Raw genomic sequence first — 57,671 nt, 5'->3', positions numbered from 1 at the left:
AGTTCTGGAAGGTAATAGATGCTAGCGTTTGGTTCTCGTTTTGGATCTTCACGCCTTCTTTCGCTTCAACAGCTTGGTGAAGACCTTCAGACCAACGACGACCTGGCATTGTACGACCAGTGTGTTCATCAACGATGATCACTTCGTCATCTTGAACGATGTAATCAACGTCTTTTTCAAACAATACGTGACCACGTAAACCCGCATTGACGTGATGCAATAAGCTGATATTTGCTGGAGAGTACAAGGTATCGTGCTCTTCCATTAAGCCATTTTTAATCAATAGCTCTTCAACAAACTCCTGACCATTTTCAGTAAGGTAAGCTTGCTTCGATTTTTCATCAACGGTGTAGTGACCTTCACCACGGTACTCTTCACTATCTTCTTTATCTTGACGAACAAGCTGAGGAATTAATGCGTTGATTTTGATGTACATTTCAGAGCTGTCTTCAGCTGGACCTGAAATGATCAATGGAGTACGTGCTTCATCAATTAAGATGGAGTCAACTTCATCGACTACTGCGAAGAAACGTTCGCGTTGAACACGATCTTCTGGGCGGAATGCCATGTTATCGCGTAAGTAGTCAAAGCCAAATTCGTTATTCGTTCCGTAAAGAACATCTGCTGCATATGCTTCTTTTTTCGCAGGTGGTGACATATTAGGTACGTTTACACCTACAGTCATGCCGAGAAATTCAAATAACTCACGGTTAGTTTCGGCATCACGTGCAGCTAGGTAATCGTTCACGGTTACGATATGAACGCCTTTACCTGTTAAAGCATTTAAGTATGAAGGAAGAGTTGCAGTAAGAGTTTTACCTTCACCGGTACGCATTTCTGCAATTTTACAATCATTCAATACCATACCGCCAAGCAGCTGGACATCGAAGTGGCGCATACCGTAAATACGCTTGGATGCTTCACGAACGGTCGCGAAGGCTTCTGGTAGTAGTTGATCTAGCGTTTCGCCTTGATCTAAACGCTCACGAAATTCAGCTGTTTTTGCTTGCAGCTCATGATCTTGCAGGCTTTCAAATTGAGGTTCTAGCTTATTGATTTGATCAACAATTTTGCGCATACGACGCAGAGTGCGGTCGTTACGGCTACCGATAACTTTAGTCAGTAGTTTTGATAACATGGCGATGCCGTTTTCTCTTTGTTATATCAGCGTATCTATTGCTGAATCGCTTAATCTGGTTTCATTCTCTGGGGGACCGTAAGCAATCCCTGTCCCACTAGAATCGCCACAATGGTGACTAAGAGGATAATCCTGAAACTGTGTCATACTAATATTGTGTCATGAAAACAACTTTTCAAGGGGTCTTCATTAATAACCATCACCAAATAAAACGAGATAGCAATTTAACGCTTAAATACGACGGTGGCAGTAACAACACTTGCAGGTACATCTTTCAAGATATATTAACCTATATGAGTGATATAATAAGTCATATTAGTGTCATCGCCTATGGGAAAAGCAGGCTCAACACTTTTTATATTCGTAAAATTAGGATCATATCCGCAATTTTTTAACTTTGGGCTATAACATTACTTAGGATCACAGACGATGAGAGATCGCCGTCCCCAAACTACCGGGGATCTTTTAGAGGAAACTGGGCTTAATAATATCCAACAGCGAGCTATCGCTTTAAGCCAGTTAAATACTGCAGTAAAGCAACATGTTAATTGTGCTGAGCATTGCCGTGTGAGTAATTATCGTCATGGAATTTTGATCATTGAGACTGAATCAGCAGCATGGTCGATGCGTCTTAATTACGAACGCCATACTCTGATGATGAAATTGCGAGAAAAGCTGTTACCTAAATTGCAGGATATTGAAATCAAAGTGAACCCTTCTCTTGCGTCAGTAAAGAAACAGAAACAAGATAAAATACCAGATATTGTGCAAAAGCCGATCACTGAGGTTGCGGCTCAACACCTCTTAGCGACGGCAGCGACTGCGCCGGATAAAGTTAAGAAACGCTTAGAGCGTCTTGCTCTATTGGCACAAAAGAAAAAACACTAATGCCAATAAAATCCAGATACAAAAACGCCGAGCAACTGCTCGGCGTTTTTTAATTCTTTTCGCATTTGGTATTAAGCGAGAACCATTCCAGGTTGAGCAAAAGTAACCGGTACCTGCTGCTCATCTTCGAACGTTGACCATTCATAGGCTTCTTGATCAGCTAATACTGCACGTAATAATTGGTTGTTTAACGCATGTCCTGATTTATAAGCACGCATCTCACCAATGATATTATGTCCACACATGTAGAGATCACCAATGGCATCTAATACTTTGTGAGTGACTAACTCATTATCAAAACGCAAACCGTCATCATTCAGAATACGATAATCGTCCAGTACAATAGCATTATCGAAACTACCACCTAAACATAAGTTTTGTGATTGTAAGTATTCGATATCACGCATGAAACCAAAGGTTCGAGCGCGGCTGATATTTTTAACAAAAGACTTACTTGAAAAATCTAACACTAGACGCTGCTGATCTGATTCAATCGCAGGGTGGTTAAACTCGATAGCAAAATCTAGACGGAAACCGTTATAAGGAACGAGCTCCGCCCACTTGTCGCCATCTTCAATGCGAACAGGCTTTTTGATTCGTAGAAAACGCTTAGGTGCATTCAACGTTTCAATACCTGCAGATTGAAGCAGGTAGATAAATGGGCTCGCGCTACCATCCATAATTGGAATTTCTGGTGCGTTCACTTCGATAATCACGTTATCGATACCCATACCTGCTAGTGCTGCATTCAAGTGCTCAACCGTTGATATACGCACGCCCTCTTCATTAACAAGAGCTGTACATAGCATGGTATCGCGCACAGAGTCTGCATTTGCAGGAAAATCCACTGGTGGATTTAAATCTGTACGGCGGTAAATCACGCCTGTATTCGCGGCTGCAGGACGCAGAATAAGCGTCACTTTACGTCCAGAGTGGAGACCCACACCAGTCGTTTGCACAATGCTTTTAAGTGTACGTTGTCTGATCATCTGCTCATATCTCAACTGTTAAACAAACTTTTGTCATAAAGCAACTAAGCTAAATAAAACCCATTATCAACTACAATTACGTGAAATGGGTATAAATAATACCATAAGCTACTAAATATCCAAAATAATTTGAAATAGGCTAAACAAGTGCCTTTAAACTTATCGAAAAAGGCACCACTAAGTTACTGATTATCTAGCTATAAAAACCATAACATTTCAATATGGGTATATTTAATGTCATTGCTTTTTTATATAACCAATCAGCATTACCTATTAACTATAGATATTAATCAGCTTGTTTACGCAAAAATGCAGGAATATCTAAGTAATCATGATCCGCTTGTGGCTTAGCCGCCGTCGCTTGACCATCATTATTCGTTACCGTCTTTTCTTCAGCAACAACTGTTTTTTCTTGTGCTACTGTCGCTTGTACAGGCTTAGATGAAGTCACTAGCGTAATATCCGCTTTTACTTCTTTACCAATACCTGTAGCAACAACTGTTACACGTAGTTCATCAGTCATATCTGGATCTAAAGATGTACCGATAACAACAGTTGCGTTGTCAGATGCGAATGCTTTCACTGTGTTACCCACAGTTTCGAATTCGTCTAGACGCATATCCATACCCGCAGTGATGTTAACAAGAACACCACGCGCACCAGCTAGATCGATATCTTCTAGTAGTGGACTAGAAATTGCCATTTCAGCCGCTTCTTCAGCACGGTCGTCGCCAGAAGCAACACCGCTACCCATCATTGCATGACCCATCTCAGACATTACTGTACGTACGTCAGCAAAGTCGACGTTGATCATACCAGGGCGTGTGATTAGCTCAGCAATACCTTGAACAGCGTTCTTAAGAACGTCGTTTGCTTTAGCAAAAGCGTCAAGCAATGTGATACCACGACCAAGTACTTTTAGTAGCTTCTCGTTTGGAATCGTAATCAATGAATCAACATGCTTTGAAAGCTCATCGATACCTTGCTCAGCAAAAGCCATACGCTTCTTACCTTCAAAGCTAAATGGTTTAGTCACCACCGCCACAGTAAGAATACCTAGCTCTTTTGCCACTTCAGCAATGATTGGAGCAGCACCAGTACCAGTACCACCACCCATACCAGCAGCAATGAAGATCATATCAGAGCCTTCTAGCTCTTTTTTGATTGCTTCACGGTCTTCTAGTGCAGAATCACGACCTACTTGTGGGTTAGCGCCCGCACCCAAACCTTTAGTGATATCACCACCGATTTGAATAACTGTACTTACGCTTGTTTTACGTAGTGCTTGTGCATCAGTGTTAACACTAATGAACTGCACGCCTTCGATAGATTCACGTACCATGTGATCGACAGCATTACCGCCGCCGCCGCCAACGCCAATGACCTTAATTACCGCTTCATCAGACATTTCCATCATCGGTTCAAACATGTGTTCTCTCCGTTATCCTGTTCGCATCAGGTTTAAAATTCTTTTTTTAACCAACCACTAATTCGTGAAAATAAACCAGTAACTGAACGTTTAGGTTCTAGCTCACTTTCATCAAATGATTGACTGTCCTTTCCGTAATGCAGTAATCCTACTGCAGTTGCATAAGTTGGGGCCTGAACATAATCAGTTAAGCCACTTAACTCTAAAGGTTGACCTATACGCACTTGGTGACGGAACACCCGTTCTGCACATTCAGTCAGACCTTCCATTTGTGCAGCGCCCCCGGTTAGGACGATGCCCGCGGCTAAGTGGTGTTTAACACCCGCTTCACGCAACTGTTCTTGTACTGTTAACAGCTTTTGATTAACCAGCCCCAGCAATTCGCTATAACGAGGCTCTATCACTTCTGCTAGTGTTTGGCTTTGTAAACTGCGAGACGGTCGACCTCCGACACTTGGAACATCAACCTTGGCATCTTTACTCACCAATTCACTCAGTGCACAGCCGTATTTCACTTTAATTTCTTCAGCGTCACCCGGCGGTGTACCAAATGCATAAGCAATATCACTGGTTACTACATTACCCGCATACGGAATTACTGCCGCATGACGTAATGCACCACCAGACCAAATAGCAAGATCCATCGTTCCGCCGCCGATATCGACAACACATACGCCTAGCTCTCGCTCATCCGGTGTCAGTACAGCATAGCTTGATGCTAATCCTGAGAAAATCAGATGATCAACTTTCAAGTTACAACGCTCTACTGCTTTAACGATGTTTTTCGCCATGTCATTGTGACACGTGATCAAATGAACACTGGCTTCCATACGAACCCCTGATAAACCAACAGGGTTTTTAATTCCCTCTTGATAATCAATAGCAAATTCCTGAGGAATTACATGTAAAGTTCGTTGTTCATCGCTTAATTTTACTGACTTCGCCGTATGAATAACATTATCGACGTCGTCTTGTGTCACTTCTTTTTCAGAAATTGGCACCATGCCATTTTCTGTTTGGCAACTAATATGTTTACCTGATAACGACAAGTACACGGAACTGATTTGGCATTCTGCCATTAACTCAGCTTTATCAACAGCACGTTGCACTGATTTAACAACAGATTCAAGGTCGTTAACCCCACCTTTATCCATTCCGCGTGACGGACTGCTTCCCATACCGATAACATTTACTGTGTTATCAGGCAGCACTTCCCCAACCAAAGCCGTAACTTCGGATGTGCCTATATCAAGACCAACGATAAGTTTTTGATCTGCAGCCTTAGTCATTAACACACGCTCTTATTTGGTATCCGATACATGAGCATCATGTTCCGGTATTGTTTTCCAACCCACTGCTGCGCCAGTATCATAACGCAAATCCACATATTCTATCGGTTTATTCAGTTTTACTAATTCTGGATAAATTTCGATAAAACGCTTAAGACGCTCCATTCGAGCCTCACGACCCAAGTCAAGCGAAATGCCATTGGTTAATAATATTCGCCACGCTCGACGTTCATTTAATGATAATGACGCGATACTTAAGCCAGCGTTTTTCAATAAGGGACGCATTTCTCGCAGTGCAGCTAATACCTCTTCACTACTGTCCTCTGGACCAGATAGGTTAGTCAGGTTTAAATCTGCAACTTGCTCAGCAGGCGCTTTAAATACTTGGCCATCTTTATTAACCAAATACTTATGATCCCATTGCGCTACTGGTTGGTTTTCTACAATGAAAACTTTTATCGTATCAGGCCATTGTTTTCGTACTGCTGCGTGAGCAACCCACGGCAGTGCTTCTACATGAGCCTGAATAGTATTAACATCTTGGGTCATAAAGGTGCCAAGATGATCAATTGTTAATATAGTCTGGCGTACATTGTCGTTGGTTAGATAATGCAATTGTCCTTGAATCACTAATTGTGATAAGGGCAAACGGTTTGTATCTGTCATCCAGCTTTTTGTTGCGCTGAATAACCAAACCGTAAAACCAATGACAAAGAGGAAAAACGCCAATCCACCCCAGCGTGACCACTTTTTGGGAGATGGATGTGTATGCTCTTGGTCTACGACTTCTTCAGTCATTGTTTACTCTTCGCTTTACCAATTCAGCTTAACCTTACCATACAGGCATAAATTAGCTGCCAGCTATCTCAGATGTAATAAGCAAAGTTGAACAATTATACCGAGCAACTCGACCCACTCCAACACTCATGAGGCGTTTTCTGTGCACAACCTGAGAATAATTTTGTGTATATCCACCAAAATATCGAAAAAAACAAAATAACTGGCTATTGTGTACACAATCTATAGCCAGCTATTATCATTTTCGACGCATACATGCTGCCATGTACTAATTTAGTACGTTTTTTTGCATCATCTCGATATTCAACTTCATTTCTGCTAGCTGACGCGCTATTTTGCCGACATCACCGGCACCTTGTGTCAAAACTAAATCATCATTTTGAAGAATATTCGCAAGAATAGCAGGTAACTCTTCTGCTTCAGGAACAAAAATAGGATCTATTTTGCCACGGGAGCGAATAGTACGGCATAACGCTCGACCATCAGCACCTGCAATGGGTGCTTCACCAGCAGAGTAAACATCAAGCATGACTAGCACATCAACTTGATCGAGCACGTTAGCAAAATCATCATAGAGATCGCGAGTACGACTATAGCGGTGAGGTTGGAAAATCATCACTAAGCGTTTATCAGCCCAACCCGCTCGCGCAGCTTGAATAGTCACATCAACTTCGCTTGGATGATGACCATAATCATCCACCAGCATTACCTTACCGTTACCCGTTTCAAATTCACCTAAATGATCAAAACGTCGACCTGTTCCTTCAAACTCAATTAATGCACGCATGATCGCGTCATCATCAACGCCTTCTTCTGTTGCAACAGCAATCGCTGCTGTCGCATTTAATGCGTTGTGTTTACCAGGAATATTCAGAGTAATCTCTAGCGCCGGCTTATCCTTACGTAATACAGTAAAGTGACCTTGCTGACCTGTTTGGCTGTAGTTAACCAAACGTACATCAGCATCTTCTGAAAAGCCGTAAGTTAACATTGGACGACCCACACGCGGCAGTAATTCACGGACTACTGGATCATCAATACACATTACCGCCAAGCCGTAGAATGGCAGGTTATGTAAAAAATCAATAAAGGTTTGTTTTAATACTTCAAAGTCGCCGCCATAAGTATCCATATGATCAGCTTCAATATTCGTGACTACACACACCATAGGCTGAAGATGCAAGAAAGAGGCGTCACTTTCATCCGCTTCTGCGATTAAGTAACGGCTGCAGCCTAAACGTGCGTTAGTACCGGCACTTTTCACTAGCCCTCCGTTAACAAACGTTGGATCTAATCCCGCTTCAGAATAAATCTGTGTCGTTAATGCTGTCGTGGTCGTCTTACCGTGCGTACCTGCGATGGCAATACCATGACGGTAGCGCATTAACTCGGCAAGCATTTCAGCACGACGTACAACAGGAATACGTAACTCTGTAGCAGCAACAAGTTCTGGGTTTTCTTTACTAATAGCCGTTGATGCGACAACTACGCTTGCACCTTGTACATTCTCAGCAGAGTGACCAAAAAAGATCTCAGCACCTTTTGCAGTTAGACGATTAGTCACAGCGTTAGGCGCAATATCAGAACCACTAATACGGTAGCCTTCATTTACAAGTACCTCAGCAATACCGCTCATGCCAGCACCACCGATGCCAACAAAGTGAATTCGCTCAACACGGCGCATCTCAGGCACCATTGTGCGAATTTTTGCTAATTGCTGGTTATCCAGTTTACTCATCACTTTGTTCCCGTATTAATTTTTTACTAGTGACTTAATCACATTTGCTACTCGTTCATCGGCATCGATAATAGCAGCTTCTCGTGCAGCACACGCCATTGTTTCAAGCGCATGACGATCTAATTGTTGAATTTCATTTGCTAAACCTGACGCCGTCAAATCCATTTGCTCAATCATTTTTGCAGCGCCACATTGCACTAAATGATCGGCATTCAGTGCCTGCTGACGATCTTTGTGCATAAATGGAATAAAGATGGCACCAACACCTGCTGCAGACAATTCAGAAACAGTAAGCGCCCCTGAGCGACAAACGACTAAATCTGCCCAACTATAAGCGGCAGCGACATCATCAATAAATTCAGTGACTTTATGAGGAGTTGTGGTTTGTTCGGTATAAGCTTGCTCAGTCGATTGCTGATTGCCTTTACCTGCTTGGTGCCAAATCGTCACGCTATCACCTAATACCTTTGCCACTTCAGGCATGGTTTGGTTCAAAATGCGTGCGCCTTGACTCCCCCCCATCACCAAAATACGAATCGGCCCAGTACGCTCAGCAAAACGTTCAGTTGGTGCTGGTAAAACTGTCACGTCATGACGCACAGGGTTACCCACAACGTCTTTATTCGGAAATGCACCAGGGAAAGCTTGTAGTACTTTAGCTGCAATTTTTGAAAGCCACTGGTTAGTTAACCCTGCTACAGCATTTTGCTCATGCAATACAACAGGTACGCCAGATAGCCAAGCCGCAACACCGCCAGGACCACTAACATATCCCCCCATGCCAAGTACAACATCAGGTTGCCATGCTTTAATATATTTACGCGCTTGTAAAATCGCACCCACAATTTTAAACGGTGCGGTCAGTAAACGCAGTACACCTTGACCACGCAAACCTTTCACTTTAATGAAGTCAATTTCAATACCATGTTTAGGTACTAAATCTGCTTCCATACGATCTGCGGTACCTAACCAGCGGATCTCCCATCCTTGTTGTTGCAATTTTTGCGCAACGGCAAGACCTGGAAATACATGTCCACCAGTACCACCCGCCATTACTAATAAACGTTTATTCTTTGTCATGAGCATCTTTTTTATCATTATTTAATTGAGTAGGCTCACTAAGTAAAGCCTCTGGATCGGTAGCAACTTGCTGCACCGCTCCGTCCATATTATCGAGCGCTTCATCATCAATTTCAGCCGGCTCTGCTGACTCAAATTTCTCCGCGACACGCTGCTCAAAATCAATACGAATAAGAATGGCAACCGCTGCTGCCATAATAAATAAACTGGAACCACCGTAACTGATCAGTGGTAATGTTAAACCTTTGGTTGGAACAATACCGGCTGCAGCACCAACGTTAACAAGGGTTTGGAATGCAAACCAAAAGCCGAAACCAAATGCTAGAAAGCCACCAAACAGCAAGCCACTTTCAAGACATTTACGACCAATCATTAAGGCTTTGTAAACCAGAGCAAATAGTAGACACAGCACAACAATCACACCCGCTAAGCCTAACTCTTCAGCCAAAACCGCAAATACAAAGTCAGTGTGTGCTTCAGGTAGGTATGCCAACTTTTGAATTGAGTTACCTAAACCTTGCCCAAACCATTCACCACGACCAAATGCCATTAATGACTGAGTCAGCTGATAACCACTACCGTAAGGATCTTGCCACGGATCAAGAAATGACGTTACGCGGCGCATACGATAGGGTTCTAAAACGATCAAAAAGGCAATACCCACAAGCGCTGTGCCTAGCATCATTAAAAATTGCCAGAGTTTTGCACCTGCGATAAAGAGCATACCGATAGTGGTAACAAACATTACTACCGATGAGCCTAAATCGGGCTGCATCAGCAATAACACGCAAAGAATCCCTAGTACGGCAAGTGGTTTTAGGAAGCCAATAAAGCTGCCGCGCACTTGGTTATATTGTCTGACAAGGTAACCGGCGAGAAATATAAATAAAGAGAGCTTGGCAACTTCGGCTGGCTGAAGGTTAAATATGCCTAATGGGATCCAACGTGCAGCACCATTAACTGATCGTCCAATAATTAACACGACTGCGAGTAAAACTATGGATATCAACAACATAGGAAAACTATATTGCTTCCATTTCGCTAGTGGTATTTGCAATACAATGGCAGCAATAAAAATTGCGCCACAAAGAAAGAATGCATGACGATAGGCAAAATAAAAAGGAATGCCTGTTAGGCGTGTAGCTACAGGAACAGAAGCCGATGTCACCATCACAAGGCCTGTGATCATCAATGCAATTGCAATCCAAACCAGTTGGCGATCATACAAACAGGGCTTACTTGGCTTAACAAACCAGCCCCCCACAGCAGCAAATCCATTACGGATCATTGTAAACATCAAATATTTCCTGAAACCGAATCTTGTAACTGAATCGCTTGTTCAACAAAAGCATCGCCACGTGCCATGAAGTTGGCAAATTGATCCCAACTTGCACAAGCGGGCGATAATAAAACCATGTCTCCAGATTGAACGGTGCGGCTAATACAGACCATAGCGTCACTCATGGTTTCAACACTAATGGCATTATCAACAACATCGTTAAATAAATGTCGGTCGCGACCAAAGCTATACAACTGTACGTTTAAGTCAGCTAAAACAGGTTTTAGTTCACTGAACTCGGCACCTTTGCTATCACCGCCCATCAATAGGTGCAATTTACCCTCAAGCTGCAAACCATTCAGCGCTGCTAACGTGCTTGCAAGATTCGTAGCTTTTGAATCATTAACCCATCGAATTCCGTGACGATGAACTGCAAGTTGGCAACGATGTGCAAGACCGGTATAACGTTGCATTGCACGACATGCTGCATCACGCGGGATCCCAGCAGCATCTGCAAGCGCAAGTGCTGCTAAACAGTTGGCAACATTATGGCGTCCGACTAAAGCAATATCAGCTACAGCCATTATCGCTTCACCGTTCACGGCTAACCACTCATTTCCATTAACTAAAACAATGCCATAGTCTTGATTATCAAAACCAAAACTTGTCATTGCACCACTAAACTGAGTCGGTTTTGTCGCTAGATCATCACGATTGAATACAGCCAATTTTGCATGTTCAAATATTCGCATTTTCGCTTGGCTATATTGTGCTAAACCACCAGGGTAACGATCCATATGATCTTCAGAAAGGTTTAGGTAAACAGCTGCGGTTAACTCAAGAGATGTCGTGGTTTCTAACTGGAAGCTCGAAAGCTCTAGCACGTACAACTGATGTTGCTGCGCTAGCATATCAAGCGCAGCAAAGCCGATATTTCCACCAACACCAACATCAATACCGGCTTCTTTTGCCATTTCACCCACTAGACTCGTTACGGTACTTTTACCGTTAGAGCCAGTGATCGCAACGACGGGTTTATCAACTTCACGAGCAAACAGTTCGATATCACCAATGATTTCTACGCCAGCTTCAGCAGCGAGTACAAGCTCTGGCGTTGCTAATGCAATACCAGGGCTTGCAATGATCATGTCAGCAGATAATAGCCATTCACTATTCCATTGCCCGCTACATAGCTCTACGGAGTCTGGCAATTGATCTTGGCCTGGCGGGTTATCACGGGTATCAATCACTTTAATAGTTAATGATTGTGGTAAACGCATTAAATGATTTACGACAGATAGCCCTGTCATCCCTAAACCGATCACAACGATCGTATTCACACCAGCCAAGCCTTTCATTTTTAACGAACCTTAAGCGTTGCTAACGCAATTAATACCAACATCAATGTAATGATCCAAAAGCGCACGATAACACGTGGCTCTGGCCAGCCTTTTAATTCGTAATGGTGGTGAATCGGTGCCATACGGAAGATACGTTGACCACGTAGTTTATATGAACCTACCTGTAGGATTACCGACACTGTTTCCATTACAAAGACACCGCCCATGATCACAAGCAGTAGCTCTTGGCGAACAAGAACAGCAATCGTACCCAGTGCGCCACCTAATGCTAATGAGCCAACATCGCCCATAAAGACTTGTGCAGGGTAGGTGTTAAACCATAGGAAGCCAAGACCTGCACCAACGATAGCAGTACAGACAATTACTAGCTCACCAGCATCTTTGATGTACGGAATATGAAGGTATTCTGCGTAGTTAAAGTTACCCGTTGCCCATGCAATAAAAGCAAGACCTGCCGATACCATCACTGTTGGCATAATCGCTAAACCATCAAGACCATCAGTTAGATTTACCGCATTACTGGTACCAACAATCACAAAGTAAGTCATCACGATGTAGAACAGACCAAGTTGAGGCATGACATCTTTAAAGAAAGGCACAACTAATTGGGTGGCAGCAGTATCTTTACCGTAGGCATATAGCGCAAAAGCAACAACTAATGCGATAGCTGACTGCCAGAAGTATTTCCAACGCGCAATCAAGCCATCGGTATTTTTACGTACGACTTTACGGTAATCATCAACAAAGCCCACAGCACCATAACCCAACATCACGATGAGTACAGCCCAAACATAAGGGTTAGTTAAGTCACACCATAGCAGTACAGTAAAAGTGATCGCAGCAAGGATCATGATACCGCCCATGGTCGGCGTACCACGTTTGCTAAAGTGAGACTCAGGACCTTCGTTACGTACTACCTGACCAATTTGCAGCATTTGCAAACGGGCTATCATCCGAGGTCCCAACCATAACGAAAACAGCAGCGCTGTTAGAATACTCATGATTGCTCTAAATGTAAGGTATTCGAACAATCGGAAAAAAGGGAGTGTTGACTGAAATTGTTCAGCTAACCAGTAAATCATTATTTATCTTCCTGCAAGGCTGCAATTACGTCTTCCATTTTCGAGCTTCTTGCGCCTTTTACTAGCACAGTGACAGTCTCAGCATCAGGTTGACGAGAATATTGTTGTAATTGTTGTTTCAGTGACATGATTAGCGCACCTTTATCACTGAAGTGTTGTCCTTGATTGAGCTCACTAACAACAGCACTTGAATGACCAAACGTCATCACACAATCAAGCTGTTTTGCTTTAGCAAATTCACCCACATCTCGGTGTAAGTTATCACTTTCTTCACCTAGTTCAGCCATATCGCCAAAAATGAAGTAGCGCTTACCTTCAAAGCTTGCTAACACCTCAATAGCTGCTTTTACCGCAGCAACACTGGCATTATAGGTATCATCAATCAGACGTAATCCTGCATAAGGCTCTGTAATATCAAGACGACCTTTTACATTTGCCATTGTCTCAAGCCCAGCTTTAACATCGGCTAATGTTGCACCTAACGAAATCGTTAACGCAGCCGCAGCTAACGCATTGGATACATTATGCATTCCCGCTAGTGCTAAATTAACGTCGATCTTGCCAATTGGGGTGCACATTGTAAAACAAGCTAACCCTTGATTGGTAATCTTTATCTTTTCAGCAAAATAATCCGCTTGATGCGAGTCTGTCGAGAATGTTAATACTTGATGCTGCGCTAATAGTGGCTGCCATAATGCTAAATCATTCGATTCAAGATTAATAATGGCAGTGCCATTTTGTACCAACCCCTCAAAAATTTCGCCTTTTGCTTTTGCTACACCTTGTAACGAGCCAAACCCCTCTAAATGCGCAGCTGCAATATTATTAATTAACGCAACATTAGGCTTAACTAAATTCGTGGTATACGAAATTTCATCTTGATGGTTAGCACCAAGCTCAATCACTGCATATTGATATTCAGGTGTTAAACGCAATAAAGTCAGTGGCGCACCAATATCATTATTAAAATTACCAGCGGTTGCTAATACTTGACCTTTATTAGCTAAAATCGCGGCAGACATTTCTTTTACGGTTGTTTTACCGCAACTTCCGGTTAATGCTAATGTCTTTAAACCATAATTTTCAGTCATTTGAGCTTTAAGCCATGCGCCCATCAACCCTAAAGCAATACGTGTATCACTAACAACTAACTGTGGTAACTCAACAGGTAAGCGTTTACTTACCAATAGTGCTTTAGCACCGTTATCTTTCGCTGTTTGACAAAAATCATGAGCATCAAAACGCTCACCCTTTAACGCGATAAATAGCGTTTCTGATGGGATATTACGTGTATCTGTCGATACCGCAGCAATTGAAGTATCAGCGCCAATTAATTCGGCATTTAATACCGATGCAAGCTGACTTAGTTGAACGTCAATCATGCCAATTCCTTTAATAATGCAGCTACCGTTTCTCGGTCAGAATAATGAATAGTACGATCCGCTAGAATTTGATAATCCTCATGCCCTTTGCCAGCTACTAAGATAATATCTTGGTAAGAAGCATGACTAAGCGCATGACGACAAGCTGTTTCACGATCATGAATAATAGTTGCGGATTCTTGAGAAATAAGGCCTGCTAGCATATCGTCAACTATCGCTTTTGGATCTTCACTGCGAGGGTTATCGTCAGTCAGAATAATTTGATCTGCAAGGCGCTCGGCAACTTCAGCCATCATCGGCCGCTTACCGCTATCACGATCACCACCACAACCAAAAATACACCATAACTTACCGTCACAATGCACACGCAGTGCCTGCAATGCTTTCTCTAACGCATCTGGCGTATGAGCATAATCGACCACCATCATGGCTTTGTCAGTGTCTTGAAAAACTTCCATACGTCCAATTACTGCTTGTAATTTAGGTGCTTTTTCAAGTAAATCAGTCATTGAATGGTTAGTTGCGAGTAATGTCGCTAACGCTAACAACAAGTTGGTGGCATTAAATGATCCAACCAATGGCGCAGTAAATTTACCGCCTCCCCAACTTGAATCAAATTCAATCGTGACACCTTGAGTACTGAACTGGACGTCTGTCGCCCACAGCTTTAAGCCAACATGACTGACAACCGCTTGTGGATCAATCGCAACGGCTACCGCATGTGGTATATCTTTTAGCCATGCCGCGCCAATAGCATCATCCGCATTGATAATTGGTACGCCTGCATCATGCTCGATAAATAGAGATTTCTTTGCTTCAGCATAATTTTGCATGTTGCCATGGTAATCTAAATGATCACGACTTAAATTGGTAAAGATACTTGCTTTGAAATGAAGATCACGAATACGACCTTGAACTAGGCCATGTGATGAAACCTCCATCGCAGCAAAATCAGCACCTTGCTCGACAAGTTGGGTTAAGGTTTGTTGAATTTCAATCGCGCTACCAGTGGTATTTGCTGCAGGTTTTAAGTAAGTCAACAAACCATTTCCGGTCGTCCCCATCACACCCGATTTGTAACCAATTAAATTAGCCCATTGTGCTAATAATTGGCTAATGGTGGTTTTACCGTTAGTCCCTGTTACAGCATACAGTGCTAGCTTTTGATCTGGATGATCAAAGAAGCGTCCAGCAATTGCGGATAGCTTCTGATTAAGATCTTGAAGGTAAACAATATAAACACCATCTTTCAGTGCTACATCCCCTTCATTAGCAATCCCATCAGACTCTGCAATAATAACGCTTGCTCCTGACTTAATCGCCGTTTCAATAAATCGACGACCATCAACAGTGTGTCCTTTCACCGCTACAAATAAACTCCCGGCGGTGACTTCTCTACTGTCTAATGTTATCGCGTCAATCTGGCTCTCTGTAAGTTCAAGAGGCAACTTATCAATTGCCAGCCACGGTGATAACAGTGCCCCTAATTTCATCACAACCTTCGACGATGCCATTATTTAGGCTCCCTTATCAACTTTATGCAACGTATCTGCATCTGGCGGAACATTTAAAATCTGTAAAGCGCTGCCTAATACTTTTGATAGAATTGGCGCAGCAACAGCACCACCATAGAAAACTTTACCTTTCGGCTCATTAACCATAACGACGATCGCTAAGCGAGGATTGCTGATCGGCGCAACACCCACGGTGTAAGAGAAGTAATCATCACCGTAACCGCCTGCAATTGCCTTTTTAGCCGTACCTGTCTTCACACCAACTCGATAACCTGGAACCGCTGCTCGCCAGCCACCACCGCCACCTTTTTTATCGGTTACTGATTCAATCATTAACAAGACTTTCTTAACGATCTTTGGATCGAGCACTTGCTCACCTGGTACGACTTTCTCAGTTTTTAGTATTGATAATGGGCGTTTAATACCATAAGCACCCAGCGTAGTGTAAGCATGGAGTAACTGAATTGGCGTTAACGATAAACCATAGCCGTACGCTAACGTTGCACGTTCAATATCAGACCAACGGTAACGGTTAGGGAAATGACCCGTTGTTTCACCGATCAAGTTAATACCTGATGGCTCATCAAAACCAACTTTACGATAAGTATCAATGATGTAATCAACGGGCATTGCGAGTGACAACTTAGTCACACCAATGTTACTCGATTTTTGTAGGATGCGTTGTACCGTTGCTAATGGTTCGATACGCGAAACATCGGTGATAACTTTGCTACCCACACGGAAATGCTTACTTTGAGGGATCGCAATTAATGTGTGCTCATTCGCAATACCATGCTTAAGCGCGGTATACACAACGAAAGGCTTCACTGTTGAGCCAGGTTCAAAAGTATCGGTAATGACACGGTTACGCATTTTATATGGTTGGCGATCATTACGATTATTTGGGTTAAACGATGGTGCATTGACCATCGCCAGAATTTCACCAGTACGCACATCTGATACCGCAATACTGACAGAAGTCGCGGGGATATCCATCACGCCTTCTTTAGCCGCTCGATATGCAACCGCCTGAATTCTCTGATCAATACTAAGTTGTAATGCTTTACCCGGTTGGCGACTTTTTTGAGAAATATTTTCAACCACGCGACCATAGCGATCTTTACGTACAGTGCGTCGGCCTGGCTCTCCGGTTAACCAGCCGTCATAGGTTTTTTCAACACCATCAAGGCCATGACCATCAATACCAGTAAAGCCTAATAAGTGCGCACTAACTTCACCTGAAGGATAAAAGCGGCGAGACTCATCTTTTAAACCAATACCCGGAAGTTTCAATTTATGGACGTAATTTGCCATCGCAGGACTAACTTGACGGGCAAGATAGATAAAACGGCGTTTTTTCTTTGTTTCTAATTCATGTAATAGCCAGCTGCGGTCGAGATCTAACACATCAGCTAATGCATGCCATCGCTCCACATCACTTAACCCACCATGTTTAAATATTTCTGCAGGGTTAGCAAATACCGCTTGAACAGGCACACTAACCGCTAACTGTTCACCGTTACGATCAGAAATAATACCACGCGCAGAAGGCATTAACTTTGTTCGTAAAGAACGTGCATCACCTTCTTGAATAAGACGCCCAGGTTCCAGTACCTGTATATACGCGGCACGAGCAATTAAGCCGAAAAATCCCAACAAGATAAAAATACAAACAACAGTAAAGCGCCACTTAATAAATGGTTTCGCTTTCTTAGTTACGCTATTTTTCGACGTCGAACGGTTAAATAATTTCATGTTTACTGTATAACAACTTCACTATCAGCGGATGGTCGTTGCATTTTGAGTTCAGTCTCAGCTAATCGTTCAATACGACTGTGCTCTGCAAGCGAGTTTTCTTCAAGGATCTGATTTCGCCATTCCACATCATAGCCTTCACGCTCAGTTAATAATTGTTCTTGTTTCACAATTTGCTGGCGTGTGTCATGGGTGATGTACACGACAGACAATGCTGATGCGAGAATAACAAAAGAAAGAATGAGAGGAACAAGCCCGACGGTGACGAGATCACGTCCAATCAGGCGAGCCAGATTCAATGATGATTCTGTAGGTTGATTCATAGACGCTCAGCCAACCGTAGTACAGAGCTACGCGCTCGCGTGTTATACCCTAATTCATCTTGAGAAGGTTTAATCGCTTTGCCTACCGTTTTAAGCGCGGCGCTACCTAAGGCTTTAATTTGCTCTTCAGTAAGCGGTAAACCAGCAGGAACGTCAGGTCCTTTGCTCTGTTTACGAATAAAGCGTTTTACCATACGATCTTCTAAGGAGTGGAAACTGATCACAGATAAACGACCTTCAGGAGCTAAAATATTCACCGCACCGTTTAGCGCTGTTTCAATTTCATCTAACTCACTGTTGATGTAAATACGAATCGCTTGAAAACTACGTGTTGCTGGGTGTTTGTGCTTATCTTTAAACGGCGATACCGCTGCAATTAAGCTCGCTAATTCACGGGTACGTGTTAATGGCTCTTTTTCCGGGTTTTCACGATGCTCAACAATACCGCGAGCAATACGCTTGGCAAAACGCTCTTCACCAAACTCTTTTAGGACCCATGCAATATCATCCGCTTCCGCTTCTGCTAACCATTCAGCAGCTGACTGACCTGATGTAGGATCCATACGCATATCAAGTGGGCCATCTCGCATAAAGCTAAAGCCGCGTTCGGCATCATCCAATTGCGGTGATGACACACCTAAATCTAATAACACACCATCAACACGACCAATTAAATCACGCTCTTCCATGTATTTTTCCATGCCAGAGAATGGACCATGGATAATTTCGAAGCGAGGATCATCAATCTTCTGAGCTTCAGCAATCGCTTGAGGATCTCGGTCAATACTGTAAAGACGACCATTCTCACCTAAATGAGAAAGAATAAGGCGACTGTGTCCCCCTCGGCCAAAGGTACCATCGATATAAATACCGTCGGGTTTAATTGCTAATCCGTCTACAGATTCATTCAGTAAAACGGAAACGTGCTCAAATTGTTCAGACATAAATATAAGTTCAGCTAAAGTGAAAGCTCACTAAGGCGCGATGACTGTGTTATCGCATCCTCAGCCTGAAGGTTGATATCGTGTTCAATTTGCTGTTGCCACAAAGATTCAGACCAAATTTCAAATTTATTTAATTGGCCTACAAGCATGATCTTATCTTGTAAGTGCGCGTATTGTCGTAAGGTAGCAGGAAGTAGTATTCGTCCCTGCCCATCCATATCACATTCACTAGCGTAGCCGAGTAACAAACGTTGAATTCGACGCTCCGCAGGATGAAGGCTTGATAATGTCGCTAACTTAGCTTCAATGTGTACCCATTCACTGATGGGATAGAGCAACAAGCAAGAAAACTGGTGATCAATAGTGCAAACGAATAAGCCATCGCAATGATCTGTTACTTCGGCACGATAACGCTTAGGAATCGCAATGCGTCCTTTGTTATCGAGCGATATAACTGTTGCGCCTCTTAACATTCAAATGCCCATTCAATGATACTAAAAATCAGCCGTAGTAACCGACTTTAGCAGAATAAAAATAAACAGAATGAGAAAGCACCACTTTTCCCCACAAATTCCCACCATAAAGTGTACGTATGAGACAAAAACGATGTCAAGCGTCTGACAGTAATTCAAACAGAGTTCTAACACACTCTGTAGTCATCAAGCGAAAAGTTATGTTTATGCGGGAATAAGACGAAAAAAAGGTGGTGTTTGTTATCCAAACACCACCTTCTCTAAATGTAGGGAGTCGGTCGATAAGCCGGGTTTTGTTCCGCTTGCGCGGCGGCAATCATTCGTCTAGGTCTGCAATCGCTCACAGACTCAAGCAACCTACCCGTCCCCAACGCGGGCCGCGCCATTAGGGACCTATTTGGTCTTGCTCCGGGTGGAGTTTACCCTGCCACAAACTATTACTAGCTGCGCGGTGCGCTCTTACCGCACCCTTTCACCCTTACCTGTGCACTATTGCAAGCAATAGGCCATCGGCGGTTTGCTCTCTGCTGCACTTGTCGTGGGCTTGCGCCCCCCAGACGTTATCTGGCACCCTGCCCTATGGAGCCCGGACTTTCCTCCCCTTCATCAGTCTCCCAAAGGACATCAATGAAGCAGCGATTACCTGACCAACTCCGACACGGATTGTATAAGACAACGATCACAGTTGCTAGCGAAAAACGAAACAAAATTACAGCCCGGCTAAAAAAACAGCAAAAAAGGGGGATTCCCATCAACTCTTGTCATACAAAGCACAAAAAATTGGAAGCCGTTAATTTTATTTTTAGCCTAAGTTTTCTAAACCCCACTTATACAGCGCATTCTTTTTCGCACCATGAATTTCCGCCGTCAATGCTGCGGCTTTTTTCAATGGTAATTCTTTTACTAACAAACCCAATGTACGTAATGACTCTGCTGATAGTTCTTCTTTTTGTGCGCGATGACCGGCGACTAAAACCACCATCTCGCCACGAACACGATTACTGTCTTCAGCAAGCCACTCAATTAACTCTCCTAATGGTGCACCATGGATTGTTTCATAAGTTTTTGTTAACTCACGCGCTAATACTACTTGGCGTTCGGCACCAAGCACGGCTAACATATCACTCAGGGAATCATTAATACGATGTGGCGATTCGTAAAAAATTAACGTGCGCTCATCGTTTGCTAACGCTTGAAAACAGTCACGGCGACCTTTACTTTTAGGGGGTAAAAAACCCTCAAAACTAAATCGGTCAGAAGGTAAACCAGCACCACTCAAGGCAGTGATCACTGCACATGGGCCTGGTAATGGCACAACTTTAACACCCGCTTGACGACAGCGATTAACAAGATGATACCCTGGATCACTGATCAGCGGCGTACCAGCATCCGATACCAAAGCAATACTGGTACCTGACTGAAGCTTTTCAATCAAGAAGTCAGCTTTTTGCTGCTCATTATGATCATGAAGCGCAAAGGTGCGGGTTGAGATAGAGAAATGGGATAACAAGCGTGATGTATGGCGAGTATCTTCAGCAGCAATCAAATCTACATTTGCTAATACGTCTAATGCTCGTTGTGTTATATCAGCCAAATTACCGATGGGTGTAGGTACGATGTATAACGTAGCAACATCAACCATGCTTGAATTGGTTTCACTCATTTGTCTTAGATCTCATCTGCAATTAATATCAAGAGTAATTTGTCACAGTTGAATGAATTCAATGCCCAATTTTACCCATAAGCGTAAAAGTGTATCACGACTAATGGCGCCTGTAGCCCTTGCTGTTATTTTAGCAGGATGTAGCACGCCAAACCTGTACAATCAGCAGGCTCCATTAACGGATATCACTGCGGCAGCCGCTCAAAGCTCAGCCGCTTACCTCAGTAAAGCTCAAGCCAGTAAAGGTGCCGAGCGTATTAACTGGGAAATATTAGCTCTTAAAGCAATGATAGAAGAAGGCAAATGGCAGCAAGCTGACCAACAAGTAGCCAAACTATCACAACAATCGATGAGCCCTTTGCAAATTGCTGAATGGCAACTTGCTCGTGCTGCGATCCGCTATCATCAAGGGCAATATCAAGAAGCACTTAATAGTTTGAACTTCCAACCATCTTGGCAGTTAACTAAAAGTCAGTACCAACGCTATTACACTTTCCGTGCTGAATTATTAGATCAACTTAATCATAAATTTCAAGCAGCCCGTGAACGTAGCAAACTTGATTTTTACTTAAGTCATGATCAAAAAGCAGCCAATTGGAATAACCTGTGGAATGATTTATCCGGTTACTCCAACACACAACTTAGCAACGTAAAAATTGGTAGTGATGAAGGCGTATTGAAAGGCTGGGTTGAACTTGCCATGCTTAAAAATAGCGCTAGCCGTCAACCCGGAAAGCTAAAAGATGCGGTTGAACAATGGTTAAGCCAACATCCATACCATCCAGCTAATCAATATTTACCGGCTGAGCTAGAAGCGGTAATGAATCTTAAAGCCATTAAGTTGGATAATGTTGCCTTACTTTTACCCTTATCCGGTCGCTTTGCCGCACAAGGTAAAACCGTTCGTGATGGCTTCGTAAATGCCATGATGGACGATGCAGGGCGAAACGCTGATACAGAACTTAATATCTATGATACTGAAGCTGAACCTATGGCTTCGATCATGGCGAAACTACAACAAAATGGAACACAATTTGTTGTAGGTCCACTGCGTAAAAATAAAATATTAGAATTTCAGCAAGATAATACGACTCACATCAATACACTGGCGTTAAATATGCCACCTGAAATTAATAGTAGTCACCCTAATGCTTGTTATTTTGCTTTATCGCCAGAGCAAGATGCAGAACAAGCCGCAGAGCATATTTTCAGTGAGGGTCATCGTAACCCTGTGGTACTTGTACCTTCGAACAGTTACGGTCAACGAGTCAGTACCGCCTTTAATCAAGAATGGACAAGCTTAAATAGTCAACCAGCACAGATAGCTACCTTTGGTGCTCGTGACGAGATCCCACAGCAAATCCGTCAAGTATTTGGTCGCGCACCAGGTAGCCGTACCGATGCTATTTATATAGTTGCTAGTAAAAATGAATTGATGACTATCAAACCATTTATTGAAGCATCATTACCGCCAAGTGGTAATCCTCCACAAATTTATGTCGGCTCTCGAAGTAACCCTGATCGCAAAGGAAACTCTCCAGAGATCCGTGGTGTTGAACTTGGTGATATTCCACTCTTAATCAACCCTCCAGCAAGTTATATGGAGCGTTTCAACCAGTTGTGGCCTAATGAAGGCAACACAAGTATTCGTCTTCATGCCTTTGGTATGGATGCCTACCTGTTAAGTACTGAATTACCGCAATTACGTGCAATGAGTGATTACACTACACAAGGCGCTACTGGTAAATTAAGTGCCGACCACCAATGTGTAATTAACCGCCAAATTGATTGGGGTAAATTCACCGTAGACGGCATTCAACCTGAATAAAAGACAGCAAGGTCAAGCTTATGAACGGATGGCGGAACAATTTTTGTCTCGCCACCGTCTTAAGCTTATCGAACGAAATTTTAGCTGTCGCGGTGGTGAAATTGATTTAATTATGCGACAAGGTAAATGTTTTGTCTTTATTGAAGTAAAATACCGGACACATCGCCATTTCGGTTCAGCTTCAGAAGCGGTGAATTGGCATAAACAACAAAAAATCAAACGCACCGCCCTTTTTTGGTTACAAAAAAATGGCTTTTCAATCGAACAAACTGAATGTCGGTTTGATGTCGTGACAATTGAAGGCCAAGAACACCATATCGAGTGGCATACCAACATCTTAGTTGAAGGTTAATCATGCTAGATAGCATTCGCGAAAGTTTTACCGAAAGTATTCAAACTCAAATTGCAGCAGCAGAAGCACTTCCAGATTCCATCTCAAAAGCCGCCCAAGTTATGGTGCAAAGCCTATTAAACGGTAATAAAATTTTATGTTGCGGTAATGGTGGTTCAGCAGCTAATTCACAACATTTTGCTTCATGTCTTATTAACCGCTTTGAAACTGAGCGCCCAAGCCTTCCCGCTTTAGCATTAACCGCTGACACAACAATTTTGACAGCGATTGCTAACGATTATCACCACGATGAAGTATTTTCAAAACAAGTGCGTGCTCTCGGTCAAGCCGGGGATATTCTGTTTGTTTTATCTACCAGTGGTAATAGTAAAAATATTATCAAAGCAATGGAAGCGGCACTCACACGAGATATGACGATCATTGCTTTAACGGGTAAAGATGGCGGTGAAATGGCAGGATTACTTGGCGTACAAGACGTTGAAATCCGAATTCCCTCACAACGAACCGCTCGTATTCAAGAAGTTCACTTATTAACAGTACATTGCTTATGCGATCTTATTGACCAAGTACTCTTCCCGCACCACGAAGGATAACCCATGAATTGGCTAAGTCGCTTACTTCTTGTGTGCGTCTTTGTGTTACAAGGATGTTCAAGTTTTTCTACACAAGATCCACGAGATATAGAACAACACTGGCAAGATCAAAAAGTTGAAATGGATATTGCAGGCATGGCGAATAGTCGCCAATTTACACGCTCAATTAGTGCAAATAGCATGTCCCTTAACGGCAAAGTATTATTGATTGGTCAAGCTACATCAGCTTCAGTAAAAGCGCAATTTGGTCAGCAAGTGAGACATCTTGCTAATGTCAAAGATGTCTATAACCAGCTCGAAGTAAGACCCTTACTAGGAGTTGGTGATATTAGTTATGATGCTTGGCTAACAACAAAAGTTAAATCCCAGCTTATCGCGAGTAAACAACTCACAGGCGCGGTGATTAAAGTGATCAGCGAAGGTGGAAAAGTCTATCTATTAGGCTACGTAACACCACGCCAAGGAGATGTTGCTGTGAATATCGCACGCAATATCAGTGGGGTACAAAAAGTTGTTACATTATTTGAACCACATCAAAATAGCTAACAGCGCTTTATAAATGCATAAAAAAACGCAGCCTATTGGCTGCGTTTTTATTAAAGAGAAACTAATTACTTAACAACACGTAAGCTTGGACGACCACGAGGACGTGGTGGCTCATCATCAGGCTCATCACCCGCAATTTCAGTTTCACTTACCACGGCAAATGGAGAGCTTGACTCTGACGCGTCATCAATCATTTCTTCGATATCATCAACATCATCAAAGACAGGCATATCTGATTCATAGCTAGGTTCTGGCTCAAACATTGTTCCTGCTCCGTTTTCACGCGCATAAACAGCAAGCACAGCGTACATAGGTACGATAACAGAATGTGGACGACCACTAAAACGCGCATTAAAGCTAACCGCTTCATTACCCAGTTCTAAATTACCCACTGCACGAGGAGCTACATTTAGGATGATTTGACCATCACTAACGAACTCCATTGGTACTTGTACACCTGGTAATGTTGCATCAACAACCAAGTGAGGTGTGAGATCATTGTCCACTAACCAATCATAAAATGCCCGCAACAGATAAGGTCGACGCGGTGTCATTTTTTCCATATCCATACTACTGGCCAGCTAAACGCATTTCACGTTCAGCTTCAGTCAATGAAGCTAGGAAAGAATCACGTTCAAATACACGTGTCATGTAAGTTTTCACTTCTTTTGCACCAGCACCACTTAGTTCAATACCCATTTCAGGTAGACGCCATAATAGTGGAGCAAGATAACAATCAACAAGGCTGAATTCATCACTCATGAAGAATGGGAATTCTGCAAATACTGGTGCTAATGCAAGTAGCTCTTCACGTAATTGCTTACGTGCTTTATCAGCTTCATCAGCAGTGCCAGTATTGATTTTCTCTGCAAGTGAGTACCAGTTACGCTCAACACGGTACATCATTAGACGGCTGTTACCACGAGCAACAGGGTAAACCGGCATTAGAGGTGGGTGAGGAAAACGCTCATCCAAGTACTCCATAATGATGTTCGCTTGGTATAGTGCTAATTCACGATCAACCAATGTCGGAACTGACTGATATGGATTCAGCTCTAACAGATCTTCAGGTAGATTCAATGGATCAACCAGCTCGATTTCAACACTAACACCTTTCTCGGCTAGTACGATACGCACCTGATGGCTGTAGATGTCTGAAGCATCAGAATACAGAGTCATCACAGAGCGTTTATTGGCAGCAACAGCCATCAACCCCTCCAGTATATTTAATACACAAAAAGCAATGGAGGCTTAAGCCCCCATTGCGAGATTCTTAACCCACTAGATTACCTTATCAGTGGACATCACGCCAATATTCTTTCTTCAACAATACTGTTAAAACAAAGAATACCGCAATAAAGCCCATCACCCACAAGCCCATTTGCTGTCGTTCCAGCTTCATTGGCTCAGCAGAGTAATCGAGGAAGTTAACCAAATCACGTACCATGTCGTCATATTCTTCGGCGTTTAGCTCTCCGGTACCATCAGATTCGATTCCTACAAACTCTTGAACTTTCTCACCGTCAATCGTTTTGGTTTCAAATACTTTATGTGGCGCGCCTTGTAGTTCTTCAAGAACATGTGGCATACCGACACTTGGGAACACGACATTATTCACACCAAATGGACGGCTCGGATCAGCGTAGAAGGATCGTAAGTAAGTATAGATCCAATCTGTGCCTCGAACACGCGCAACCAAGGTTAAATCAGGTGCAGGTGCGCCAAATGAAGCCCCCGCATACTCTGTTGAAATCGCATTTGTCATCAAATCACCAATTTTAGCGTTTTGATCAAAAATCAAATTCTCTTTCATTAACTTTGGAGGAATACCAAGATCTTCTGCTACTCGCTCGTAACGTTGATATTCTGTTGAATGACATCCAGAACAATAATTCATGAATGTCTTTGCGCCACGTTGAAGTGATGCTTTATCTGTTAAGTCATTATTCGCCGCATCTAAAGGTACATTACCACCTGCTGCAAAAGCAAAGGTAGGAAGCACCGCCAGCAGCGTTACAATCAATTTTTTCATTTGAATGTCACCCTCTCTGGTAGCGGTTTTGTTGCCTCATTTTTACTGTAGAAGAACAGCAAAATAAAGAACATAAAGTAAGCAAAGCTAAAGATCTGTGCAAGCAATGTATAGGTAGGAGTTGCTGGTAGCGCACCTAAAATACCTAATGCAATAAAGCTTATAGTGAACTGACAAATGTTGATCAAATGCACTTTGCTACGATAACGGAAAGAGCGAACTTTACAGCGATCGAACCACGGTAACAGGAATAGGAAGACAATCGATGCTCCCATTGCCACTACACCTAATAGCTTATCGGGTACCGCGCGCAAGATCGCATAGAACGGAGTGAAATACCAAACAGGTGCAATATGCTCAGGTGTTTTTAGCGGGTTTGCAGCTTCAAAGTTAGGCGGCTCAAGGAAGTAACCTCCCATTTCTGGGTTAAAGAAAATCACGTAACTAAAGAAGAAAGCAAAGACAGCGACACCGACCATATCTTTTACCGTTCCATATGGATGGAATGGGATCGAATCAATGATGTCATATTTCTTGCTGTAGTACTCATGGAATGGGAATTGTGTCTTATACCCTTCACCTTTTGAACCTTTTGGTAATTTAGTTTCAATACCATCAGGGTTGTTTGAGCCTACTTCATGTAGTGCAAGTACGTGTAATACAATAAGCAACAACAATACAATTGGCAGCGCAATAACATGTAACGCAAAGAAACGGTTTAGTGTTGCTCCTGAGATCACGTAATCACCACGGATCCACAGTGTAAGATCATCACCAATAACCGGTATTGCACCAAATAATGAAATAATTACCTGTGCGCCCCAGTATGACATTTGTCCCCATGGTAATAGGTATCCCATAAAGGCTTCAGCCATTAGAACAAGGAAGATCAACATACCAAATAGCCACAATAACTCTCGAGGCTTTTGGTAAGAACCGTAGATCAAACCACGGAACATATGCAGGTAAATCACCACAAAAAATGCCGATGCGCCTGTTGAGTGCATATAACGCAACAACCAACCGTATTCCACATCTCGCATGATATATTCAATGGAAGCAAATGCCCCATCGCCTGATGGCACATAGTTCATGGTCAGCCAGATCCCTGTGACGATCTGATTGACCAGTACTAGCATGGCTAGTGAGCCAAAGATGTACCAAAAGTTAAAGTTTTTCGGCATTGGATATTCTGAAACGTGCTTCTTGTAAGCATTCATTACAGGTAGACGTTTTTCAATCCAACCTAATAGCGCGTCCATTATGCGACCTCCCCATCAACACCAACGATAATCGTGTTGTCATCTAAGAATTGATATGGAGGTATCACGAGGTTCAATGGCGCAGGCACGCCTGCAAACACACGACCTGCCATATCAAATTTGGAACCATGACATGGGCAGAAGAACCCTGACGATACGCCATTTACTTGTTCATTAAAGCTATCTGGTAAATAAGTCGGAGAACAGCCAAGGTGAGTACAAATACCCACGGCTAAAAAGATTTCAGGCTTTACTGAACGGAATTCATTTTGTGCATAAGATGGTTGCTGAGGTTCTTCTGATGAAGGATCTCGTAATTGACCATCATGGGTACTTAACTCTTGTAAAATAGCTTCGCTGCGACGAACAACCCACACAGGTTTGCCTCGCCATTCAACGCGAACCATTTGTCCATCTTCTAATTTACTGATATCAACTTCGACAGGGGCACCGGCTGCTTTTGCTTTCGCACTCGGATTCCATGATTTGATAAAAGGAACGGCGACAGCTGCAGCTCCCAACCCGCCAACAACCGAGGTTGTTGCGGTCAGAAAGCGACGTCGTCCTTTACTTACTGGCGCATTGCTCATCCAATATTCTCCCTTACTCCCGCTTTGGATTATTATTATGTCCTTATGCGTCCCTGGAGCTACGGCTAACTTCCAACGAAAAGGTAACAGTAAAATTACAAATTTAAACTGTTTCCAACATCAAGAGGATAAAGAAAAGGCGATATTTTGACAAGTTAAAGCTACTTTTTTGCAACAAATGTGAGAGGCGCGTTCTTTTTTACAACCTGGCGATAACATCGTTACTTAAAATTGATTTTTTTCGGCGTAGAAAGCAATAATGAAATAGTAAATAAGGAAAAAAATTGAGGGGTAACTTATTAATAAATAAAAAAAAGCCCAACCCGAAGGTTGAGCTTTCTGTACACAGTAACCAGATAAAATCTGGAAGCGAAAATTAACGCTTAGAGAACTGTGGACGACGACGTGCTTTACGTAGACCAACTTTCTTACGCTCAACGCAACGAGCGTCGCGAGTAACGTAGCCAGCTGCACGTAGAGCAGGACGTAGAGTTTCATCGTACTCCATAAGAGCGCGAGTGATACCGTGACGGATTGCACCAGATTGACCAGTGATACCACCACCTTTAACAGTGATGTATAGGTCTAGGTTCTCAGTCATTTCAACAAGCTCTAGAGGTTGACGAACAACCATACGCGCTGTTGGGCGGCCGAAGTATTCTTCGATGCTACGCTTGTTGATAACGATGTTGCCAGTACCCGGTTTGATGAAAACGCGAGCTGCTGAGCTTTTACGGCGACCAGTGCCGTAGTATTGATTCTCTGCCATTGTCATAATTCCCAATTAGATGTCTAGTACTTTAGGCTGTTGTGCAGCATGGTTGTGCTCAGTACCTGCGTAAACTTTTAGCTTACGGTACATAGCACGGCCTAGAGGACCTTTAGGAAGCATGCCTTTAACAGCAGTTTCAATAACCATTTCTGGTTTCTTGTCGATTAGCTTATCAAAGCTGATTGACTTAAGGCCGCCGATGTAGCCAGTGTGGTGGTGGTACATTTTATCTGTACGCTTGTTACCAGTTACTGCTACTTTCTCAGCATTGATAACTACAATGTAGTCACCAGTGTCAACGTGTGGAGTGTACTCCGGCTTGTGCTTACCACGTAGACGAGAAGCGATTTCAGTTGCAAGACGACCTAGAGTTTTACCTTCAGCGTCAACAACATACCAGTCACGTTTTACAGTTTCTGGTTTAGCAACGAAAGTTTTCATGCTAATTAATACCCAATAATTTAAATAGTTTCACTTACTAGAACCATCAAATGATGATCCCTCTGTATAAGAGCCCAGTCATCACCCCTTCGAGTGGTTGGCACTCCAGGCTTTCGCCTTCACAGGTACGGTGGGTCGCAAGATTATAGGGAAGGGTGAGGAAAAAATCACCTCTTTTCCTAAAAAAAAATGTCTTTTTTTCTTATTAGCTACAATTTAGGGCAAAAGCAGTCGATAAATCCTGATTATCATTAAAAGCAACATCCAATAACGAGGCAATTTCTATGCTAAATGCGGCTTGGCTAAGTAATCATGGCTTTGCATTTCGATTAAACGTGAACAACATCGCTTAAATTCAAAGGTTAATCGCCCTTGCTGATAAAGTTGTTCAAGAGGTACTGCCGCTGAAATAATCAAAGTGACATTTCGCTCATAAAACTCATCAACCATGGCAATAAAGCGCCGTGCAGCATCGTCTTCCTGCGCCGTTATTTGCGGCACATCAGATAGAATAACCGTATGATAGATTTGTGCTATTTCCATGTAATCATTTTGACTACGTGACGTTTGGCATAATTGGTTAAAACTAAACTGCACCACTCCATCCGCTTCTCGCTGCACCATTATTTGCCGTGAATTAATGGTAATCATTTTTTGCTGATTACGAGGCTCGGAGGTTAATTGTTCGAAGTAACGTTTTAAATTCTCTGTTGCACATTCATCTAATGGGTAATGGTAAATTTCAGCTTGTTCTAACGTTCGCAGACGATAATCAATGCCAGCATCAACATTAACGATGTCACAATGCTGCTCTATCAATGCAATAGCAGGTAAAAATCGCGCTCGTTGCAAACCATTTCGATACAACTCTAGTGGGGGAATATTCGATGTCGCGACTAAACTGATCCCCCGCTTAAATAACGCTTCAAGCAAAGTCCCCAAAATCATCGCATCAGTAATATCAGAAACAAAAAACTCATCAAAACAAATAATATCTGTTTCTTGTTTGAATTTATCAGCAACGTGTTCTAATGGATTTTCAACTCCATCTAATTGTTTTAATTCATGATGTACACGATGCATGAAACGATGAAAATGCATCCGCGTTTTACGTTTAAGTGGTAAACAATCGTAAAAGGTATCAACAAGATAAGTTTTACCTCGTCCCACCCCTCCCCAAAAATATAATCCTTTCACTGGCACAATATCTGCTTGAGTTGAGTTAGATTTAAAATAACGTTGGATAAAAGACAGTTTAGGCTCAGGTTTAGGCGCTAATATACGATGGTATAAATTATCAAGATGGGAAACAGCATTGGCTTGTGCGGGATCAGCAAAAAAATCTGTTTGCTGTAAATCGAGTTGATACTTTTCTAGTGGCGTCATCCTAACCTTACCTGTTTCATCCATGAGTTATCTCTAATTATGAGAGGCAGAACCGCAACATGACTCTTACATCATATTTATTGACTATCATGTCGCTTAACCTCACGGTATAGTAACGTGACAGCCATCGTTGATAAACATTGATACACGAATATTCGTATATACGTATAAGTCACAAGGAGTTTATTCATGACCATGACTTGGGCCATTATTATATTTTTAGCAGGGATCTTAATTGGTGCTCTTGCCGTTCGTCTAACAAACAAAAGTGTAAAACAGCAAAAAACACTCAAAAAAGAGCTTGATAAATCAAAGTATGAGCTCGAACAGTTCCGCCAAGAACTCGTTGATCACTTTGCTCGCAGTGCTGATTTACTCGATAATGTCGCTAAAGATTACAGCAAACTTTACGAGCATATGGCAAAAACCTCAACCGAGTTGATGCCAAACCTTCCAGCACAAGATAACCCTTTTGCAAAACGCATCACCAGTTTAGAAGCAGTGAAAGACGATGCAAAAGACGAGGAAAATATTGACCAAGCCCCTCGCGATTACGCTAATGGCGCGACGGGATTATTTAAGGGGCAAAACACCGCAGTGACAGAAGAAGAAAAAGCTCAACTACATGCCGAGCCAAAAGCGAGCTAATTGTCACATTTATTCACTTTCACTTGCTGTTTATTCGTAAAAAAGTGAGTGAAAGTGAACTTTGACTTCTTTTTATAGGTCTTAATGTCACTTGTAAACTGGAGTTCAATAATGATTAAAAAGCCTTTTCTTGTTCTTACTGCGTTAGCATTAGGTATCAGTTCTGCTATTACCCCAGTAACTGCAATTGCTGCATTACCTACCTCTGTTGATAGCCAACCCATGCCAAGCCTTGCGCCAATGTTGGAACAAGTCACACCCGCGGTTGTTAGTATTGCCGTTGAAGGTAAGCACGTTTCTAAGCAACGTTTACCTGAGTCTTTCCGTTATTTCTTTGGTCCAGACTTCCCTTCAGAGCAAGTCCAAGAGCGTCCATTTAGAGGTTTAGGCTCTGGGGTTATTGTTGATGCAAAGAAAGGCTATATAGTCACTAACCATCATGTTATTGATGGCGCAGATAAAATCAGTGTTCAGCTTTTTGATGGACGTGAAGTCGATGCCAAACTTATTGGTAGCGATGGCATGTCCGATATTGCATTACTACAGATAGACAAACCAGAAAACTTAACGGAAGTAAAACTGGCGAACTCCGATAAATTACGTGTCGGTGATTTTACTGTCGCCATTGGTAACCCGTTTGGTTTAGGCCAAACAGTAACATCAGGGATTGTCTCGGCATTGGGTCGTAGTGGCTTAAATATCGAGAACTTTGAAAACTTTATTCAAACCGATGCTGCAATCAATAGCGGTAACTCAGGCGGCGCATTAGTTAACCTCAATGGTGAACTCATTGGTATTAACACCGCGATTGTTGGCCCTAACGGCGGTAATGTCGGTATTGGCTTTGCTATTCCTTCTAATATGGTGAAAAGCTTAACTGATCAAATCTTAGAATTTGGCCAAGTAAAACGCGGGATTTTGGGTGTTCAAGGCGGTGAATTAACTGCAGAGCTTGCTAAAACCTTCGGTTATTCAACTAACCACGGTGCATTTGTCAACCAAGTGATGCCTGACTCTTCTGCTGAAAAAGCAGGGCTGAAGGCGGGAGATATTATTACCGAAGTAAACGGTAACCCTATCCGTACCTTCAGTGAGTTACGAGCGAAAATTGCGACTATGGGTGCTGGTAAGACACTAACTTTAGGTATTATTCGCGACGGTAAAAAGCAAACCGTCAATGTGACTTTAAAAGCGGCAAGTGAAAATAAAGTAAAAGCTGATAATCTTCACCCTAGCCTAGCCGGTGCTGAATTTACCAATACCGTTGCTGGCGATAAAGTCAAAGGGGTTAAGGTATCAAAACTTGATGAGCGATCTATCGCTGCACGTTATGGCCTACAAAAAGGTGATATTATTATCGGCCTAAACCGTAATAAGATAAATAACCTCGGAGAACTTCGTAAAGCACTTGAAGCAAAACCTGATGTGCTTGCGATGGAAGTCAAACGTGGTAACAACGTCCTGTATCTGATCATTCGATAACAATACATTTCTCATTTAACCTTCAAATAAAGTCAGAGTGAAACGGTGCTCTGACTTTATTATTGGTCTCTATAAGTAGGAATGGTATTCTTCTTGCCATTCACTATCTTGTATTATTTAAGGACTCTTGATGTTGGCTTTTCTTGGTCGTTCTATTTTGCTCGGCCTTATCACAGCATGTGTTGTACTTGTTGCTGTACCAAGTTTGCGCCCATCATCACCGGTGTCTTTACCCCAATTAGACGATGCGCCCGCCCCTTTATCATTTAACTACGCCGTTAAACGCGCTTCCCCTGCGGTTGTGAATATTTATAACCGCCGCTATGAAAATAATGAATCACGACCAGAGCCAGAGTTAATCACTCAAGGATTAGGATCAGGTGTGATCATGAGTGATAAAGGCTATATCGTGACGAACTATCACGTTGTCGCCAATGCAGATCAAGTTATTGTCGCACTGCAAGATGGTCGTATTTTAAACGCGCAGCTAATCGGCTTAGATCAATTAACCGATCTCGCAGTTTTAAAAATTAATGCAGATAATTTACCTGTCATCCCAGTTAATTCTGAATACAAAGCGACAGTCGGTGATGTTGTTCTTGCTATCGGTAACCCCTATAACCTTGGTCAAACAACGACCTTTGGTATTATTTCAGCAACAGGGCGTTCAGGCATGAGCTTTTATGGCCCACAAGATTTTCTCCAAACGGATGCCGCAATTAACCGTGGTAACTCAGGTGGGGCATTAGTCAATACCCGTGGAGAGCTCGTTGGTATTAATACTGCATCTTTCCAACAAGCAACGAATATTGAAACCTACGGTATTTCATTTGCTATCCCTTACCAACTAACCATCAAAATCATGAATAAGCTAATCGCTGATGGTCGCGTTATCCGTGGTTGGATTGGTATTCAAGGACGTGAGATTAACCCTGTTATGGCAAGGCTGTATGATGCCAATCAGGTGAATGGTATTATCGTAGAGGGCATGGATCCTAACGGCCCAGCGTCAAAAGCTGGCTTTCAGAAAAATGATATTGTGGTCGAGATTGCAGGTAAACAAGTCACTAATGTACAAAGCGTTAGAGATATTGTAACTGATATCCGCCCAGGTACGCATGTGAATGTAAAAATTCTACGTGATGGTAAACCAATGATTATTCCAGTAACGGTGGCTAATCGCCCTGCCTCTGAGAATAAACCGATGCGATAGTCGTCATTACAAATAGTGACTATAAAAAAACGCCTCACATATGAGGCGTTTTTGCTATCAGAGCTTAAGTAATCAATTAAGCAGAGATACGTTCGATGTTCATGCCTAATGCACTAAACTTCTCTTCAATGAACTCGTAACCACGGTCGATATGGTAAATACGATCAACAATCGTCTCACCTTTAGCAATGCTACCTGCAATCACAAGACTTGCTGATGCACGTAAATCAGTTGCCATCACTTGAGCACCGCTTAAACCATCAGTATCACCACAAATAACAGTGTTACCTTCAATTTCAGCGTGAGCGCCCATACGAATTAATTCAGGGATATGCATGAAACGGTTTTCAAAAATCGTTTCAGTAATAATACCTGTGCCTTTGGCAATGAGGTTCAGTAGTGAGAATTGCGCTTGCATGTCGGTTGGGAAACCTGGATGTGGCGCTGTACGGATATTAACCGCTTTAAGCTCACGTCCTGTCATATCAAGGCTGATCCAATCTTCACCTGTTTCTACCAATGCGCCAGCTTCTTCAAGCTTCGCTAATACCGCTTCCATTAATTCAGGCTTGGTATTACGACACATAATCTTGCCACCAGAAACAGCGGCAGCAACAAGGAACGTTCCCGTTTCAATGCGATCAGCAACGACTTCGTGGTAGCCACCACCAAGACGCTCAACACCTTCGATGGTAATTGTTGCAGTACCAGCACCTGAAATTTTCGCGCCAAGTGCATTTAAAAATGCAGCTGTATCTTCAATTTCAGGCTCACGTGCGGCATTTTCAATAACCGTTGTGCCTTCTGCCAAGGTTGCTGCTGACATGATCGTTACTGTCGCGCCAACACTGACTTTATCCATCACGATATGTGCGCCTTTAAGACGACCATCAACACTCGCTTTCACGTAGCCTTCATCAAGCGTGATTGTTGCGCCTAGTTGCTCTAAACCTACAATATGTAGATCAACAGGGCGTGCACCAATCGCACAACCGCCAGGTAGTGAAACCTGACCTTGACCAAAACGAGCAACCAATGGGCCTAGCGCCCAAATAGAAGCGCGCATGGTTTTCACTAAATCGTAAGGTGCGCAAAACTCATTCACATCACTTGCATCAATGTGTACAGAGCCATTACGTGATACTTTTACGCCTAAGCGAGAAAGTAGTTCCATCGTCGTATCGATATCACGTAATTTAGGGACATTTGCAATTTCTACAGGCTCTTCAGCAAGCAAAGCGGCGAATAAAATCGGCAATGCTGCATTCTTAGCGCCAGAAATTGACACTTCACCGCTTAGTGGACCACCGCCCTGAATATGAAACTTCTGCATCATTTACCTCGTTATAACGACATTAGCTTTTTATCACGCGCCCATTCTTCTGGTGTATACGTTTTGATACTTAACGCGTGAATGTCGTTTGCTGCAATTCGATCCATCAACGGACCATAAATAGTTTGTTGTTTTTTCACTCGGCTCATGCCGTCAAAAATAGTACTCACTGCTATGACTTCGTAGTGACTACCTTCACCTTTAACAATCACTTCATCAAGATCTAAGGCATTTTCTAGAATTTGTTTAATCTCGGAGATTTCCACAAGCTATCCTCTCTACAGCTCACTTCATGCAAGCTGCTAAAATGGGTTCAACATGGCTCAAGCGTAACAATGTTTTTAGTTGCTCGGGCACATTAAGCAGGGTGAAGTCACATCCTGCGCTGCTTAATTGCTGGTGAAGATGCAATAACATCACCATGCCAGCTGAGTCTACTCGACTCAAGCCACCTAGATCGAGCAATACCTTGTTTGAATCAGGTACCCACTCATTTCTACGTCGCCAAAAAGCTGGCACTGTGTCACGTTCTAAACAACCTGACAAGCAATATTGGTCATTACCGAGAGCTTGCCATTTGATCCTATCCTCAGACATGATCATTTTTTCTCGATCTGAATTGGCTTAGCGGCAAGATCGCGTAGGTTTTGCGTTACCGCATCAATTCCCTTGGTGCGAAGCTCACCACTCCACTCGCTTTGCTTAGTCGAAATCATACTGACTCCTTCCGCTACCATGTCAAATCCTTGCCATTCTTTTGTCTTTTTATTTAAACGAAGTTTGAAATCAAGACGAATAGGTGGACGTTGACTATCAACAATATCAACACGAACAGACACGATTTTACGATCGGCTGGTACTGCTTTTGCAGGCTCAATCTGAATTTTTTGATCGGTATACTGCGTTAACACCTGCGCATAAGATGCGACTAAATATTCCGTAAACGCTTCTGTGAACGCATCACGTTGCTCTGCGGTAGTTTTCTTTAAATTGGATCCTAGCACTTTATAAGCGGCATAACGTGTATTGATATAAGGCAATAGCTCTTTTTTAACAATAATACGCAACTCTTCAGGGTTTGCTTGGATCTTCGGCTGCTCTGCTTTTAAGGTTTTAAATAACTGAACAGAAACTTTATCCATCATCGTATATGGATTCGTCTGATCGATTGTTGCAGCCTGCACCAACATAGGTAGGGCAAGAAAAGCCAGCATTAGGCATCGTAAAAATTTCATAGGTGCTCCTAGTCTTTTTTGTCACCGCCAATGCTATATAGCACTTGGCCTATCATATCTTCTAATACTAACGCAGATTTCGTGTCTTCAATAAGATCGCCGTTATGCAGCATATCGACATCTTCATCAACAAAACCTGGGGAAATCCCTAAATACTGCTCACCTAAAAGGCCAGATGTTAAAATTGAAGCCGAGCTAGTTTCAGGGAAATAACCAAATTTTTTATTAATCGATAAAGTAACCATCGGAATGTAGGTTTCTTTATCAAGGTTAATAGCTGTCACTTCACCAACGGTTACACCACCTACTTTCACAGGAGAGCGTACTTTTAAACCACCGATATTATCGAAATGGGCTTTTAATGTGTAACTTTCATTACTGCCAAAACTTTGTAGGTTAGCAACTTTGAAAGCTAACACTAATAATGCTGCAATTCCGGCTAACATAAAAATGCCAACCCACAGTTCTAAACGTTTATTTTGTTGCATGCTTTTATCCATTTAATTTGTTTTGTCACACTAAAGTCATGTTGGTTTCTTTACGAATTAGCTACCAAACATCAGTGCGGTCAAAATAAAATCTAAGCCCAATACTGCCAATGATGAATTCACCACCGTTCGTGTCGTTGCTCGGCTGATCCCTTCAGAAGTAGGAACGGCATCATAACCATTAAATACCGCAATCCAGGTTACCGTTATAGCAAAAGCAACAGCCTTAATAATGCTGTTCCCTATGTCATAACTAAAGTTCACTGAAGATTGCATAACCGACCAGAAACTACCGTAATCAATCCCTTTCCAGTCAACGCCAACAATTTGCGCCCCCCATAAACCAACAACACTAAACATCAGCGCTAATAATGGCATTGAGATAACACCAGCCCAAAAGCGTGGCGCAATCACTCGACGCAGCGGATCAACCGCCATCATTTCCATACTTGAAAGCTGTTCAGTGGCTTTCATTAAACCTATTTCAGCGGTAAGTGCAGAACCTGCTCGCCCAGCAAACAACAATGCTGTCACAACCGGACCTAATTCGCGTAGTAAAGACAATGCAACCATTTGTCCTAAGCTCGTTTCGGCACCAAAGTCAGCCAGTACAAGGTAACCTTGTAAACTCAGTACCATGCCGATAAACAAACCTGAAACAAGAATAATCGCTATTGATAAAACACCCACTGAATACAGTTGCTTTATTAATAACGGAAACATTTTTCTTGGCTGAGGCTTACTCACCAATGCACCAAACAACATTAACGTTGCTCGTCCCATTGTTTGGCATTTTCCAATGCCACTTCGCCCTAAATGGGCTATCGCATCAACAATCATTTTTTGCTCGTAATCCATCGAATAACAGATACGTATGACACGCATCGTGAATAGCGCTTAACCAAATAAATCTTGCTCTAATGGCTGCGCTGGAAACTTAAAGGGAACAGGGCCATCAGCATCGCCGTCTAAGAACTGACGTACACGAGGATCTGGGTTTTCTCGTAATTCTTGAGGGCTACCACTGCCAATAATTTTACCACCTGAGAGTAAGTAAACATGATCAGCGATACTCATCACTTCGGGTACATCATGAGAAACAACCACGGATGTCATGCCTAACGCTTTATTGAGACTACTGATTAATTGCACTAACACACCCATAGTAATGGGATCTTGTCCCACAAAAGGTTCGTCATACATCATTAATTCAGGATCCAGAGCAATTGCACGAGCTAATGCCGCTCGACGTGCCATACCACCAGATAACTCATTAGGCATCAATTGTGCCGCGCCACGTAACCCTACTGCTTCTAATTTCAGTAACACTAAACTACGTAATAAATCTTCAGGTAAATCGGTATGTTCTCGCAATGGAAATGCAATATTGTCGAAAACGTTCATATCAGTAAACAGCGCACCCGATTGAAATAACATACTCATTCGTTTACGTGCTTGATATAAATCACTGCGCTTTAAGGTTGGGATATTCCACTGATCAAACCAAACTTCGCCTTTATCTGGCGCAATTTGACCACCAATCAAACGCAATAATGTTGTTTTACCTATTCCAGAAGGCCCCATGATTGCTGTTACTTTTCCTCGAGGCACATCAAGAGAAATATCATCAAAAATGAATCGTTCACCACGAGAAAATGTTAGGTTTTTAATCGAAATCAGTATATCGCTTTTAGCCATTGCTTCGTATTCGCCTCTAATTACTGGTAATTTCTCATGAAAAACACTAATTATTATTAAAAATCAGTAAATTATGACTTAACCACAAGAAAAAATCATGTTTTTCAAGTGAAAACTATTATAGCCGAGGATAATAGAGAGAATAAAATACCAACTCAAGTTTGCCGATTCATATCTCATCTATTATTACATTGTTAAGGTATGTTGCTGCTGCTTTATGCACAATATGCTTGTATAACTATGCTAATTTACTCTCCATCAGCATATTTAAACTCAACAATTGTACAACGTTCAAATAGTAGAACCTAACATCAAAAATAGTGAGGTTTTACAATCCACCATGATAAATTCACCGTGATTGTTATTTTCCCTCATAAATGTTCACAATAGAGAGAATTAGTCATTTGTTATACTTCCCTTTTGCTTTGCTAACCGTCAAAATCACTCCCTAATATCAAAAGCGATTCAACGCTGGATTTACTGTACTCGTTTTTAACGTGCCATTTTTAAAAGGGATTAGAATGCTCGAAGCCATTGTATTGCTCTGTGTAGGGTTAGTTTTATTAGTATGGAGTGCCGATCGATTGGTATATGGCGCTGCTGCACTGGCTAAAAATTTTGGTGTTGCGCCACTTGTTATCGGTATGACAATACTGGCAATGGGCTCTTCGGCACCCGAAATGATGGTTTCAGCGACCGCAGCACTTGCCGGTAAAACCGATACTGCGGTAGGTAATGTGCTTGGTTCTAATATCGCCAATATTGCACTGATCTTAGGTATAACAGCAATATTGAAGCCGCTGTCGATCGGTTCAACCATTATTCGCCGTGAATTACCGCTAATGTTAGGCGTGACCGTTATTGCCGGCCTCTTACTATGGGATAATTATTTAGGCCGAATGGAAGGCGCTTTTCTTGCCGTGCTTTTTGTTCTGTTTTTACTTGCTATGTTAAAAATCAGCAAGTCGAGCAAAAACGATCCTCTTGCTGAAGAGCAAGAAGCAGAGATCCCAACGGGCGTTAAAAACTCGTCAGCCATTATCTGGGTCTTTATTGGTCTAGGTTTACTTCTTTACTCTTCTGATATGGTAGTAGAGTCCGCCGTTGTTATTGCTAAACACTACGGCATGAGTGACTTAGTGATTGGTTTAACTATCATTGCTGTTGGTACCAGTTTGCCTGAGCTTGCCGCTTCTATCGCCAGTATTTACAAAGGTGAAGATGATATGGCTGTGGGTAATATCATAGGCTCTAATGTCTTTAATATTTTAGCTGTAATGGGTATTCCAGGTCTTTTGAACCCATCAGTATTAAGCCCTCTTGCGATGGGGCGTGATTTTTATGTCATGCTCGGATTGTCTGTATTGTTATTATTAATGGCATTAGGCAAACGTCGTCGAATCAATCGTGTTGAAGGCGGTATTTTGGTACTGTGCTTCATTGCTTACCAAGCTTACCTATTCTTAAATATTTCCGCATAATGGAGAATAATCAGATGTCTCGCTCCTTTGACTTTAGTAGTCATGGCAAAAAAGTGCTGGATATTGAAATTCAAGCACTACAAAACATCAGCCGATATATTGATGATAGCTTTAACAAAGCCTGTCAGCTGGTACTCGATTGCCAAGGTAAAGTCATTGTGATGGGAATGGGTAAATCGGGTCATATTGGTAGAAAGCTAGCAGCAACACTTGCGAGTACCGGTACACCTGCCTTTTTCGTGCATCCTGGTGAAGCAAGCCATGGCGATTTAGGCATGATCAAACAAGAAGATGTTGTGATCGCAATTTCTAACTCTGGCGAAGCATCTGAAATTTTAGCGTTATTGCCTGTCATTAAACGATTGGGTATTTCCATGATCAGCATGACTGGCAAACCGACGTCCAGTATGGCAAAAATGGCAGTTATAAACTTGCAGATCACGGTAGAAAAAGAAGCTTGCCCCTTAAACCTAGCGCCAACCTCAAGCACGACAGCAACACTTGTGATGGGTGATGCATTAGCGATCTCAGTTATGGAAGCGCGTGGATTTACGGCTGATGATTTTGCTTTGTCTCATCCCGGAGGAGCACTTGGACGAAAATTATTAATGCGTATCGCGGATGTCATGCATACAGGTAAAATGCTGCCTATTATTGAAGAAACAGCCAGCATTAAAGATGCCTTGCTAGAAATATCAAAAAAAGGCTTAGGCATGACGGCTATCGTTAATAATAAGCAACAGCTTAGCGGGATATTTACCGATGGCGATTTACGCCGTTTACTCGATAACCATGTTGATATCCACAACACGAGTATCGGTGATGTGATGTCTTGTAACCCGCAGACCATTTCCCCTCAGCTGCTCGCAGCTGAAGGGTTAAAGATAATGGAAGATCGTAAAATAAATGGGTTGCTTGTGACTGAAAACGATCAACTGGTTGGTGCATTAAACATGCATGATTTATTAAAAGCAGGCGTGATGTAGTAGCATACTCAGTATAACGCGTAACGAATTAGAACAATGAAACATGATAAAGGCTTAAGTCTATGACTTTAAAAAGGCTACTCTATGTACTTCTGGTAATATTTTGTGCATGGTTAGGCTACAACCAACTTGAACAAGTATGGCAAAAAGATCATCAAGTAAAACCTGATGACGAAAAGCCGATGTTCATTGGTAACGATATCAGTAATACAACCTTTGATCCCTCAGGTACTCGTAGTTATCAAATCGATTCAGATCATCTTGAATACTTTGAGAAAAGTGGTCAGACCGATTTTGTAAAACCTGTATTATGGGTATTTAAAGAAGGTAAAAATGCAGAGTGGCGGATAAGTTCCAATACCGCTACCTTAGATAAAAATAATGTACTGAACCTTCATGGTAATGTTCGTATGTTTAACTTATTACCTGATTCAGATATCCAAGTGATCAAAACAGATAACTTGCAATTGAATATTGAAACTCAAGATTTTAATACTCAAGACCATGTCATGATTACAGGCCCCGCCTTCCAAAACCAAGGTGATGGTATGACGGGTAATATGAAACGTAAAGTCGCTAAACTCTTAAAAAATGTGAAAAGCAGATATGAACCGACTGAAAACTAGTGCTCTACTATGCTTATTATGTGTTAGCACATCGTCTTGGGCATTAAAAAGTGATACTAAACAACCTATTAATATCAGCTCTAATAGCCAAGAACTTGATGTACAAAATAACATTGCAACCTTTACTGGTGATGTAAGATTACGTCAGGGCACGATTGATATTCATGCTGATAAAGTTGTTGTAACGCGCCCAAATAGCAATGCCAAAGAGCAAACTATTGTTGCTTATGGTAAGCCAGCCACCTTCCATCAAATTATGGATGATGGTAAGCCTATCGATGGCGAAGCCTTAAAAATGCGCTACGAAACAAAAACAGAATTTTTGAAAATGACGGATCACGCTGTCTTGATTCAAGATGGCAGTGAAATCAAAGGTAATGTCATCACTTATAAGATAGATGAGCAACGTTTGGTTGCAAAAAGTGGCGACAAACAACGTGTAACGACCGTCATCCAACCAAATCAATTGAACAATAACAAGAAATAAACAGTATCTATGGCTATTCTAAAAGCAGAACACCTCGCAAAAAGCTATAACGGACGTAAAGTTGTTTCTGATGTTAGCCTTGAGGTTGAATCTGGAAAAATTGTCGGTCTATTGGGGCCTAACGGCGCAGGTAAAACCACATCGTTTTACATGATTGTGGGTTTAGTTGCACGAGATGAAGGTGTGATCACCATTGATGGTGACGATATCAGCCTACAACCCATGCATAACCGTTCACGTATGGGGATCGGTTATCTACCTCAAGAAGCATCGATTTTCCGCCGCTTAAGCGTTTATGATAACTTGATGGCGGTACTCCAGACGCGCAAAGAATTAACGAAAGAAGAGCGCCAAGACAAAGCAGAAGATCTGTTGGATGAATTTAACATCCAGCATATCCGTAACAGCCTTGGTCAATCATTATCGGGTGGTGAACGACGTCGTGTTGAAATTGCACGCGCATTAGCCGCAAATCCTAAATTTATTTTACTTGATGAGCCGTTTGCTGGTGTTGATCCCATCTCTGTGATCGACATCAAAAAGATCATTGAACACTTACGTGATCGTGGGCTTGGCGTCTTAATAACAGACCATAATGTAAGGGAAACACTTGATGTCTGTGAGCATGCGTATATCGTAAGTCAAGGACAGCTAATTGCTAACGGTACACCTGAGCATGTTCTAAACGATGAACATGTTAAGCGCGTTTACTTAGGTGACCAATTCCGTTTATAACAAGTTACATAGGTCTGCTATTGAAGAAAAAGCCACAGTATAAAAATAATAACGACAAGGTATATCTACGTTAATGAAAACTTCGCTCCAGCTTAAGCTAGGCCAACAACTGGCCATGACGCCGCAGCTACAGCAAGCTATTCGCCTGCTGCAGCTATCTACTTTGGATCTCCAGCAGGAAATTCAAGAAGCCCTAGATGGTAACCCATTGCTAGAGCTGGAAGAAAATGAAGATCTTTCGACAAATGATGATAAAGCTGCGGCAGAATCTTCAACCGACGATATTTCTGACAATATTGATGATATTGAAAGCTTTGACACTGCAGATGCTATCGATACCAATGAAATGCCAGAAGAGCTCCCCGTTGATACCACTTGGGATGATGTTTATAGTGCAGGAACAGGCAGCACAGGCATTGCGCTTGACGATGATATTCCTTCCTATCAAGGGGAAACCACGGAATCGTTACAAGACTATTTAATGTGGCAGGTACATCTAACGCCATTTAGTGAAACAGATCTTGCCATTGCGACTGCCATCATTGATGCTGTCGATGAAAAAGGATATTTATCCTGCTCTGCAGAAGATATCCTCGAAAGTTTTGATGATGATGAACTTGAACTAGATGAAGTTGAAGCCGTATTAAAACGCGTGCAACAATTTGACCCTCTCGGTGTTGCTTCTCGTAATTTACAAGAATGCTTGTTACTGCAACTGGCTACCTACCCAAACGATACTCCATGGCTCACTGAAGCCAAAATGCTACTGTCTGATCATATTGCACTTTTAGGTAATCGTGATTACCGCCAGCTTATGCGTGACACCAAACTAAAAGAAGCCGATTTAAAAGCAGTAATGGCATTGATCCATTCACTCGATCCACGTCCAGGTAATCGTGTAATTAATTCAGATACCGAGTATGTGGTTCCAGATGTCTCTGTGTTTAAAGACCATGGTAAATGGGTCGTTACTATCAATCCAGACAGTGTGCCACGTATTAAAGTGAATGAGCAATATGCGGCATTAAGCAAAAATACTCGTAATAGTGCGGATAGTCAGTTTATTCGCACCCATCTACAAGATGCTAAATGGCTGATTAAAAGCTTAGAAAGTCGAAATGAAACATTACTCAAAGTCGCTCGCTGCATTGTCGAACATCAGCAAGACTTCTTTGAATATGGCGAAGAAGCGATGAAACCTATGGTATTAAATGATATCGCCCTTGCCGTAGAAATGCATGAATCCACCATATCTCGAGTGACAACACAAAAATACATGCATACGCCTCGAGGTATTTTTGAATTGAAATACTTCTTCTCAAGTCATGTCAGTACGGATAATGGTGGCGAATGCTCGTCTACTGCGATCCGCGCACTGGTGAAGAAACTTGTTGCAGCAGAAAACCAAGCCAAGCCATTAAGTGACAGCAAAATTGCGACACTATTAGCTGAGCAAGGCATTATGGTAGCAAGGCGAACAATCGCTAAGTACCGTGAATCCTTAGGTATTCCGCCGTCGAATCAGCGAAAACGTCTGATCTAGACTAACAGGTCAGATCCAACAAAAGGAAGATGTCTATGCAAATCAATATTACAGGGCACCATGTTGATGTAACCGATTCTCTTCGTGAATATGTCACGACCAAATTTGAAAAACTTGAACGCTTCTTCGATAAAATAAACAATGTCCAAGTTATTCTTAATGTTGAAAAACTTCAGCAGATAGCAGAAGCGACGCTACACATTAACTCAGGGGAAATCCACGCAAAAGCGGATTCTGAAAATATGTATGCTGCGATTGATGAATTGACTGATAAACTCGTCCGTCAATTAAACAAACACAAAGATAAGCTCAACAGCCACTAACTTATGCAACTTAGTCATGTATTGAGCCTGGACTGCACTAAAAGTGCAGTCCCTTGCTCCAGCAAAAAGCGCGCACTAGAACTCATTAGTGAGATCGCGGCCGCTCATCTCGACCAAAACCCACAGCCATTATTCGAATGTATGCTCAATCGTGAAAAAATGGGGACAACAGGTATTGGCAATGGTATAGCGATACCTCATGGGCGTATCAGTAATAGCGATCAAGCCATTGCTGTACTCATTCAATGCCAAGAACCAATTGATTTTGACGCGATTGATAATCAACCCGTTGATCTTCTATTTGCCCTCTTTGTGCCAGAAGAGCAATGTAAAGAGCACTTAAAAACCCTTGCAAGCATGGCTGAAAAGCTAGGCAACAAGCAAATATGTAAACAGCTTCGTCATGCAACAAGCGATCAAGAGCTGTATCATATCCTTACCGATGAATCGTGATTTCTCGCGCATAATCCCAATTACCGAGGTAAATAAACCATGATGTTAATGGTTGTAAGTGGCCGTTCTGGTTCTGGAAAATCTGTCGCCCTACGTGTACTTGAAGATCTCGGCTATTACTGTGTCGATAACCTTCCAGTTAACCTTCTGCCGCAATTTGTCAAAGATATTGCCCACACAGAGCAAGATATTGCAGTCAGTATTGATGTACGTAACATGCCTCAGCAGCCGGGTGAAATACAGCGTATTCTCAAATCTCTAGAGCACGATGTTGACGTTAATGTTCTTTTTCTCGATGCAGATAACAAAGAGTTAGTTAAACGTTATAGTGAAACTCGCCGCTTACACCCCTTATCTCGCCACAATATGACACTAGAGCAAGCTATAACCTCTGAAAGTGCCATTTTAGGTGATTTAAAAGAACATGCTGACTTGGTCATTGATACTACAAGTAAATCAATTCATGACTTAAGCGAAACGGTTCGTGCCCGAGTATTAGGTCGAGAAGCAAAAGAACTCATTTTAGTTTTTGAATCATTTGGCTTTAAGTATGGTTTACCTTCAGATGCCGATTATGTATTTGATGTTCGCTTTTTACCCAACCCTCACTGGGTACCTGAACTCAAACCCCTAACAGGGCTCGATCAAGGGGTAAAAGATTTTCTTTCCAGCCAAAGTGAAGTGAATCAACTCAATTACCAAATCCGTAATTTCATCGAAACCTGGTTGCCAATGCTTGAGAAAAACAACCGTAGCTATGTCACGGTGGCTATTGGTTGTACTGGCGGTCAACATCGTTCGGTCTATATTGCACAATCTCTTGCTGACTACTTTGAACATCAAGGTCAACAAGTTCAAGTTCGTCACCGTACGTTAGAAGAAAAACAATGACAGTCCAACGCGAATTATTTATTAAAAATCGACTCGGCTTACATGCTCGTGCTGCAATTAAACTGGTTGAACTAGCACAAAGCTTTACCGCAGTGATCACTGTCAGTAATGATGATGTATCAGCCACTGCTGACAGTGTCATGGGGCTTTTAATGCTTGATTCCGCGCAAGGACAAAAAATCATGGTAAGTGCTGAAGGCTCAGATGAAATATCCGCACTTGACGCGATTTCAGCTTTAATTGAAGCCGGATTTGATGAAGAAAATTAAACATTACGTTTAAGACTCAATACCGCTCCCTTTTCTATTACACTTTAAATCATTTTCTCGTGTGAAATTGACAACTAAGTCTGAAATTCTGCTTCAATTACCGCTATTATTAATAACTCTGTAGGCAACTGGCGATAACTTTCCGTTAAATAACCAAGTAATTGTGTATGTGGTATATGTGTAAAGGATAAATCTACTCATTATACGTAAAACATGTGAGACAAAAGCTAGGTGATTACGTTAAAATTCAGCTTATTGCGCCATCAAAATATAAGTGGGCCTAATACCTATGGCGGATGTATTAGAACAAGATCAAACCCATCAACGACTCCAAGAAGTTAATACTGCATTAGAAAATGGCATGTTTGTCCATGTTCGTCGACTCCTTCAAGAAATGGAGCCGGAAGATATTGCACATCTGTTGGAAGCCTCTCCACCGAAAGAACGTCAAGTGCTATGGCAACTGACGGATCCGGAAGAGCAAGGTGAAATCCTTGATGAATTATCTGAAGATGTAAAAGATGGTATCGTCTCGCAAATGGAGCCAGAAAAGCTGGCGGCTGTTACCGAGGGGATGGAAAGCGATGATGTCGCTTATGTACTGCGTAGTCTTCCTGATGAGCGTTATCAAGAAGTTCTGGCGCAAATGGATACCACAGATCGTCATCGTATAGAGAAAGCGTTAGCGTACCCTGAAGATTCAGCTGGCGGCATGATGAGTACCGACTTCATCACAATTCGTGGTGATGTTACCGCTGATGTTGTCTTACGTTATTTGCGAATGCGAGGCGAATTACCTGAAGCAACTGATGCTTTATATGTGGTTGATAGCAACGAAACCTTAATTGGTCATTTATCTCTTGCTGCACTAATTACGACGCAACCAGACATTGAAATCAAAGATGTTATGGAAGATGCAGATGAAGCTATTCCTGTCGATATGCCTGACAGTGAAATCGCCAATCTGTTTGAACGTCGTAACTGGGTTTCAGCGCCCGTTGTCGATCACAATAACTTGTTACTTGGTCGTATCACTATTGATGACGTGGTCGATCTCATCCGTGAAGAAGCCGAACACTCGATGATGAGTATGGCGGGTATGGATGATGATGAAGATACTTTTGCGCCGGTTTTAAAGTCAGCAAAAAGCCGTAGTATCTGGCTTGGTGTTAACGTTTTAACGGCATTAGCGGCAGCATCTGTTTCCAACATGTTTGAAAACACTTTACAGCAGATGGCTACCGTTGCCGTACTAATGACAATTGTTCCATCAATGGGTGGTGTTGCGGGTAACCAAACCGTTGCTCTAGTTATTCGTGGTTTAGCTGTTGGTCACATCGGTGATACCAACACCCGCTGGCTACTGAGTAAAGAAGCTCGTGTCGGATTAATTAATGGCTTTGTTTGGGCATTAATTATCGGCGCTGTTGTGGTGGTCTGGAAAGGCAGTTTAATGCTAGGTGCTATCATGGCTGGCGCTATGCTCGCGAACTTATTTGTCGCCGGTGTTGCTGGGGTATTGATCCCTATTGGATTGAAAAAACTCAAGATCGATCCAGCATTAGCTGGCGGTATGGCATTAACGACGTGTACTGATATTGTCGGTTTAATGGTGTTCCTTGGTCTTGCGACTATCTTCATTACACCGTAAAAAAAGCTCTTTCCTATAACAGGAATAAATAAAAAGCCCGAATCAACATGATTCGGGCTTTTCGTTTTAATCAATGTAGCAAAAATTACTCACCAGCAATTTTCATTGAATCTAATAGCATCGAGCCTGTTAATATCTGACTACGAGTTTCAGTATCATTACCAATAGCCACAATATTCTGCATCATGTCTTTTAAATTACCGGCAATCGTAATTTCAGACACTGGATATTGAATTTGGCCGTTCTCAACCCAGAAACCTGCCGCGCCACGCGAGTAATCACCTGTTACGATGTTCACACCTTGGCCCATTAGCTCTGTGACTAATAAACCACGATCCATCTTCTTCAGCATTTGCTCAAAAGACTCACCGGTTGATTTCACCATCCAGTTGTGAATACCACCAGCATGACCTGTTGGCTGCATATTCATTTTACGAGCAGCATAGCTGGTTAGTAAGTAAGTTTGCAGCACACCATCGGTAATTATCTCACGATCATAAGTGGCTAAACCTTCACTATCAAACGGGGTACTCGCCATACCACGTAAGATATGTGGGCGCTCGCTAATACCTAACCACTCGGGGAAAATTTGTTCACCTAGCTTATCAACTAAGAAAGAAGATTTTCGGTACAGATTAGCACCACTGATCCCCATTACAAGGTGACCAAATAAGCCTGTTGCTACATCAGCTGCAAACATCACTGGTGCTTCACGTGTTGTTAACTTTTGTGCGTCAACTCGACCAACAGTTCGCTCGGCTGCATGGCGACCAACACGCTCTGGTGTCCACATATCAGAGGCTAAACGTGAAGTGGTGTAGCTGTAATCTCGCTCCATCTCACCGTTTTTACCTTCAGCTATCACACAACAACTGATGCTATGGCGACTTGAGGCATAACTTGCCAACATGCCGTGGCTGTTACCATAAACACGGACGCCGTAATGGCTATCATAACTTGCGCCATCACTTTGTTTAATTCGAGGATCATAAGCGAGTGCCGCTTCTTCAGCCGCAATAGCAATCGCAGCAGCACGATCTGGCTCTGGTTCATCTGGGTGGAATAAATCCAAATCAGGAATATCACGTGCCATTAATTCTTTCGGACCAGGCCCTGCAAAAGGATCTTCCGAAGTGTAATTAGCAATATCCAGTGCGGCTGCTACTGTCTGAGCAATTGCTGATTCACTTAAATCAGAAGTTGATGCGCTGCCTTTGCGATTTCCGCGATAAACAGTGATCCCTAATGCGCCATCACTATTAAATTCAACATTCTCAACATCACACATACGTGTAGATACACTGATCCCTGTTGTTTTGTTAATGGCTACTTCGGCGGCATCCGCTTGTTTACCGGCGACTTCCAGTGCTTTCGCAACCGCAGCTTCCAGTTCAACACGCTGCTGGGCTACCTGTTCTCTTACGTCCATACAATCACTTAAGGTTAGAGTTTTGCTTATTGGTTATAGAATAATGTAATTTACGCCCAAAATCGTTATTAAACTGATAAAATAGAGCTATTGATAGTGTTAGTGAGCCCATTATGAGCCGTAAAAACAAGAAAGCCCCTTGGGATGAAGAAGAAGAAATCATCTGGGTAAGTAAATCCGAGATGAAACGCGACATGGATGCGCTACAAAAAATTGGTGAGGAGTTAGTTGAATTAACCCCTAATGCACTTGCTAAGATGCCTCTTGATGACGAAATGATGGATGCAATTAAAGACGCTCAGCGCTTTAATAAAGAAGCACGTCGCCGTCAACTTCAATATATCGGTAAGCAAATGCGCTTTATCGATATTGAACCAATCCAAGCGGCACTCGATAAATTACGTAATAAGCACTCTCAGCATACTGTAGCGCTGAAAAAACTTGAGCTAAAGCGTGATAAGTTAATCGAAAATGGCGATAGCATGATCAATGCAATCTTGGTCGATCACCCTGATGCAGATCGCCAACATTTACGCCAACTTGTTCGCCAAGCAACAAAGGAAAAATCACAAGAGAAGCCGGGTAAGGCTTACCGTGAAATTTTCCAATACCTAAAATCTTTATACCTAGAAGACTAAGTGATCACTCACATTTTCTAGCACTAATAAAGTAAAAAAAGCCAGCAAGGTTTATCCCTGCTGGCTTTTTCTTTATCAAATAGACGTACGAGAAGATTTACTCAGTGCCACCTACTGTCATTGAATCAATTTTCAGGGTTGGCTGACCAACACCCACAGGTACGCTTTGTCCCGCTTTACCACACACACCCACACCACGGTCGATATCTAAGTCATTACCAACCATAGAAACTTGCTGCATCGCTTCAATACCGCTACCAATTAAAGTCGCGCCTTTAATTGGACGAGTGATCTTACCGTTTTCAATTAAGTAAGCTTCTGATGCAGAGAATACAAATTTACCCGATGTGATATCGACCTGACCACCACCGAAGTTAGGGGCGTAGATGCCTTTCTTCACACTGGAAATAATTTCTTCTGGTGTATGCTCACCAGGCAGCATGTAAGTGTTTGTCATGCGAGGCATAGGTAAATGCGCATATGACTCACGACGACCATTACCGGTAGGTGCTACGCCCATTAGACGTGCATTAAGCTTATCTTGCATGTAGCCTTTCAGCTTACCGCCTTCCACCAGCACATTGTATTGTGAAGGCGTTCCTTCATCATCAATGTTAATAGAGCCACGGCGATCAACCAGTGTACCGTCATCAACAATGGTACATAACGGTGATGTTACTTGCTCACCTAACTGACCAGAAAACATCGATGAACCTTTACGGTTAAAGTCACCTTCAAGACCATGACCGACAGCTTCATGTAACAACACGCCAGGCCAACCTGCACCTAAAACGACCGGCATGGTACCAGCTGGGGCTGCGTCTGCTTCTAGGTTAATCAATGCTTGGCGGATAGCTTCATCAGCAAAATACAATGCTTGGCTTTTACCATCGATTTCAGTTAAGAACGTTTCATAGCCGTAACGGCCACCGCCCCCCGCACTACCACGCTCACGTTTATCGCCTTTTTCAACCAGAACACTGATAGATAAACGAACAAGCGGGCGAATATCTGCCGCATAAGTGCCATCAAGTGCGGCAACTAACACCTCTTCATAGACACCATTGATGCTAACAGACACTTCAGTGACTAACGGCTCTTTAGTGCGAATATAACGGTCAATCTCTTCCAATAATGCAATTTTTTGAAATTTATCAAGGCTACCTAATGGATTAATAGGCGCATAAATACCCGATGGCGTTAATGGGCTAAAGGTTTGTACTTTGCCATTTCCCCCTTGGCGCACAATACCACGTGCCGCTTTTGCACTTTGCGTTAGTGCCAATGGGTTTATTTGATCAGAATATGCAAAACCAGTTTTTTCGCCAGCAACCGCACGTACACCTACACCGCGATCGATATTAAACGAACCATCTTTAATAATACTGTCTTCCAGTACTAATGACTCATGCCAGCAAGATTGGAAATAAATATCGGCATAATCCACATCTCTTGCTGCAATTAGCCCAAGGATATTATGCAGTTCATCACGGCCAAGACCTGATTGATCTAGCATGGTATTTTCTACGGTGTTAAGGGTCATTAATTTGCTCTTAAATTATTTAGCGCGGTTGAACACAAAACTTCACATGTTCAGCAACAGGCATGTTGGCGCGGATCTTCTCTGATAATTGTAAATCAATATTGGCAGTCAGAACACCGGTGCCTTGCTGTTGACATGCAACAATCTGTCCCCAAGGATCAATGATCATTGAGTGGCCCCATGTTTCTCGCCCTTCATTGTGCTCGCCCCACTGCGCAGCGGCAATCACCCAACATTGGGTTTCAATAGCACGAGCTCGTAATAATACTTCCCAATGCGCTTTACCTGTTAATTTAGTAAAGGCTGCTGGCACAACAATAATATCGGCACCTTTTTCGCGTAGCGCACTGTATTGCAATGGAAATCTTACATCATAACAAATCGACATACCGATATTACCATACGGGGTTTCTACCACTTTAAGTTCATCACCCGCTTTAAAAGTATCTGATTCTCGGTAGCTACGGTGTTTATCGGCAACATCAACATCGAACATATGCAGTTTATTATAATGCTCTTGGAGTTGTCCTTTATCGTTATATAACAAACTGGTTGATGTAATTGAGCCATCAGGTTGTAAAATAGGCATTGAACCAAGTAAAAGCCAAATACCTAACTTTTCAGTTAATGCTGATAATTCTTTTTGAAATGGACCATCATTGAGTGGCTCAGCCCATTGTTGATAATCTGCTTTACTACCAAAAACTAAGGTGTTTTCAGGGGTTACAATCAGTTTCGCCCCTTGTAACTGAAGTCCTTTCACTTTCTTTTTTAATTTAGTGAGATTATGTTCAGGATCGGCTCCCGAATTCATTTGTACTAAACCAATCTTCGCCATCACCGTCTCCCTGAACCTATACACTTGTTATACTCAACATATAACGTATTTATTACGATCTATCTCTTTGTTGTACCACTGATAAAAATTAACGCAACCCATTCATTTAGCTTACTCATCAGGTACGGTATATTCGCCAGATAAGCGTGAACGCTCAGTAACATTTGGCGATTCAATCGAACCCGTTACTTGATAATTAACCTGAGTGATCACATCTAACACGGGTGATAATACGGTTGAAATAGCAAATACATATAACGCTGTTTGTGGCGCTACAGCAAAGGCCGTTAACACGGGTAAGCCAGAGGTAAAATCAGGAATAAACTTCACATTGGCATTAACCTTTTCATTCACTAAATCGACCTTGCCTTTAATGTACATATCACCCGCTAGTGCTTGCATCTTGATATCGTTACTATAAAAGGTGCCTTGCTTAATTTTTCCTTTTCCTTTGATATAGTTAAACGCGAGACCATTATCAAATACTCCAGAGAAATCGAGCTGCATTTTACGAATAATAGAATCTAAACTAAACAGACCAAGTAATCTCCCTGCACCAAATGCGCCACTTACCAGCCCTTTACCAATATCTGTTTTCACCTTGCCATTTAATGTACGGCGATCCATCGCCCAAGGAGAGCCTTGCCATGACGCCGATACATGCGTATCAAACGAGGCATTTTGTACGCCACCTTCTATACCGAAGCGGCTCAATAAATCGGAGCTATTATCACCTTTCACCATAAAACTTAACGCAGAATAATTACGCTTATCTTTAAAATACCAACTTCCTTTAGCATCTAAGTTGATATTACCTGCATTAATCTCAAGTTTTTTTAACGTTAATTGGTTTGGCGATTTATCAAGTACCGCACTGATTTTTCCTAATCGATATCCCTGCAACCATGCCTCCGATATCGTAAGTTTAATAGCAGGGATCGCAGCCATTATCTTACGATCGAGTGCTGTGATTATCGGAGATAATAAAGGAGGCGCTTTTTTAGTAACATCAGCTTGTTGCTGAGTAACTGACTTTTTATCTAATTGTGGGAAGTTAAGATGAAGGGATTTAAAGATCGCATTCACCATATTTTTCTGATCCCAAGTAATATAGCCTTCAGCTTGTCGGCTTTCTAGTTTCACGGACCACTGGTGACCATGTCTGACATGCAAATTAACATCATTCCACACTAATCCGCCCAAGGTTAACTGCTTAACTTTTGCCTCTATCTTGCTTGGAATCGGCCATACAATCCCCTCATTACCATGACTTTTATTGGTGTTTGATTGTTGCCATTTATTCGCAAGAGCGATCCACGGATCAACATTGAATGCCCTAGTATCAATATTCACCACATGTCCAATACCTAATGATGACTGAATCTCTTTTTTACCAATCATCAAATTACTGGCTGCTAATTGTGGTTTTCCATCGATAAGGTTCACACGAACTTGGTAAGCCGCATCAGGCATCTGAAGTTGCCCATTCAAGCTTTGTGCATTGCCATCAACATTCACCGTCATAAACTGCGATTGATTTTGCTTGGGTTGATGATAAAGCGGATACGGTAAATCACTCTTGATGTGCTCAAGGGGCAGTAAACTTTTTACTTTATAAGTAAAGTTGTCACCTTCTAAATCCACCTGAACATCTGTTTTCCAATCACTGCTACCGGATAGGTAATTTAATAATTGAACAGGAGCATAAGGTTGTAAACGGCCTACTTGCCAATCACCAGCCACATAAACATTCACTCGGTAGTGATTGCTTTCAACATTATTCCCCGTAAATCCAAGACTTATCGGTTGTTCAAATAGCTTGCCGCTTAAGCCTTTGGCCCTAATTTTGGCATTATCAAAGGTTAAACTGCCATTAGTGTCATCAACAGTCAGAGTTGGAGTTTGTAAATCGATACGATTATTTTTAAAAAACACCAGACCTTTCGCATCCACATCACTGCCATCAAAAGGAATATCAAGTGTTAATTTAGCAGCAACAGGCCCATTCACCCTCACCGTTTGTAATGCGCTACCCACAGAATCAGCTAATGGTGTTTTCAGCATGTACTCTGTAACACCTTGGCCATTAGCGGCAAGATCAAGTGCTAGTTTCAAATGTCCATCAGGGGCTAATTTTGCCCCACCAATCACATTAGATCCGACGGCTGATAACGTTTTTACATGACTGGCATCGACCGTCATGCGATCATTTTTAAAGCCTAAATTAAGATTGAGATCCGTTAATAATGGCCAATCAGGATCAAACTGAAACCTTGCTTTTTTAAGTGGGACCTTAACTTCAAAGACACCATCATGATTAGGGTAAGGGAATGTATTTAAAGGACCAAACCAAAGTAACTCAGCGTCTTTCACCGTACCGCCTTTTATCGCGGTAGCTAGATAATGGGTTAATTTATTACCAAGCGCTGGACGAGGTAAATAACGCCATGTTTGCCCAGCATCTTTAACCGACGCCTCACCATAGAAAGCCAACCATGCTGGCGCTTTTTGATAAAAATCGAGTCTAAACTGCCCTTTTGCATTGAGATCTGGAGTAGCAATACTCAATTTATCGCTCCATAAACTGGTGCCTTGATTATCATGCTTCCAATACGCATCAATCGTCGCATCATTAATGTTTAATGGTTTCGGAAAAACCTTACCATAAGGTAGAGCATCATCATCAACCCGAATAGTCACCGCTCCTTGTGTAGTATCGCCAGCAATACGCGCATTTAACTTATTAATACCAGGCAATAACTGCCATTGCTTGAATGCTAAATCATCAAGATTTAATGAAAAATGAATCGGCTTATTTTGCTCACCCGCAACCCTAATTTTTGTCACCAAGCCTGTCGGTTGTAATGCGGTAATTGCTTCCGTAATACTGTTTGATTTGGGTAAAAACGATCTCAATGGCAGTAGTCGATCTAATTTGATATTGGTCAGTGCGGCTTTCCAATTTACAGGCTGCCATTGCTTATTAAGTGAAAATTGCGCTGCAACATCAAATTTAGGCCACGATATCTTATCGGTAGTAATATCAAATTGTTCGGTATCAATACGCCATACTCGTTGTTGTTGCTCATCTAAGGTTGGTTTTAGACCAACAACACCACCGTTAATAACAATTTGGTGTGATTTATGTTGTGTCGTCCAATCTATATGACTTTTTGCAAGTTGGATCATCGCTGAACTTATCGTGCCTTGATCTAACGATAACCACGCTTGCATACTCAATTTACTGTCTGAAATATCAGCAACACCAGTAAATTTTTTATTTAGCCACGGTGTGACCGAAATGTTTTTTCCTTTGAGATATAGCGTTCCATTAAGACTAGACAAACCACCTTGTTCGGTAATATCTGCTTTTATGTCAACTTGACCTAATGGACTATTCATCAATCCAACAGAACCTTCAGCAAAATGATGCCCTCCCTCATTTCGCCAGTTAAGTTGTGTAACGGCTAAATGTAGTGCTTTACCAGAAGGAGAAGGTACGGTGACCATCGCGTTTTTTAATGTGACATTATCAATACGCGTGAAAAAAAACTGTTCTAACCGTTTAGCAAAAGAAATATCAGAAGAGGGTTTTGAAGCACTACGTGGGAGTTGTGTAATATCTAAATCGAACTGTTCAATTTGAACATGTTTAAAGACAGGTCTAAATGTCATCACTGACTGCCAGAAATCCAAAGAGATCTCAGCCTGACCAACCTTAACTAATGGGGCTGAATTGCTCTGTTCAGCAGCAGATAGTTGCTTGAATTTTATTTCGGGGCCAGATAATAGCCAACGTCCATCAATATTTGCGACCGATATTTGGGTATGTGTTTGCTGAGAAAGCCACTGCGTTATTGGCTGGCGATAATGATCAAGATGAGGAAGAGAAAAGCGGAGAGTGCTGATCAAAATAGCCAATGTTACTGCAACAATAACCACTAACCACAATACACCACGTAAGGTTTTTACCACCATACGGTTCACTGACTCTTCCCCATTTGTATCATTACATCATTACCACATCAAACTGCTCTTGGTTATATAGCGGCTCTGGTTTTATTTTTACTTGTTTACCAATAAAGACTTCAAGTTCAGCTAAAGCATGTGATTCATCACCCATTAAGGCCTCACCGACGGCTGATGAAACATACACTATAAATCGATCGGCGTCGTAAGCACGATTGACTCGGGTAATTTCTCGTAAGACTTCATAACAAACGCTCTCAACGGTTTTTACCGTACCGCGACCATGACAGGAAGGACAAGTACCACACAGCACATGCTCAATACTTTCACGGGTACGCTTACGCGTCATTTCAACCAAGCCTAATTGCGTAAAACCATTAATATTGGTTTTTACACGATCATAAGAAAGTGCTTGCTCAAGCGCTTGTAAAACACGTTGTTGGTGTTCATCAGAGATCATATCGATAAAATCAATAATGATAATGCCGCCTAAGTTACGTAGTCGTAATTGGCGGGCAATCGCTTTTGTTGCTTCAATATTGGTATTAAAAATAGTCTCGTCGAGATTTCTTCGCCCAACAAACGCACCGGTATTAATATCAACCGTGGTCATCGCTTCTGTTTGATCGATGATCAAATACCCGCCAGACTTCATTTCAACTTTACGATCTAAGGATCGTTGAATTTCAGACTCAGTATCATAGAGATCAAAAATAGGCTGCTGGCCTGAATAATATTCAATATTATCTGTTACTTCAGGCACGAACTCATCAGTAAATTCTTTT

At 42.2% G+C, this 57,671-nt stretch carries 57 protein-coding genes and 1 other RNA gene (2 of these 58 cut by a window edge); 20 read left to right on the top strand and 38 right to left on the bottom strand.

The window, feature by feature from the left end; genetic code table 11:
* Positions 1 to 1,138, bottom strand: the beginning of a protein-coding gene (gene secA, locus I3259_RS02220; protein ID WP_238028125.1) for a preprotein translocase subunit SecA. The gene continues 1,595 nt to the left of window position 1, outside the view; only the first 1,138 of its 2,733 coding nucleotides appear in the window; it begins with the start codon at positions 1,136 to 1,138; its stop codon lies off the left edge, out of view.
* A 429-nt stretch (positions 1,139 to 1,567) separates the two neighbouring features.
* Here secA and I3259_RS02215 point away from each other — a divergent pair, with 429 nt between their 5' ends.
* A complete protein-coding gene (locus I3259_RS02215; RefSeq protein ID WP_238028124.1) occupies positions 1,568 to 2,026 on the top strand; it encodes a DciA family protein in 459 nt (152 codons plus the stop codon).
* A 71-nt stretch (positions 2,027 to 2,097) separates the two neighbouring features.
* Here I3259_RS02215 and lpxC read toward each other — a convergent pair whose 3' ends face one another.
* From lpxC to rsmI, 17 genes are all read right to left on the bottom strand, one after another.
* Positions 2,098 to 3,015 (bottom strand): UDP-3-O-acyl-N-acetylglucosamine deacetylase, encoded by a 918-nt coding sequence (gene lpxC, locus I3259_RS02210; protein ID WP_005371241.1) that lies wholly within the window; start codon positions 3,013 to 3,015, stop codon positions 2,098 to 2,100.
* A 286-nt stretch (positions 3,016 to 3,301) separates the two neighbouring features.
* Positions 3,302 to 4,444: a cell division protein FtsZ gene (ftsZ, locus tag I3259_RS02205; protein ID WP_005371240.1), complete on the bottom strand. Its 1,143-nt coding sequence runs from the start codon at positions 4,442 to 4,444 to the stop codon at positions 3,302 to 3,304.
* Positions 4,445 to 4,476: 32 nt separating this feature from the next.
* Positions 4,477 to 5,733 (bottom strand): cell division protein FtsA, encoded by a 1,257-nt coding sequence (ftsA, locus tag I3259_RS02200; protein WP_238028123.1) that lies wholly within the window; start codon positions 5,731 to 5,733, stop codon positions 4,477 to 4,479.
* 12 nt (positions 5,734 to 5,745) lie between these two features.
* Positions 5,746 to 6,531, bottom strand: a complete 786-nt coding sequence (locus I3259_RS02195; protein WP_238028122.1) for a cell division protein FtsQ/DivIB — start codon at positions 6,529 to 6,531, stop codon at positions 5,746 to 5,748.
* A gap of 268 nt (positions 6,532 to 6,799) precedes the next feature.
* On the bottom strand, positions 6,800 to 8,269 hold the full coding sequence (gene murC, locus I3259_RS02190; RefSeq protein ID WP_238028121.1) for a UDP-N-acetylmuramate--L-alanine ligase: 1,470 nt from the start codon (positions 8,267 to 8,269) through the stop codon (positions 6,800 to 6,802).
* A 15-nt stretch (positions 8,270 to 8,284) separates the two neighbouring features.
* Positions 8,285 to 9,349: an undecaprenyldiphospho-muramoylpentapeptide beta-N-acetylglucosaminyltransferase gene (gene murG / locus I3259_RS02185; protein ID WP_238028120.1), complete on the bottom strand. Its 1,065-nt coding sequence runs from the start codon at positions 9,347 to 9,349 to the stop codon at positions 8,285 to 8,287.
* The gene (gene ftsW, locus I3259_RS02180; protein ID WP_238028119.1) at positions 9,336 to 10,646 is read right to left on the bottom strand and encodes a cell division protein FtsW; all 1,311 of its coding nucleotides are present in this window, start codon (positions 10,644 to 10,646) and stop codon (positions 9,336 to 9,338) included. The genes murG and ftsW overlap by 14 nt, the downstream gene beginning before the upstream one ends.
* A complete protein-coding gene (gene murD, locus I3259_RS02175) occupies positions 10,646 to 11,986 on the bottom strand; it encodes a UDP-N-acetylmuramoyl-L-alanine--D-glutamate ligase (protein WP_238028118.1) in 1,341 nt (446 codons plus the stop codon). Before murD ends, ftsW begins: the two co-directional genes overlap by 1 nt.
* A 2-nt stretch (positions 11,987 to 11,988) precedes the next feature.
* Positions 11,989 to 13,071: a phospho-N-acetylmuramoyl-pentapeptide-transferase gene (gene mraY, locus I3259_RS02170; RefSeq protein WP_238028117.1), complete on the bottom strand. Its 1,083-nt coding sequence runs from the start codon at positions 13,069 to 13,071 to the stop codon at positions 11,989 to 11,991.
* Positions 13,071 to 14,453 carry a UDP-N-acetylmuramoyl-tripeptide--D-alanyl-D-alanine ligase gene (gene murF, locus I3259_RS02165; RefSeq protein ID WP_238028116.1) on the bottom strand — a complete coding sequence of 461 codons (1,383 nt, stop codon included), beginning with the start codon at positions 14,451 to 14,453 and terminating at the stop codon, positions 13,071 to 13,073. Before murF ends, mraY begins: the two co-directional genes overlap by 1 nt.
* On the bottom strand, positions 14,450 to 15,967 hold the full coding sequence (murE, locus tag I3259_RS02160) for a UDP-N-acetylmuramoyl-L-alanyl-D-glutamate--2,6-diaminopimelate ligase (RefSeq protein WP_238028115.1): 1,518 nt from the start codon (positions 15,965 to 15,967) through the stop codon (positions 14,450 to 14,452). The genes murF and murE overlap by 4 nt, the downstream gene beginning before the upstream one ends.
* Before the next feature lie 3 nt (positions 15,968 to 15,970).
* Positions 15,971 to 17,722 (bottom strand): penicillin-binding transpeptidase domain-containing protein, encoded by a 1,752-nt coding sequence (locus tag I3259_RS02155; RefSeq protein ID WP_238028114.1) that lies wholly within the window; start codon positions 17,720 to 17,722, stop codon positions 15,971 to 15,973.
* 2 nt (positions 17,723 to 17,724) lie between these two features.
* Positions 17,725 to 18,045, bottom strand: coding sequence for a cell division protein FtsL (ftsL, locus tag I3259_RS02150; RefSeq protein ID WP_238028113.1), 321 nt, complete (start codon positions 18,043 to 18,045; stop codon positions 17,725 to 17,727).
* Positions 18,042 to 18,989: a 16S rRNA (cytosine(1402)-N(4))-methyltransferase RsmH gene (gene rsmH / locus I3259_RS02145; RefSeq protein WP_238028112.1), complete on the bottom strand. Its 948-nt coding sequence runs from the start codon at positions 18,987 to 18,989 to the stop codon at positions 18,042 to 18,044. Before rsmH ends, ftsL begins: the two co-directional genes overlap by 4 nt.
* Positions 18,990 to 19,003: 14 nt before the next feature.
* Positions 19,004 to 19,462 carry a division/cell wall cluster transcriptional repressor MraZ gene (mraZ, locus tag I3259_RS02140; RefSeq protein WP_238028111.1) on the bottom strand — a complete coding sequence of 153 codons (459 nt, stop codon included), beginning with the start codon at positions 19,460 to 19,462 and terminating at the stop codon, positions 19,004 to 19,006.
* Between the two features lie 266 nt (positions 19,463 to 19,728).
* Positions 19,729 to 20,117, bottom strand: an RNA gene (rnpB, locus tag I3259_RS02135) — RNase P RNA component class A.
* A gap of 147 nt (positions 20,118 to 20,264) precedes the next feature.
* Positions 20,265 to 21,125 (bottom strand): 16S rRNA (cytidine(1402)-2'-O)-methyltransferase, encoded by an 861-nt coding sequence (gene rsmI, locus I3259_RS02130; protein WP_005371210.1) that lies wholly within the window; start codon positions 21,123 to 21,125, stop codon positions 20,265 to 20,267.
* A 103-nt stretch (positions 21,126 to 21,228) separates the two neighbouring features.
* On the opposite strand from rsmI, the gene I3259_RS02125 reads away from it, so the two are divergent.
* From I3259_RS02125 to I3259_RS02110, 4 genes are read left to right on the top strand one after another with little or no spacing between them, the layout of a single operon-like run.
* Entirely contained in the window at positions 21,229 to 22,953 is a 1,725-nt protein-coding gene (locus I3259_RS02125) for a penicillin-binding protein activator (protein WP_238028110.1), read from the top strand.
* Positions 22,946 to 23,305 (top strand): YraN family protein, encoded by a 360-nt coding sequence (locus I3259_RS02120; protein WP_255721044.1) that lies wholly within the window; start codon positions 22,946 to 22,948, stop codon positions 23,303 to 23,305. The genes I3259_RS02125 and I3259_RS02120 overlap by 8 nt, the downstream gene beginning before the upstream one ends.
* 2 nt (positions 23,306 to 23,307) lie before the next feature.
* Positions 23,308 to 23,898 (top strand): DnaA initiator-associating protein DiaA, encoded by a 591-nt coding sequence (gene diaA / locus I3259_RS02115; protein WP_238028108.1) that lies wholly within the window; start codon positions 23,308 to 23,310, stop codon positions 23,896 to 23,898.
* Positions 23,899 to 23,901: 3 nt separating this feature from the next.
* Positions 23,902 to 24,444, top strand: coding sequence for a BON domain-containing protein (locus I3259_RS02110; RefSeq protein WP_238028107.1), 543 nt, complete (start codon positions 23,902 to 23,904; stop codon positions 24,442 to 24,444).
* A gap of 65 nt (positions 24,445 to 24,509) precedes the next feature.
* Here the strand turns inward: I3259_RS02110 and sspB are convergent, their stop codons facing one another.
* The 8 genes from sspB to zapE form a co-directional block, all read right to left on the bottom strand.
* The gene (gene sspB / locus I3259_RS02105; RefSeq protein WP_238028106.1) at positions 24,510 to 25,013 is read right to left on the bottom strand and encodes a ClpXP protease specificity-enhancing factor; all 504 of its coding nucleotides are present in this window, start codon (positions 25,011 to 25,013) and stop codon (positions 24,510 to 24,512) included.
* 1 nt (position 25,014) lies between these two features.
* On the bottom strand, positions 25,015 to 25,653 hold the full coding sequence (gene sspA, locus I3259_RS02100; RefSeq protein ID WP_005371197.1) for a stringent starvation protein SspA: 639 nt from the start codon (positions 25,651 to 25,653) through the stop codon (positions 25,015 to 25,017).
* An 85-nt stretch (positions 25,654 to 25,738) separates the two neighbouring features.
* On the bottom strand, positions 25,739 to 26,476 hold the full coding sequence (locus tag I3259_RS02095) for a cytochrome c1 (protein ID WP_238028105.1): 738 nt from the start codon (positions 26,474 to 26,476) through the stop codon (positions 25,739 to 25,741).
* Entirely contained in the window at positions 26,473 to 27,738 is a 1,266-nt protein-coding gene (locus I3259_RS02090) for a cytochrome bc complex cytochrome b subunit (protein WP_238028104.1), read from the bottom strand. The genes I3259_RS02095 and I3259_RS02090 overlap by 4 nt, the downstream gene beginning before the upstream one ends.
* Positions 27,738 to 28,328 (bottom strand): ubiquinol-cytochrome c reductase iron-sulfur subunit, encoded by a 591-nt coding sequence (gene petA / locus I3259_RS02085; RefSeq protein ID WP_238028103.1) that lies wholly within the window; start codon positions 28,326 to 28,328, stop codon positions 27,738 to 27,740. The genes I3259_RS02090 and petA overlap by 1 nt, the downstream gene beginning before the upstream one ends.
* A 376-nt stretch (positions 28,329 to 28,704) precedes the next feature.
* Positions 28,705 to 29,097 (bottom strand): 30S ribosomal protein S9, encoded by a 393-nt coding sequence (rpsI, locus tag I3259_RS02080; protein WP_005371189.1) that lies wholly within the window; start codon positions 29,095 to 29,097, stop codon positions 28,705 to 28,707.
* A 15-nt stretch (positions 29,098 to 29,112) separates the two neighbouring features.
* Positions 29,113 to 29,541 (bottom strand): 50S ribosomal protein L13, encoded by a 429-nt coding sequence (gene rplM, locus I3259_RS02075; RefSeq protein ID WP_005371187.1) that lies wholly within the window; start codon positions 29,539 to 29,541, stop codon positions 29,113 to 29,115.
* A 282-nt stretch (positions 29,542 to 29,823) separates the two neighbouring features.
* Complete coding sequence (zapE, locus tag I3259_RS02070) at positions 29,824 to 30,927, bottom strand: cell division protein ZapE (RefSeq protein WP_238028160.1); 1,104 nt, start codon at positions 30,925 to 30,927, stop codon at positions 29,824 to 29,826.
* Between the two features lie 189 nt (positions 30,928 to 31,116).
* Between zapE and zapG the strand changes: the two genes are divergently transcribed.
* The 3 genes from zapG (at position 31,117) to degS (ending at position 34,270) form a co-directional block, all read left to right on the top strand.
* Positions 31,117 to 31,575: a Z-ring associated protein ZapG gene (zapG, locus tag I3259_RS02065; RefSeq protein ID WP_238028102.1), complete on the top strand. Its 459-nt coding sequence runs from the start codon at positions 31,117 to 31,119 to the stop codon at positions 31,573 to 31,575.
* Between the two features lie 114 nt (positions 31,576 to 31,689).
* Entirely contained in the window at positions 31,690 to 33,057 is a 1,368-nt protein-coding gene (locus I3259_RS02060) for a Do family serine endopeptidase (RefSeq protein WP_238028159.1), read from the top strand.
* A 130-nt stretch (positions 33,058 to 33,187) separates the two neighbouring features.
* Positions 33,188 to 34,270, top strand: a complete 1,083-nt coding sequence (degS, locus tag I3259_RS02055; RefSeq protein ID WP_238028101.1) for an outer membrane-stress sensor serine endopeptidase DegS — start codon at positions 33,188 to 33,190, stop codon at positions 34,268 to 34,270.
* Positions 34,271 to 34,346: 76 nt separating this feature from the next.
* On the opposite strand, the gene murA is transcribed toward degS, so the two are convergent.
* The 7 genes from murA to mlaF are packed head-to-tail and all read right to left on the bottom strand — an operon-like array spanning position 34,347 to position 39,024.
* Entirely contained in the window at positions 34,347 to 35,603 is a 1,257-nt protein-coding gene (gene murA, locus I3259_RS02050) for a UDP-N-acetylglucosamine 1-carboxyvinyltransferase (protein WP_238028158.1), read from the bottom strand.
* An 11-nt stretch (positions 35,604 to 35,614) separates the two neighbouring features.
* Positions 35,615 to 35,869 carry a BolA family iron metabolism protein IbaG gene (ibaG, locus tag I3259_RS02045; RefSeq protein WP_238028100.1) on the bottom strand — a complete coding sequence of 85 codons (255 nt, stop codon included), beginning with the start codon at positions 35,867 to 35,869 and terminating at the stop codon, positions 35,615 to 35,617.
* Between the two features lie 19 nt (positions 35,870 to 35,888).
* Positions 35,889 to 36,206, bottom strand: a complete 318-nt coding sequence (locus I3259_RS02040) for an STAS domain-containing protein (RefSeq protein ID WP_238028099.1) — start codon at positions 36,204 to 36,206, stop codon at positions 35,889 to 35,891.
* Positions 36,203 to 36,838: a phospholipid-binding protein MlaC gene (gene mlaC, locus I3259_RS02035; protein WP_238028098.1), complete on the bottom strand. Its 636-nt coding sequence runs from the start codon at positions 36,836 to 36,838 to the stop codon at positions 36,203 to 36,205. Before mlaC ends, I3259_RS02040 begins: the two co-directional genes overlap by 4 nt.
* 8 nt (positions 36,839 to 36,846) lie before the next feature.
* Positions 36,847 to 37,326: an outer membrane lipid asymmetry maintenance protein MlaD gene (gene mlaD, locus I3259_RS02030; RefSeq protein ID WP_238028097.1), complete on the bottom strand. Its 480-nt coding sequence runs from the start codon at positions 37,324 to 37,326 to the stop codon at positions 36,847 to 36,849.
* Between the two features lie 57 nt (positions 37,327 to 37,383).
* On the bottom strand, positions 37,384 to 38,166 hold the full coding sequence (mlaE, locus tag I3259_RS02025) for a lipid asymmetry maintenance ABC transporter permease subunit MlaE (protein WP_238028157.1): 783 nt from the start codon (positions 38,164 to 38,166) through the stop codon (positions 37,384 to 37,386).
* Between the two features lie 57 nt (positions 38,167 to 38,223).
* Positions 38,224 to 39,024, bottom strand: a complete 801-nt coding sequence (gene mlaF, locus I3259_RS02020; RefSeq protein ID WP_238028096.1) for a phospholipid ABC transporter ATP-binding protein MlaF — start codon at positions 39,022 to 39,024, stop codon at positions 38,224 to 38,226.
* Between the two features lie 521 nt (positions 39,025 to 39,545).
* Between mlaF and I3259_RS02015 the strand changes: the two genes are divergently transcribed.
* The 11 genes from I3259_RS02015 (at position 39,546) to mgtE (ending at position 48,469) form a co-directional block, all read left to right on the top strand.
* A complete protein-coding gene (locus I3259_RS02015; protein ID WP_238028095.1) occupies positions 39,546 to 40,505 on the top strand; it encodes a calcium/sodium antiporter in 960 nt (319 codons plus the stop codon).
* 14 nt (positions 40,506 to 40,519) lie between these two features.
* Positions 40,520 to 41,491, top strand: coding sequence for a KpsF/GutQ family sugar-phosphate isomerase (locus I3259_RS02010; protein ID WP_238028094.1), 972 nt, complete (start codon positions 40,520 to 40,522; stop codon positions 41,489 to 41,491).
* Positions 41,492 to 41,553: 62 nt separating this feature from the next.
* The gene (gene lptC / locus I3259_RS02005) at positions 41,554 to 42,117 is read left to right on the top strand and encodes an LPS export ABC transporter periplasmic protein LptC (RefSeq protein WP_238028093.1); all 564 of its coding nucleotides are present in this window, start codon (positions 41,554 to 41,556) and stop codon (positions 42,115 to 42,117) included.
* On the top strand, positions 42,098 to 42,604 hold the full coding sequence (gene lptA / locus I3259_RS02000; protein WP_238028092.1) for a lipopolysaccharide transport periplasmic protein LptA: 507 nt from the start codon (positions 42,098 to 42,100) through the stop codon (positions 42,602 to 42,604). The genes lptC and lptA overlap by 20 nt, the downstream gene beginning before the upstream one ends.
* Positions 42,605 to 42,613: 9 nt before the next feature.
* A complete protein-coding gene (gene lptB, locus I3259_RS01995; RefSeq protein ID WP_005371141.1) occupies positions 42,614 to 43,339 on the top strand; it encodes an LPS export ABC transporter ATP-binding protein in 726 nt (241 codons plus the stop codon).
* A gap of 73 nt (positions 43,340 to 43,412) precedes the next feature.
* Entirely contained in the window at positions 43,413 to 44,882 is a 1,470-nt protein-coding gene (locus I3259_RS01990; protein ID WP_238028091.1) for an RNA polymerase factor sigma-54, read from the top strand.
* Between the two features lie 35 nt (positions 44,883 to 44,917).
* Positions 44,918 to 45,205 (top strand): ribosome hibernation promoting factor, encoded by a 288-nt coding sequence (hpf, locus tag I3259_RS01985; RefSeq protein ID WP_006647365.1) that lies wholly within the window; start codon positions 44,918 to 44,920, stop codon positions 45,203 to 45,205.
* A gap of 3 nt (positions 45,206 to 45,208) precedes the next feature.
* Positions 45,209 to 45,658, top strand: coding sequence for a PTS IIA-like nitrogen regulatory protein PtsN (ptsN, locus tag I3259_RS01980; protein WP_238028090.1), 450 nt, complete (start codon positions 45,209 to 45,211; stop codon positions 45,656 to 45,658).
* 39 nt (positions 45,659 to 45,697) lie between these two features.
* On the top strand, positions 45,698 to 46,549 hold the full coding sequence (rapZ, locus tag I3259_RS01975; protein ID WP_238028089.1) for an RNase adapter RapZ: 852 nt from the start codon (positions 45,698 to 45,700) through the stop codon (positions 46,547 to 46,549).
* Positions 46,546 to 46,818, top strand: a complete 273-nt coding sequence (locus I3259_RS01970) for an HPr family phosphocarrier protein (protein WP_238028088.1) — start codon at positions 46,546 to 46,548, stop codon at positions 46,816 to 46,818. The genes rapZ and I3259_RS01970 overlap by 4 nt, the downstream gene beginning before the upstream one ends.
* 289 nt (positions 46,819 to 47,107) lie before the next feature.
* A complete protein-coding gene (gene mgtE / locus I3259_RS01965; protein ID WP_238028087.1) occupies positions 47,108 to 48,469 on the top strand; it encodes a magnesium transporter in 1,362 nt (453 codons plus the stop codon).
* 85 nt (positions 48,470 to 48,554) lie between these two features.
* Here mgtE and pmbA read toward each other — a convergent pair whose 3' ends face one another.
* On the bottom strand, positions 48,555 to 49,898 hold the full coding sequence (pmbA, locus tag I3259_RS01960) for a metalloprotease PmbA (RefSeq protein WP_238028086.1): 1,344 nt from the start codon (positions 49,896 to 49,898) through the stop codon (positions 48,555 to 48,557).
* A gap of 113 nt (positions 49,899 to 50,011) precedes the next feature.
* Here pmbA and yjgA point away from each other — a divergent pair, with 113 nt between their 5' ends.
* Complete coding sequence (yjgA, locus tag I3259_RS01955; RefSeq protein WP_005371125.1) at positions 50,012 to 50,536, top strand: ribosome biogenesis factor YjgA; 525 nt, start codon at positions 50,012 to 50,014, stop codon at positions 50,534 to 50,536.
* A 97-nt stretch (positions 50,537 to 50,633) separates the two neighbouring features.
* Here yjgA and tldD read toward each other — a convergent pair whose 3' ends face one another.
* From tldD to rng, 4 genes are all read right to left on the bottom strand, one after another.
* Complete coding sequence (gene tldD / locus I3259_RS01950; protein WP_238028085.1) at positions 50,634 to 52,079, bottom strand: metalloprotease TldD; 1,446 nt, start codon at positions 52,077 to 52,079, stop codon at positions 50,634 to 50,636.
* Positions 52,080 to 52,098: 19 nt separating this feature from the next.
* Positions 52,099 to 52,917 (bottom strand): carbon-nitrogen hydrolase family protein, encoded by an 819-nt coding sequence (locus I3259_RS01945; protein WP_238028084.1) that lies wholly within the window; start codon positions 52,915 to 52,917, stop codon positions 52,099 to 52,101.
* Between the two features lie 111 nt (positions 52,918 to 53,028).
* Positions 53,029 to 56,895, bottom strand: coding sequence for a YhdP family protein (locus I3259_RS01940; RefSeq protein ID WP_238028156.1), 3,867 nt, complete (start codon positions 56,893 to 56,895; stop codon positions 53,029 to 53,031).
* 31 nt (positions 56,896 to 56,926) lie between these two features.
* Positions 56,927 to 57,671: the 3' portion of a ribonuclease G gene (rng, locus tag I3259_RS01935; RefSeq protein WP_238028083.1), read on the bottom strand. The gene runs 725 nt beyond the window's last position; the window shows 745 of its 1,470 coding nt (coding positions 726-1,470); the start codon falls outside the window, past its right edge; the stop codon is at positions 56,927 to 56,929.

The sequence above is a fragment of the Photobacterium sp. Ph5 genome, from assembly GCF_022129445.1.
In the GTDB taxonomy this organism is placed as follows: domain Bacteria; phylum Pseudomonadota; class Gammaproteobacteria; order Enterobacterales; family Vibrionaceae; genus Photobacterium.
The sequence above is the reverse complement of the archived record's forward strand: the minus strand, read 5'-3'. Positions and strand labels throughout refer to the sequence as shown.

Excerpts from the sequence above, each read along its gene's own strand:
- sspB (WP_238028106.1), bottom strand. The coding sequence starts at position 25,013 with ATGGATATGGAAAAAATGACACCGCGTCGACCTTATCTGTTGCGGGCA.
- murG (WP_238028120.1), bottom strand. The coding sequence starts at position 9,349 with ATGACAAAGAATAAACGTTTATTAGTAATGGCGGGTGGTACTGGTGGA.
- I3259_RS02110 (WP_238028107.1), top strand. The coding sequence starts at position 23,902 with ATGAATTGGCTAAGTCGCTTACTTCTTGTGTGCGTCTTTGTGTTACAA.
- zapE (WP_238028160.1), bottom strand. The coding sequence starts at position 30,927 with ATGACGCCACTAGAAAAGTATCAACTCGATTTACAGCAAACAGATTTT.
- mgtE (WP_238028087.1), top strand. The coding sequence starts at position 47,108 with ATGGCGGATGTATTAGAACAAGATCAAACCCATCAACGACTCCAAGAA.
- murD (WP_238028118.1), bottom strand. The coding sequence starts at position 11,986 with ATGAAAGGCTTGGCTGGTGTGAATACGATCGTTGTGATCGGTTTAGGG.
- mlaE (WP_238028157.1), bottom strand. The coding sequence starts at position 38,166 with ATGATTGTTGATGCGATAGCCCATTTAGGGCGAAGTGGCATTGGAAAA.
- sspA (WP_005371197.1), bottom strand. The coding sequence starts at position 25,653 with ATGGCTGTTGCTGCCAATAAACGCTCTGTGATGACTCTGTATTCTGAT.
- I3259_RS02010 (WP_238028094.1), top strand. The coding sequence starts at position 40,520 with ATGTCTCGCTCCTTTGACTTTAGTAGTCATGGCAAAAAAGTGCTGGAT.
- I3259_RS02195 (WP_238028122.1), bottom strand. The coding sequence starts at position 6,531 with ATGACTGAAGAAGTCGTAGACCAAGAGCATACACATCCATCTCCCAAA.
- murC (WP_238028121.1), bottom strand. The coding sequence starts at position 8,269 with ATGAGTAAACTGGATAACCAGCAATTAGCAAAAATTCGCACAATGGTG.
- ftsA (WP_238028123.1), bottom strand. The coding sequence starts at position 5,733 with ATGACTAAGGCTGCAGATCAAAAACTTATCGTTGGTCTTGATATAGGC.
- I3259_RS02015 (WP_238028095.1), top strand. The coding sequence starts at position 39,546 with ATGCTCGAAGCCATTGTATTGCTCTGTGTAGGGTTAGTTTTATTAGTA.
- I3259_RS01945 (WP_238028084.1), bottom strand. The coding sequence starts at position 52,917 with ATGGCGAAGATTGGTTTAGTACAAATGAATTCGGGAGCCGATCCTGAA.
- murE (WP_238028115.1), bottom strand. The coding sequence starts at position 15,967 with ATGGCATCGTCGAAGGTTGTGATGAAATTAGGGGCACTGTTATCACCG.
- I3259_RS02125 (WP_238028110.1), top strand. The coding sequence starts at position 21,229 with ATGGCGCCTGTAGCCCTTGCTGTTATTTTAGCAGGATGTAGCACGCCA.
- rplM (WP_005371187.1), bottom strand. The coding sequence starts at position 29,541 with ATGAAAACTTTCGTTGCTAAACCAGAAACTGTAAAACGTGACTGGTAT.
- lptB (WP_005371141.1), top strand. The coding sequence starts at position 42,614 with ATGGCTATTCTAAAAGCAGAACACCTCGCAAAAAGCTATAACGGACGT.
- I3259_RS02155 (WP_238028114.1), bottom strand. The coding sequence starts at position 17,722 with ATGAAATTATTTAACCGTTCGACGTCGAAAAATAGCGTAACTAAGAAA.
- lpxC (WP_005371241.1), bottom strand. The coding sequence starts at position 3,015 with ATGATCAGACAACGTACACTTAAAAGCATTGTGCAAACGACTGGTGTG.
- I3259_RS02090 (WP_238028104.1), bottom strand. The coding sequence starts at position 27,738 with ATGGACGCGCTATTAGGTTGGATTGAAAAACGTCTACCTGTAATGAAT.
- mlaD (WP_238028097.1), bottom strand. The coding sequence starts at position 37,326 with ATGCAACAAAATAAACGTTTAGAACTGTGGGTTGGCATTTTTATGTTA.
- murA (WP_238028158.1), bottom strand. The coding sequence starts at position 35,603 with ATGCAGAAGTTTCATATTCAGGGCGGTGGTCCACTAAGCGGTGAAGTG.
- rapZ (WP_238028089.1), top strand. The coding sequence starts at position 45,698 with ATGATGTTAATGGTTGTAAGTGGCCGTTCTGGTTCTGGAAAATCTGTC.
- lptC (WP_238028093.1), top strand. The coding sequence starts at position 41,554 with ATGACTTTAAAAAGGCTACTCTATGTACTTCTGGTAATATTTTGTGCA.
- tldD (WP_238028085.1), bottom strand. The coding sequence starts at position 52,079 with ATGACCCTTAACACCGTAGAAAATACCATGCTAGATCAATCAGGTCTT.
- ftsW (WP_238028119.1), bottom strand. The coding sequence starts at position 10,646 with ATGTTTACAATGATCCGTAATGGATTTGCTGCTGTGGGGGGCTGGTTT.
- mlaF (WP_238028096.1), bottom strand. The coding sequence starts at position 39,024 with ATGGCTAAAAGCGATATACTGATTTCGATTAAAAACCTAACATTTTCT.
- diaA (WP_238028108.1), top strand. The coding sequence starts at position 23,308 with ATGCTAGATAGCATTCGCGAAAGTTTTACCGAAAGTATTCAAACTCAA.
- lptA (WP_238028092.1), top strand. The coding sequence starts at position 42,098 with ATGAACCGACTGAAAACTAGTGCTCTACTATGCTTATTATGTGTTAGC.
- I3259_RS02215 (WP_238028124.1), top strand. The coding sequence starts at position 1,568 with ATGAGAGATCGCCGTCCCCAAACTACCGGGGATCTTTTAGAGGAAACT.
- I3259_RS01970 (WP_238028088.1), top strand. The coding sequence starts at position 46,546 with ATGACAGTCCAACGCGAATTATTTATTAAAAATCGACTCGGCTTACAT.
- rsmI (WP_005371210.1), bottom strand. The coding sequence starts at position 21,125 with ATGAGTGAAACCAATTCAAGCATGGTTGATGTTGCTACGTTATACATC.
- rsmH (WP_238028112.1), bottom strand. The coding sequence starts at position 18,989 with ATGTCTGAACAATTTGAGCACGTTTCCGTTTTACTGAATGAATCTGTA.
- yjgA (WP_005371125.1), top strand. The coding sequence starts at position 50,012 with ATGAGCCGTAAAAACAAGAAAGCCCCTTGGGATGAAGAAGAAGAAATC.
- ptsN (WP_238028090.1), top strand. The coding sequence starts at position 45,209 with ATGCAACTTAGTCATGTATTGAGCCTGGACTGCACTAAAAGTGCAGTC.
- mraY (WP_238028117.1), bottom strand. The coding sequence starts at position 13,071 with ATGATTTACTGGTTAGCTGAACAATTTCAGTCAACACTCCCTTTTTTC.
- petA (WP_238028103.1), bottom strand. The coding sequence starts at position 28,328 with ATGAGCAATGCGCCAGTAAGTAAAGGACGACGTCGCTTTCTGACCGCA.
- I3259_RS02040 (WP_238028099.1), bottom strand. The coding sequence starts at position 36,206 with ATGATCATGTCTGAGGATAGGATCAAATGGCAAGCTCTCGGTAATGAC.
- degS (WP_238028101.1), top strand. The coding sequence starts at position 33,188 with ATGTTGGCTTTTCTTGGTCGTTCTATTTTGCTCGGCCTTATCACAGCA.
- murF (WP_238028116.1), bottom strand. The coding sequence starts at position 14,453 with ATGATTGACGTTCAACTAAGTCAGCTTGCATCGGTATTAAATGCCGAA.
- pmbA (WP_238028086.1), bottom strand. The coding sequence starts at position 49,898 with ATGGACGTAAGAGAACAGGTAGCCCAGCAGCGTGTTGAACTGGAAGCT.
- I3259_RS01940 (WP_238028156.1), bottom strand. The coding sequence starts at position 56,895 with ATGGTGGTAAAAACCTTACGTGGTGTATTGTGGTTAGTGGTTATTGTT.
- rpsI (WP_005371189.1), bottom strand. The coding sequence starts at position 29,097 with ATGGCAGAGAATCAATACTACGGCACTGGTCGCCGTAAAAGCTCAGCA.
- mlaC (WP_238028098.1), bottom strand. The coding sequence starts at position 36,838 with ATGAAATTTTTACGATGCCTAATGCTGGCTTTTCTTGCCCTACCTATG.
- ftsZ (WP_005371240.1), bottom strand. The coding sequence starts at position 4,444 with ATGTTTGAACCGATGATGGAAATGTCTGATGAAGCGGTAATTAAGGTC.
- I3259_RS02095 (WP_238028105.1), bottom strand. The coding sequence starts at position 26,476 with ATGAAAAAATTGATTGTAACGCTGCTGGCGGTGCTTCCTACCTTTGCT.
- ftsL (WP_238028113.1), bottom strand. The coding sequence starts at position 18,045 with ATGAATCAACCTACAGAATCATCATTGAATCTGGCTCGCCTGATTGGA.
- I3259_RS01990 (WP_238028091.1), top strand. The coding sequence starts at position 43,413 with ATGAAAACTTCGCTCCAGCTTAAGCTAGGCCAACAACTGGCCATGACG.
- mraZ (WP_238028111.1), bottom strand. The coding sequence starts at position 19,462 with ATGTTAAGAGGCGCAACAGTTATATCGCTCGATAACAAAGGACGCATT.
- zapG (WP_238028102.1), top strand. The coding sequence starts at position 31,117 with ATGACCATGACTTGGGCCATTATTATATTTTTAGCAGGGATCTTAATT.
- hpf (WP_006647365.1), top strand. The coding sequence starts at position 44,918 with ATGCAAATCAATATTACAGGGCACCATGTTGATGTAACCGATTCTCTT.